Origin of the sequence: Nostoc sp. 'Peltigera membranacea cyanobiont' 232 (genome assembly GCF_002245985.1) — a bacterium.
In the GTDB taxonomy this organism is placed as follows: Bacteria; Cyanobacteriota; Cyanobacteriia; order Cyanobacteriales; family Nostocaceae; genus Nostoc.
In genome coordinates this window covers 1-57671 of record NZ_NOLK01000042.1, presented here as the reverse complement: position 1 = coordinate 57671, position 57671 = coordinate 1, and the positions used below count along the sequence as shown (strand labels likewise).

Sequence of the window (57671 nt, the reverse complement as noted above, 5' to 3'; positions counted from 1 at the left end):
TGTCGGTCATATTAAATTCTCCGTGTAGGCTGTTATGTTATAACTGTTTTCAATTCGGTGAAATACAGTAGAAGCGCACAAATATGCTAGCCTACTGAGTATTACATCCAAACAATAACCGCTATCAAAGAAATTATCCTCTGAAAGAATGTCAAAATATCTATGTGCGGCTGTTATGGATTAATATCTGAGAATTGAGCGGGGACGAATTATGGCACTTTATCTAGACTCAGCGATCGCATCTGAAGCTGAAGTTGTTAAGCTTTGGGGATGGGTGAAAGGCATTACAACCAATCCTACGCTGTTGTCTCAAAGCGATACCCCACCAGAAACCACACTCAAAAAATTGGTTGCCTTGACTTCTGGCCCCTTATACTATCAACTTGTGGCATCTGATAAAGCTGGGATGCTAGCTGAAGGTAGAAAAGCTTTCGAGATTATTGGTTCGCAAACAATTTTAAAGATTCCCGCAACACCGTTAGGGTTTGAAGTGGTGGCGAGTCTATCACCAGAAATTACCTGTTCGGTGACAGCAATTTACAGTGCAGCCCAAGCAGCAGTTGCACGAGAGGCGGGAGCAAAAATTGCCATAGCTTATGTAAATCGGGCGACGCGGTTATTAGGTGACGGTATTGCTTTGGTGCGGGATATGGCTAGCGTCCTCAAAGGTAGTGATACGGAAATTTTGGCAGCTAGTATCAAATCTCCAGAAGTTGCAGCCGCTTCATTGCAAGCCGGGGCGGATCATTTGACTTTACCATTAGCGATGTTGCAGGCGATCGCAACTCATGAATTTTCACAAAAAACTGTTGAAGAATTTGCTAAAGGAGGCATAGGTTTAGGATAATTCGTAATTCGTAATTCGTAATTTGTAATTTGTAATTTGCAATTTGTAATTAAATATGAGTTTGTCGGATATCCCTAATCTCTGGGTTCCTCTCGCGCTTTTAGGTTTAATTATTGTCGCGGCTGTATTTTTCAGCCACAGTAATTGATTACTAAAGTATTACAAAACTTATGTCAGGTAAAGTAAGAGAGCTTTCTGCTGCCTGACAGTACTTTGGTAATAATCTACAATTGCGTTGTAGTAATCGTGTCATATCATGTCTGGATAAATACTTGTCATTACGAACGCAGCGATAGCGAAGTGAAGTAATCGCAGAGTCCGCAGCGATTGCTTCGTTCCACTCCGTTTCACTCGCAATGACATATCGGAAGTGATTAAGCGGACTTGATATCATAAGTAGTCACAGAGTGTTTAAAAATTGCCTATGAGCGCAATACTAGCGCTGCTATTGGGGAATTGCGGCGGAAATTGGCGAGTGAGAATTAAATATTTTGCGTTGGCGTAACGTTTCGCAGACAATCTTCATCAATGGCGGCTACTTGGTACGATAAAGTACAGAGTATTGCAACTTACTTTCCAGTAATCGGAAAAGGAATGCGTATATGGGCAAAGGAAGGTTAGAAGCATTCAGTGATGGGGTGATTGCCATCATCATTACTATTATGGTGCTAGAAATCAAAGTGCCGCATGGGTTCGATTTAGCTGCGCTGCGTCCGCTAATCCCCGTATTTCTGAGTTATGTGCTGAGTTTTATTTATATCGGTATCTACTGGAATAATCACCATCACTTACTACAAGCAGTCAGACAGGTTAATGGGCGTATCCTTTGGGCGAATCTGCATTTGCTGTTTTGGTTGTCGTTAATTCCCTTCGTCACTGGTTGGATGGGCGAGAATCACTTTGCTGCTATGCCAGTTGCCCTTTATGGTACGGTGTTGATGTTGGCTGCGATCGCATACTACATTCTTACCCGCGCCCTGATTTCTCACCACGGTAGGGATTCGACATTAGCGATCGCAGTCGGTGAAGACTTCAAGGGAAAAGTATCGGTGGTGTTTTATGCTGTAGCTATTCCACTTGCCTTTGTGAACTCATGGTTTGCCTGTGCATTGTACGTTTTAGTCGCGATTATCTGGCTTATCCCTGACCGTCGCATAGAGAAGACTCTCAGCGAATTTTAGATTTCTTAAGCTGCAACTTTTTCCTCAAAGGTAGCAAAGAGACAGTGAAAGCTTGGCGAAGCATTTATTAAACGATGTCTTCAGGGGGCTATGCCTACGCATTTTTAATCCAATTGCTATTCTTAAAAAAGAATAAAATTTCCCCTCCCATTAAGAACTTATTTAGTAAAACTTGTTTATAGATTTACGAAGAGCGAACATTGTTAGAAGCAAGCCTGATTAATTCTTCAACATTGTTTGAGATTGTATTGCAAATCGCATTTAAAGGTAAGTCATTGGGATCAAACCCGAAAGGTTCTTCAATTTCTGAGCCAATTTGCTCAATACTTAATAAGGTAAAACTTACAAAAGCCATTATTAAACCAGTCCACCAATTCAAAAAGCTAACAATTTCCAAAGGTAAGATCAAGCAAAAAATTAATAACAGTTGTCTAAGTTTGATAGTATATATCAAAGGCAGTGGCGTTTTTAAAATGCGTTCGCAACCACCTAAAATATCTACTAAATCATCTACGCAATTATGCAGAGTAGTTAGTTGATAGACATTTAGATATTTACGATCGTGTTGATACTGCAAGTAATCTCCTATCCAGTAAGCAATTTGTAGTGGCGGATGATTAGTATCTTGAAGTTGTAAGTATTGTTTTTCGGACATTAAAGATGCTAACTGAGTGTCTAAAGGTGCCGATCTTAGATGTAACTTCATTGCAACAGCAAAAGCAGTTACTAACCGAAGTATTGCCTCTTTTTCGACTCTATCTTGCGGTGTCTGCTCTTTAACTATTATCCAAATTCCCCGAGTTAAGTTACGAGATGTATTAACTAAAGATCCCCAGAGTTGCCGACCTTCCCAAAATCTATCATGGGCTGTATTTGTCCGAAAAACTAATAGTAATGTAAAACCAATATTAAAACTTAAAACAGCATTAGTAATAATACTACTTGAATTTTTAAATGCTATTGGCAATCCTAAATAATAGAAAAGTGATATTAAAAGACCATAGGCAGTACAAAAAAATACCCAAGGAATAATGTTAGAAATAATTGACCTTTCAAGCCGCATAGTTACTTGAAGCCAGTTCAACTTTTCGCCCTTGTAAAGGTGATACTTTTCTCTCAAAGAGTTTTTGGAATTATTTTGAAAATAGCGAAGTCTTTTCATATTGGTAAGGTTTGACGATTACATCAATTAGCAAACTAACTTTTTTCGCTGAAGTTATCTTGCTTAAGCAAGATAGATGCAAGATGTAGGTTTGCAGATAGCGACTGTCGTGCAACTCTAATCAACACAAGTTTTAGTTCTAACATTGAAATTTATTTCTGTTAACCCTCTTTAGATAGGAAAATTCAGTAAATTTGGCCAATTATTCACCATAAGCTGGGTTTTCTAGCTATTTTGGTCAAAATTGCTGGCATTTCACTTTTTTATCTGAAAATTGGGTAATTTTCACCTTTATTTCTAGTAAATTCGTAAATACTCACTTTTTCTCACTGACAAAGCATAAAATAAGGAAATATTCTAAAACTTGTGATGTCTAAAGTTTTCTAAAAATAGAGTGCTGTGAATTTATGCTTTATTTGTCTGAAGCTTGAGACTGCACAAATTTAATCAATAATTAACTTTGCTCATGCTAGAAATACCGCCAGAAATTGAGAACCAAATTAAAAGATGGCATCGAGATGCAGTGATATTGCACTCCCACAAGCGCTAGTAGTGTAACTGATTCTCTGAGACAACGAACTAATAAGGCCAATGCCAATAACGTTAATGTCTATGTTGCGATTCACTTTAATAAATTTAACGCTAAAGCTCATGGCACAGAAGTTTACGCCATTAGTAATGCATCACAAGGTATTGCTGAATCAGTTCTCAAAGAGATTGTTCAACTTGGTTTTTCTAATAGAGGAGTCAAAGATACAGGTTTCTTTGTTTTAAAGAATACACAAATGCCAGCTATTTTGATTGAGTGCTGCTTTTGTGATGCCAAGGTAGATATGGATCTATTTGATGTTGAAAAAATGGCGGAAGCAATTAAAGATGGATTAATAGGTAAGCCTAAGACGATTGAACCTAAATTTGATAAAAAATACGTTTTAGAAATTACAACGAAAACCTTCTTGAAGCCTTCTACAGAACAGGCATCAGACTTAGCAAAAGATTCTATCTTTGATATTGAACCAGGAGATTACCCAATTTTAGATGTCCGTTTTGAAGAAAATCATTATTGGGTTAAGTGGCCTGATAAAAGTCAAGGAAACAGAAACGAGCATTTTGTTTTTGCTGGACATGCCAAAGTTATAGAAAAAGATTAACTAATTCTATTTCAATCATTCATTAACATCTAGAACCCCGACTTGAGTAGGAAGCCGGGGTTATGCAAATAGTTTTTAATAGTAGAAATACATCATTACTAGATGATTTAGTAAACAATTACTTTCATAAAGATTTAGCAACAATATTTCTACAAGCTGGTATTGAAAGTGCAAAAATTCTTGGTGAGTTCGATCTATTGGATTTCACAATTTCTGCCCTGCGTAAATCGATCGCACTTCACCGTTACGGCGGATGACTGCTTCGCCATTACTAACCTCTACAAGTGTCCAACCGCTTGAGCCAATGCTTTCACCCATATTGATGCGGCGAGTCACGCCGTCAATTTTAAACAAAGCGGCAGATTTGTTACCTAACTCTAGCAATCCTTCTAAGGTATTACTCGGAGCAACTGCGATCGCAGTTGCCGGATATACTTGTTCCTGGGTAATAGTTGGTTCTGACTCTGGCGCGAGTGCTGCACGTAATGGAACCACTGGTAATGCAGGCAGAGGTTTGGGTGTTTGCCGCACGGTAATAGGTGCAGTTCGTCCAGCGACAGGTTTAAGTTCTGCTTGCACAGCCGCAGCCAACATACTGACGGTTACAGGCTTGGCAGCTTGCCGCACTGTATTCAGGGCACTTTTCACAACATTAGGTTGAGATCCCTGGAATGCGCTGGCAACTTTTGGTATGAGTGTAGGAGTTCCAGGAATCGCCGGTAGGGCGTAGCGCATTGGCGACGGCGCTTGATAAACGGGAACGTAGATCCGCTCAACAACACTGCCAGAACGGTTAAGGGCTGGTGGTATATTGTTAGCTAGAAGTGGAAGTGGTGGTAAATTACCAGTCGTTTGCCCGTTACCAAAGGCTATTTGATTAGTATTTGTCTGACTGATGAATCCCGCGCGAGATTTTTGATTGCTTTTTACTTCTTGCTTGTCTATAACTGCCAGCGCTCCCAGCATATAGTCAACCAAATCTGCCTCAATTTCTACTTTTGTTGGCAACTGCGATTGCGGCGCTAGAAGAGCTTGCTGAGTTAAGTTGGTATTTAAAAGATATACAACTCCAGACTGCACCAGATAGATAATACTAGCGATCGCCACTCCTAAAGTTGTTCCTATAATCAGCAGTTTGCCCAAAGTCCGACTACTTTTCTGACGCTTTCTACTAACTGCTTTAATGGTGCCGTTATCAAAGACAACGGTACTCAAGTGCTTGTGGTTATCTTGAACAACTGACTGTCCGTTTGGTAAGATAATCTGCGGGATCGTAACTGTTTGCAGAGGTACATATTCTGAAGGTGACTGGCGTTGAGCTTGGGAGGAAACCCCAGCAAAAGACTGACTCGATTTGTTCTGTCTAGCGTGCCTAACGGTTTGCGAAGGCAGATTATCACTAACATCCAGAATGTAGTCGATATCGGCAAACAGTTCATCCATTAGGCCATCAGCATAGTTTTCTATCGACCAAGGCTCGTTGGCGATTAAGTCTTCTGATGGTTCCGGTACTATGAGACGGGTGCTGGCTTCTTGTAACATAGACTTTCTGGGTTATTGCTAGGACGAGGAAACGCCGCGCCTACTGCCTGGGAATTAGGATTACAGATGAAATATCCAATCCGCCGTCTTATTGAGACGAGTTGGTTGAGCGCTGGTATTAAAATGAACTTTAATCTGGGGATTGTTGATGATAGCAGTACTAATATTTATGTCATCTATCATACCAATCTCCCTCCCTACTACTATACTCAGTCTTTATCAAGTTTGTGTTAAGCTAACGCTGGAAACTCTTGCTGGCTCTTAGTTCTACGTAATTCTAAATATAATAATAAAGCGTTAACATCGGCTGGGTTTACACCACCTATACGTGCAGCTTGACCAAGAGTGAGTGGTTTTACGTGAGTTAGCTTTTCCCGTGCCTCTTTGGAAAGAGTATCAATTGTTGTATAGTCCAAATCCGCAGGTAACTGGCGGTGCGCTTGGCGGGCAATTTGGTCAATTTGATTTTGTTGCCTAGCGAGATAGCCAGAATACTTAATGTCAATTTCTGCACCTTCTTTCTCGGCGCGGTTGAGGTTGGGGTTTCCCAGTCCAAACCTGTCGAGGTCAACGTAATGGAATCCCGGACGGCGCAGTAAGTCATTGAGGGTAATTGAACCTTTGATTGCTTGTTGGGTATTAGATGCGATCGCTATTCCTATTTCATCATGTTCTTTAACTCGTATAGTTTGCAATCTTTGCTTTTCTGTGGTAATGTTTGCTTTTTTTTGGGTAAATAGATCCCATCTGCGATCGTCAATTAAACCAATTTCTCGTCCCAAGGGTGTCAAACGTTGGTCGGCATTGTCAGAACGCAGTAATAAGCGGTACTCAGACCGACTGGTGAGCATCCGGTAAGGTTCCCGTAGGTCTTTTGTACACAGGTCATCAACTAGCGTTCCAATGTAACTTTGCTCGCGGGCAAAGACAATCATTTCTTGAGAACTAACAAATCGAGCCGCATTAATTCCTGCCACCAGCCCTTGGGCTGCCGCTTCTTCATAACCTGTAGTGCCGTTAATCTGTCCAGCACAAAACAGTCCGGCAACCTTCTTGGTCATCAGTGTAGGGTAACACTGAGTTGCAGGTAAATAGTCATATTCCACAGCATAAGCTGGACGCAGCATCACACATTTTTCCAAACCGGGAAGAGTCCGCAACATAAACAGTTGCAAATTTTCTGGCAACCCTGTAGAAAACCCTTGGATATAAAGTTCGGGTATATCTCGTCCTTCTGGTTCAATAAAAATTTGGTGGCTTTCCTTGTCAGCAAAGCGCACAATTTTATCTTCAATACTGGGACAATAACGCGGCCCTTTGGCTTCCACCCAACCGCCATAAACTGGCGAAAGGTGTAAATTATCTTGAATTAGGCGATGGGTTTCGGCGGTGGTGCGGGTGATATAACAAGGCATCTGTTCCCGTTCTACCCACGCATCTGGATCAAAACTAAACCAGCGAACATCTTCATCCCCTGGCTGGATTAGCATTTTACTATAATCTGCCGATCGCTTGTCTACCCGTGCTGGGGTTCCAGTTTTGAGTCTTCCGGTTTCAAATCCCAGGCGATTTAGGGTTTGTGTCAATCCCTCAGCCGCAAATTCTCCAGCGCGTCCGGCTGGCATTGATTTGTTACCAACCCAAATTTTGCCCCCTAAGAAAGTGCCAGTTGTCAAGATGACAGCTTTACATTGAAAACCTACACCAAAATAAGTTTCAACGCCGATAACTTCATCATTAGCACCCAGCACCAAATCTGTCACCATACTTTCGCGAATTGTCAAGTTTTCTTGGTTCTCGACAATATTCTTCATCACTGCTGCATATTCGCGCTTGTCCGTCTGGGCGCGTAATGCCCAAACAGCAGGCCCTCGTGAAGAGTTGAGGATACGTTTTTGCAGGTAGGTACGGTCTGCTACTTTACCAATTTCCCCGCCGAGTGCATCTACCTCATGAGTCAACTGAGATTTGGCCGGGCCACCCACTGCTGGATTACAGGGTTGCCAAGCGATTCTATCCAAGTTGAGCGTCAATAACAGGGTACGACAACCGAGGCGTGCAGAGGCCAGAGCCGCTTCGCAACCGGAGTGACCTGCACCGACGACTATGACATCAAAAGCGTCTTGGAATTCAACGGAATTGTGCATGGTCATACTTACAGGATCGGCAAGCTTAGAGTTCTTTTCAATTTTAACTGTTCCAGTGGTTTCATGGATGTAACTTTCTAATAAAAAAGTTATCAAATTTACTAGTACTCAATTAGAGACAATTTTTTATTTTTAAACTTGAGTATTAAACCAAAAACATAATATTTCTTAAAATTTGTGACAACGTTCCGGGTTATTTATCACAGCTATTGTTCATATAGTTAGTTATTAATACAATCTAATCCCTGATTGGTATGTATTCGATAATTTGTCTAATTAGGATAAAATTCAAATTCAGTAACAATAAAATATTTAGGATTTGAAGTCATCAATAACAGAACTATCAAGAAGTTAATTACCTTGGATCTTTGAATAAACTAAACAATTATTTAAAAATGAAGCTCACCATCAGAAAACAAAAAAATATTACTAGATTTTTTAGAAAGGCAAGTTTTATCGGTATAGTTATCGGGATGATTTTTGTCTTAGTAGCTAGTAATGAGATTACCCACCATCAATTTGCTAGAACTGCTCAACCATTAAATGTATGCTCGATAACTGGTTCATCACCTTGTATAGATACCTCTAAAGAAACAACATCTAAACCATTTATTCCCAACCCAGAACTAAATGGAAAACAGCGTTTTTTATCTGCGGTTAGCCAGAAGTTACCCACAATTCCCCAGCCTGGTACTTATGAATATACTTTGCTGCGAACTTATGGCGCAGTCTTTGTAAATCAAGATGTTGGAATTAAACTACCGCCAAAAAATATCCTTGTTAACGAACATGAAACCCAAGAGTTTCAATCTACTTTAACAATGGTTCATGTTGATAATACTAATGATTGTTATTTACAAAAATCGGCGGCTGATGCTCTAAATAAAGCGCAAGTTAAACAACATATACCGCTAAAATCTGGTTATGGTTCTGGTGATTGTACTCGCACTTTTAACACAAATTTAAGATTTTGGCAAAAATATGCTAATAATCAAACTTTAGCAAAAGTTCAACAGGGCAAAGAAACAAAAATTCTAGGTTTAGTTGCACCTCCCGGAACTTCACAACATCTCTGGGGATTAGCAATTGATTTACGCGTAGGTAGTAAAGAACAAAGAAAAGCTCTCAATCAAAATGGTTGGTTTCAAACTGTAGAAAATGATGTTCCACATTGGACTTATGTAGGTTTAACTGAAGATAATTTACCTCTATTTGGTTTTAAGAAACAAGCTATTAGAGGCATTATTTATTGGATTACACCACTTTGATTGTTAAATAGCATAACAACTTGGGAATACTAAGCTAAAAGATGTATTGTCAGGGATTTAGCTATGCCAAATGAAGCTGCTAACCAGGAGCAAAACTTCCTAATTGATTTATTAAGAGCGACTTATCAAAATCAGGAAGTATATCCAATTCTGCAACATAACTTAAGTAAACTCAACGATGATTTAGCTTTAATGCTGCGAAAATGGGTAAGCGATCGCTTTGCTAAAGAACCTGCCATTGCTATTAATTTAGCTAGGGTCATTATCAAACTGAGTACCATTATTCAAGAGTTTGAACAAGGGAATCTTGCGAGTAATTTGGGAATTGCGATCGCTGGTTATGAAACAGTTTTACCGATTGTTACCCATGAGGCTTTTCCTAAAGAATGGGATATCGTCCAGCAAGTTTTGATAACAGCTTATCAGCAACGCCAGCAAATTCTCTCTACAACCATTGGTGAACTTCGAGAGCAGACTTTCCAAAGCCAGACTCAAATCAATGTATTAACTGAGCAATTGCAAGAAGACTTACAACAAGCAAAGCTGCAAGTCAATGACTTAAAAACAACAATTACGCAGTTAAAACAGGAAGTAGTAAGTTCCGAGTCAACACAAAGAATAACGTCTTTAATACCTGAGTTTCAAGAGTTAAAGCAGCGTCAGATTCGCGTAGAGCAAGTTACTAATACTGCTAACACTTCGCCGAAGACTGAGCAATTCAACACAGCTATTTTCTATGATATTGAAAATTTAACAATGGGTAGAAGCAACCCGAACTTAAATTTTTCTCTCAAACAAATTCAAACAAATCTGGAAAACACTAATATAGTTAATAAAATTGCTATCCAATGTGCTTATGCTGACTGGAGTGATTCTCGATTAAGGCTACTCAAGAATGAGATTCAAGAACTTGGTATTGAAGCGATTCAAATTTTTGATTATAGTCACAAACGGAATGCAGCAGATATGCAACTAGCCATTGATGTCATGGAATTAGCTCAGAGTCGTCCTACACTGCAAGTTTTCGTTATTGTATCAGGCGATGGTGCATTTGCCGCTTTAGCTAAAAAGCTCCATGAATATGGAAAAACTGTAATTGGATGTGCTTACGAAGTACAAATTAATCGTATTCTTAAATCTGTTTGCGATCGCTTTATACCGATACCTGCTCCCCACGGAGATTTAAACACTAAACCATTGCCAAAATCCTTAAGTGCCAAAATATCCTCCTAAGCGCACGGTTCAGGCAAAGCAGAAACTGCGATCGCACCCAACATTTTCCCTATAAAACTCTCAACATCGACAAGGGAACAAGGGGAAAAAGAACTCATACCCCTTGTCCACACGGTTTCAAGAAGACTGTTTTCAAAGGTAGTAGTTTATAGCGACATTAAGGGAAAACTCTGCTCCTTTTGCTAGCTACGATATTACAGTTTTTCAAATTTTCAGCACCTAGCTTAGGCATATTAAGTTACTTCACTTCGCTGGGTTCAAACTTAGTCACCTTACCTTTCTTAATCGCTACAATCACATCATAATGCGAACAGTAAGCGAATGTGACATCATTGGCTTTGTTATAAAGATTAACTACATGACCTGCACCACCTATCTGGATACCGATTGGCTCCAAATCACCAAAAAAGAAACGACGAAGTTGATCGCCACTACCAATCTGACCCTTACTTTTAGTCAGCAAATCTAGTTTTTGGGCTACAGATATCTCTTCGGCTGCTGATGCCTGCACTAATGACGGATTGATCGCTTTTAATGGTACGTCCCAAACTGTGAAAAAACCAACCAAGGCTACGCTTGTAAGTAAGGGTGCGAGTTTCATTTGTTACTTCTCTTTTTTGTTTTATCCTGAACATCCCAAGCATCTCAGGTAGCAGTGAGAGCTTATTGAAACTAAGCCACTATTTTCATGAATTTATCCTTTGAGAAAACTTAGTTGATTCTCAGCACTTTCTCAGGTAATGATGTGAACTCAAAATCACAGCATAATTTAAGTATTTTCTCAACAAAACCTCATTCAGTTAAGAATGGCGGCAATTTATAATGGGCAATGCTTTTATTGCAGTGGTGTTATTGTGACTAGACCCAAAAGACGACATCACCTAGTTGATAGAGTTTCAGGACAAACATATCTCTGGCTGGCAATGCTAATTTTTGCCGCATCTGGTGCAGTTACCCGGAAGCTAACAGAAATTGGTGCTGAACATTTTATCGGCGATCGCAATCCGATTTCTTTGTGTAATGTTTTATTTGTGGGAAACCTTTGCGCCTTGATACTTCTGATCCTCATCTATGGGCGACAGTGGAACAAAGCTACTTTGAAGCAACTCTCAAGGAAAGATTGGGTCAGTCTAACAGCAGTAGCTATTTTATCGGGAGCGTTGGCTCCGGGCTTAATTTTCCAGGCACTTGCACTCACAGAGGTGAACAATATCATCTTGGTGGGACGCTTGGAACCGCCGCTAACTCTGGCTTTATCAGTCTGGTTATTGAGAGAACGGGTAAATATTTGGGAATTTATCGGAGCGATCGCAGCCTTTGTCGGTGTTATCCTAACTATCATCCTTCAGCCTCCAACAGATACGATGATGAATATGGGAGGTTTCAGTTTAGGCATAGGGGAAGTTTTAGCAGCAGTAGCGTCTATAGCTGGAACTGCTTCTACCATTATTGGTAAGAAATACCTTTCGCAAATTCCTTTGGGAATCTATAGCATTTTTCGGACTGCACTAGGAACCATAATCTTTTTCTTCATTGCTTTAGTCCTCTATGGCAGCGATCATTTCGCTAATGCCCTCTCACCGTTCTTATGGCAATGGATGTTTTTATATGGTGGGTTGATTGTGGTGGTAGGCCAGTCTTTTTTGATTAAAGGCTTGAAAACTTGTACTATATCTACAGCTTCATTAATTGGCTCATTTGGCCCAATTGTGGGCATCATAGCAGCCTATTTTATTTTGGGTGAAGCCCCTACCTTACCTCAATATATTGGCGGTAGCGTTATTTTAGTAGGCATATTTTTCAGCCAGTTTGGAATTTGGCGTAAGACTTCTAGCATTGCGTCTGGCAAGGTAAATTCTACTGCGGCACAGCAACAGGTAGAAGCTGATATGGGATTCAAGGGAATTTGAATCAGGCGGAAGAATTTTAGATTTTGGGTTGAACAATCTAAAATCTAAAATTGAAGGCATAGGGGACAGAAGGAAAGAAAGCTTATGCCCTAAGCCTTTGCGTTATTTTTAACCGTACAGTTATTACTGCCCTGCTGCACTAGTATGTCAAAATAAAAATACCAGATATATCAAGGTGAGCGATCGCTCCCAAAGCTAGATTAAAGGATTGACCTGAGCAATGGCAGACCAAACCAATCACAATCAAGCGGGAGAAGTAGCTCCCAGCACTGTTGACAAGCAAGCTCCCAGTGTGGCTGAAGAAAACGCTCCGAGTACAGACTCACCTGAAGCCACAGACCTTCCTACTGCCAACGCGCCAGATTCAAACGCTGCTAAACCAACCGCGACACCCCCCAAGCGAGAAAAACCCGCAGCCAAAGCCGCAGTAGGGGAAAAACCAGCAGCAGCCGCAACAGAAGAAAAACCCCCCGCAGCTAAAGCTGCCAAAAAGGAAAAAGCCCCAGCTGTTGAAGATAAGCCATTTGTAGAGTTTATTGAGCAAGACTACTTGCCAGCTTTACAAAAAGCGATCGCTCAACAAGGTGTGCAAGATTTACAGGTGTCTTTTGCCAAGCAGAAATTGCCAATTACTGGCTTTGAATCTGCTGAAGAATGCTGGCAAATTATCGGCACTTGGAAAGAAACAGGTGCGCGTCAGTTTAACCTGTATTTCCCCGAAGAAGATATTCAAGGGAAAAAGGGATTTTCCTGTAATGAAGGCAAAAAACCTAGCACTCTTGAGTCATTCTTAATCGATGAGCGCAAAATTACGCTCGATTTGTTGGTATTTGGCTTAGTTCAGCGCTTGGACGGTCAAAAGTGGCTAGGTATAAATTAGTCATTGGTCATTGGTCATTAGTCATTGGGTTTTTGACAAAGGACTAATGACAATTTAAAGTTCGTGGAAATGATAGGTAACGGCTCCAGTATTGGGGTCGTTATCTATTTTTACATAACCTGATTTGTACATCTCATTGAGAGTAGCTTCTACTTCAGCAAAGCTAGCTCCCGTGAACTTAACGCCTTGAGTGACGGTTAAAATACCACCCTTGCTTTCCGCCGCTTCAATCAATTTAATCATCAGTTGGTTGCCTGTTGGGCGGTGGACTTGAGAGGCAACCACTGCCTGGTTCAACGGCACACCGAAGGGAGATACACCCGCTTTTAACTAATTTCAGCAGAAGTCCCACGTCTCACTCTTAGGAGCGTGGGATGAATGCTGTGCGAGTTGACGACAGTTCTACAGGCCTTCGCCGTAGGCAAGGGAGTAGAACATGGAGGAAACGAGCAAATATGTTATAATACAAATGGTTTGCTTCACCCTCATTGGTGTCTGAAAAGCCTCTGTCTAGTGGCATTACGATCATTAGTAAGCGACTCCGTTGCACAGCACGAAAGTAAGTAGGCACATCTTGAGTAATACAAGTAACCAATTGGTTTGTCCAATAGCGCAAATAAGCCAGCATTCATCTAGGACAGTAAAACTTGTAAGGTTCAAGGTACGAAATTGATAGTCTGCGGCAGGGCATGACGTGGACTCAAAACAAAGCTCAGGTAATGTCTTCACTGAAGAGTCTCTGAGAAGCCTACACTGTATGCTTGCATCAGTGTAGGTACGTCACTCTTAGGTTGTGTTCGTATTCGTCAACCATATTGGGCATGAGAAACAAATCTACGAACTGCCCGATACCAAACATACCACCAGTGAACAGCCACAACAAACCAGTCCCGATTTTGCCATTATAGAAACGGTGCAGTCCTCCTAATCCGAAAAAGAATGCTGCACACAAAATGTAAGAGACAAGAAGTCGGTCTTTATGCTGATTGTTTTCAAGATTCATCTTGTTTTCAACCTTTTGGATTTGCTCTTGTTGTCTAAGATGGATTGTCCATGCTGTAGTAATAACTACATAATAATACTGAGATAGTAGTGCTTTGAAAACATCAGATGTGCGTGCTACTCCCCTCGATCGAAACAGTGCTTATCGCTGAACTACGTTTATTTGACTACTAATCTACGATTCTTGGTTCCGTAAATATTGAATTATTGTTGCAACTCTTAATCTTTTGCTTACAAATTTCTCACCCGCACCTTGGTAGACTGAACTTTATACAATTGGATTATTGTGGGCTGTTACGCTTTAACAGAACATTACCCTTGGCTTTCTGGTGAGGCAGTCGCTCAGAGGGGTCTCCCCTCCATGAAAAACTGCGGAACCCGAAGGGTCTACTTAAGATAATAAAGACGAAAGAGCAATCAAGACATGGTAGATTCCCTCAAAAAACCAGGCTTTGAAGAAATCCGGCCAGGGATTAAAGTCCCGGCAAAAGAAACCCTGTTAACACCTCGGTTTTATACTACCGATTTTGATGAAATGGCGCGGATGGATATCTCTGTCAATGAAGACGAGTTACAAGCCATTCTCGAAGAATTCCGCACTGACTACAACCGCCATCACTTTGTTCGGGATGCCGAGTTTGACCAATCCTGGGATCATATTGACGGGGAAACTCGCAAGTTGTTCGTTGAGTTTCTAGAACGTTCTTGTACGGCAGAGTTTTCTGGCTTTTTGCTATATAAAGAACTCGGCCGTCGCTTGAAAGGAAAAAACCCTGTCTTGGCAGAGTGTTTTAACCTGATGTCACGGGATGAAGCACGTCACGCTGGCTTTTTGAATAAAGCCTTGTCGGACTTTAATCTGTCCCTAGATTTAGGGTTTTTGACTAAGAGTCGTAGTTATACCTTCTTTAAACCGAAATTCATCTTCTACGCCACTTATCTTTCTGAGAAAATCGGTTATTGGCGCTACATCACCATTTATCGCCATTTAGAAGCACATCCCGAAGACCGGGTTTATCCAATCTTCCGGTTCTTTGAGAACTGGTGTCAGGATGAAAACCGTCACGGTGATTTCTTTGATGCGGTCATGAAATCTCAGCCGCAAATGTTGAATGATTGGAAAGCACGGCTATGGAGTCGGTTCTTCTTATTGTCGGTGTTTGCAACAATGTATCTCAATGACATCCAACGCAAGGACTTTTACGCCACCCTGGGATTGGATGCACGAGAATACGACATCCATGTAATTCAGAAGACCAACGAAAACGCCGGTCGGGTGTTCCCTCTAATGCTGGATGTAGAGAATCCAGAGTTTTATCAGCGCTTGGATACTTGTATCAGCAATAATGAGAAGCTGGGTGCGATCGCTAATTCTAACACTCCCAAATTACTGCAACTCTTCCAGAAACTGCCACTTTACATCTCCAATGGTTGGCAGTTATTAAGGCTGTACCTAATGAAACCGATTGATACTGTTTCTGCTCAAGGGGCAGTTCGTTAATTTATAACAGGTTTGCGAAAGCTTTAGTGGTTCTGTTAATTGCAGAACCACTTTTTTTTCTTGTAACAGTCAATGCTTGACACCATACCTCTACTTAATCATTCATGAACAACAAAATTCCCGACTTCTCGAAGAAATCAGGAATCTGAGGCTTCAATTTTGACAAATCAAATAGGATTCATATAGCGATTTTGATAGTAAGCCAAAATTTGGTTAACTTGTTGCCGACTTTCTGAACCAGAGTTTGCTGTCCACGAAATAGACAAGCCACCAATTTGACTTTGATTGTAATCAAACTGTTGGGATGATTGGGGAATTAAATCCACTTCTACCCCTTCGACTTGACGCAAATGAGCTGCTATCTCTCTATAGACAGCTAAAGGCAAACCAGCAAATTCAATTTTTTCCTTAGTCTCCATCTTTATGAAGCTCCAACATTAAAAGGATTTGAGGAGGGTATTGTCACTGAAACAGGATTACCATTAGCAGATGTAGCTGATGGCGTTGAGTTGACAGGCCCTTCCCCTACCATTTTGGCAACTTCTATACCAAATTGTTCAAGAATTACAATCGGATTGGAGCCTCCATTCATTTCAATCCGTTTAATAAGTACGCCGTTGGCCAATCGCTGTCCAGCTTGCACATAGCGACTCGTTGGCTCATCCGGTACTTTGATAATTGCTTGCGGTTCCTTACTAATTAGAACTACACCAGTCACAATAACTGCCCTTGCTAACTCAGGTTGTGCTGGTGGTGGCAGTACAGATACTAAGGTGGGGTTAGAGACAACTTGAGGTAAAACTTTAGGTAAAACTGAAGTCAAAGTAGGATTGACTTTTTTTGGTACAGAAGCAATGTTATTTTTCTTCTGATTCTGATTTTTCTGATTCTGATTTAAAGCTACGCTGCGTGTTGGAAGTTTTCGTACTGCTATCGATGCAGTCGGTAGCTTAGGCAACACGGGAACAGGTCTTCCAGGTGTTGTAGACACTCTAGTAACCATCTGTCCGAAAACTTGTGCAAACGGATCAGTCCGCTCTTTTGATACCAGAATTAACGGTGCCCGCTCTGTAGCATTAGTAGATTGAATCAAGCTAACAGATCCGGGGGTAACTTGTGAAACTTGTTTGGCAGGTATCACTGGATTCTTAAAGGATTGAGCCGCAGGTGGCGACTTCGCTGCTATTTTGGGAATCGGCGCAGGATTGATGGCTTGTGGTGTATCTTCAGAAGCACATCCAGCGATCGCTAAGGTTAAAATAGCTGCAATTGTAATTTTTGAATTTCTGCCCATGAGCTGTTCTCAAAAGCCATTGGAAAATTAAAAAATGGATATCTACATGCCTGAAATTTTTATCAAAGGCAAAGTATGTTCCCTTTATAACCTAATTTTTTAGATTTCAAGAGTTATTTTTAGCACTAACAGCCCAGCATAACTGCGGATTTAGTTTATTTGCAGTTAATCGTCTGCTACACCCATAAGCTGTTTCATCAAATCTAGACCTTTCTTGACTCTACGGGAAACCGTTACGACACTGATTCCCAGATGTTCTGCAACTTGTTTTTGTGTTAAATCTTGTAAAAAAACGCATTCCAACACATCGCGGGTGCGTTGCTCGAGCTGAACCAATGCTTGTTGCAAGCGGAGTTGGTCTTCTTGTGCCAATTGAAAGCTGCGATAGTGAGGATCTGGAACCAATTCTCCCAAGCAGGTAGAGCCTTCTTCTCCATCTTGGATTGGCACATCAAGACTCAAGGGAGCGCGATTTATCCACGCTAATTTAATTTCTTGCCATTCGTTTGGAGAAATTTCCAGTGCTGTTGCTAATTCGGTGTCTGTTGGTTGGCGATTATGCTTTTCACGCCAAGAGCGTGACACTCCTATTGCTTGCTGTTGCAATGCTAACCACTTCCGAGGAATTCGCACGGTAACACCTTTATCTCGGAGATAGTGTTGAATTTCACCCCGAATATAGGGAAGAGCATAGGAACTAAAGGCATGTCCCTTGGAAAGTTCAAATTTTTCAATCGCTCTGATTAAGCCCAAACATCCAACCTGGATCAAATCATCGTAGGTTTCATGACATTGATTTGTCCAGTAGTGAGCTTCTTTTCTCACAAGTCCAAAATTGAGTTTTACCAGTTGATTGCGAACATTTTCTGACCGAGATTGCTGATATTCTCGCAACAACTGCCAAATTTCATGTTTTAGTTCATTGGTGACTGTGGTAGGCATAGCACCGTATTTATTGAGTAAATTAACAATCAATTACTCACTTTTAAACTCAACTGCGATCGCGCTGTATTTATATAGCAAATTCTCTAGACAACAAGAACGTTTTTCTAAAAAAATTCCATAGAGTTGCTTGACAATCGAGCAAAGTTTAAATGAGCGAAATTGGTATTTAGTTTGTTATTTATCTTGGGGATTATCTGTAGCTGTTTTTCAAACTACATAGGAATAAAATATAAAATTAATTACTAAATATAAAACCGGGATTTTACTTAACTTTAATTAATTAATGGTGAAGCTAATTTTTATAAACTAAACAACAGTAGTCGGATTGTTTTGGGATAGGTAAAAGTTTGATTTACAGTAAAATTACGTGTCCATTCAAACAAGATTTATCCAACAATTAAAAATTACTAATAATATTTAGAATAAAGTATGTATATTTACGCAAGCCAATAAACCAAATAGTGAGATAGCCTTTGTTGTACTGGGGGCAATACGGTTCAATCAATGGTCAATGTCAAAGGAAATTTTTTTAACGTAGATGCATGCAGATAGGCTTGCCGAAGGTAACGCCATCTCTACGAGACTCTATGCAAACGCGCAGCATTTCGCAGAGAAGGAAGAAATGCTTAACTAAGCTGTATTGGTACTGGGGGGATCTTTTGAGGAAAAATATCACTAACCCAAGGGTATTGGGTTTTAACCTTTCTCCTCTTTGTAAAAATCTATCTACTCCCTAAAAAAAGGCAGGGCTGTTTCATTCTTTCAAAGCCTCTTGAAAAACTAGGGACAAGGGAAAAAGGAATTTTTCTCTTGTCTTTTTTCGTCTCTGTAAGGCTTTTATCGGAATGAAACAGCCCTGAAAATGGTGGCAAAGAAGTTAACTTTCGTGATGAGACCTGATGCTTACAGAATTACAGTTCTGAATACCAGGTCAGTTATCTAAGTCCAGAGAATTTAGCCACGACTCGGTTCAACCCGTCCAAAAAATAGACCGCGAATCTTGACTTCTTTGGGTTCGCCAGCACCTAAATCTGTATCAGATGGCTGTTCGCTCTCAAAAGTACCAGCAATTTCACCACTAGAGCTATCTACTTTAGCGATTTGCAGAGAAATCTTGCCATTAAGATTTTCAGCACGCTTTACATTAGTGCGGGTAAGTTCTTCATCATCCGCTTGGGCGGGGAGAGCTACAGCATTATCGTAGCCACTCACGACACCACGACCTTTGGGATCTAGGAAGGCAGCACCACGATAGGAAGGAACTTTGAAAGTACCTTCAAAGTCCGTGGAGGTGTTAATACTGCTCAAACTGGGTTGGGTTTGAGCAACCAAGTTTTTGATGGTGAAGAGGAAAGGTACTCGCTCACCGCCAGGGAGTTGCACAGTGATGGCTTGGAAGTCAAGACCATCGGTTTCCACAAAGGTCAAGCTATTATCTGAGTTGATTTTTAGGTTCCCTTGCACCTGGTCAATAGTGGAAGTGTATCTGGTCAACAATTTGCCAGCAACAAATTCTGCTTCTTGGCGTTTATTAGCAGGTTCTTCTTTGATGAAGAAGCTAGTTGGTTCTAAGCAAAGTTCTTTGATGGCATAAGACTGGCTAGAATCAATGGGAATGGAGCCACGGTTTGTTTCTGCTAGTTGGGGGCATTTGTTTGCCAAGCCAGTGCCACGAATTTGGTCGTAAGTGAGTACATCTCTACTACTAGTGGCAGGAGCATCACTACAAGCAGTTATTAGTCCCAGGCACAAAGCCAAGAATGCAACAATTAAAGCGCGATACCTCATGGTCAACCTCAATCTCAAAAATTAATATCTAAGTTGTAAAACTGCATCGAAGCTTTGATCTCTGACGAGAAGCCATCCTCGATCGGATACTGCATTGCTCTGATTGCCAGAGTTTAAACAAGTGTCCGGGCGTATAGGTTGGAAGTCGCCACTCAAACTTTTCTCTGCTAAACGTAGTTAAACGTGTCGTTCTCTTGAGCTTGGGATGTAAACCCCAGACTGAGTAACACACTGCATCCATGTTGGATGTGTGTTACTAGGGAAGCAAAAAACCAGCAGTTTTACTGTTGGTAGCATTTGTTAGAGTTGGGCGTGTGGATGAGTAAGCGCCACACAGAGCGGCATAAGTGCTTGCCTCAAAGAGTGCGAAGAGAGTTGTCTGCTTCGCACTTTACTTTTGCCAATTGCAAAAGCAGCGTCGCCCAAGTCTTTTTGTATCATGTATGTGACGCTACTACATACAGCCCATTGTTTGATGGGTAAATTAGCCAGATCATACGATTTTTTTTAACTCAAAATCAAAGTACTCAAAATCAAAGAAAATCTCGTCTCGATCGCATCTAGCTGCTGTGGAGGCTATGCTAAAGGTTACTACGCTCTTTTAGGAGCGATCGCAATTGCTTTTAATAAAGATACAAATCTAGTTATATTCAACCCTTACTTAGGTAAGTGAAGGGATGGGGGGACGCAGTGAGTCAAGAGGAACTAGGGAAAATTAAAAATCTCCGGTAAATTTGAGTTGACCTCATTTATACGGAAAGGCTGGGATGAACGATCGCAAAAATCTGGAATCAGGGGAGTTGTCCTGTAAACTGCAAACGCTCGCAACTGTAGTGGATGATGCAGTTCGGGATTGTGAAGGCGATACTGTAGCTCTTTTGGCTTTGCTGCGGCAACTAGAACAATTACATCGAGAGATCCGGGATGGGGTTTTTCAAGAGAGTTTGCCTGTTAACCGTCGGCAACTTTACTCGCTGCTGAAAGATATTGAGTCTGAGGGAGGTTGGCCTTATATTGAGCGCATGAGGCTACAAGCCTTTTTAGCAAATTTGCCACAAGAGGCTCCCCAAGAAAATAGCCGTGAAGTTTTGGAAAGCGATCGCTCCTTTGCTGATTAGCTCGAAATTAACAACTCGGATCGCCTCATCAACCGCTAAACCAAGAGCGGTTGCTCATTGAGGCTTTAAGAGTCATTAGTCAATGATAATTTCCCACCTCTGCTTAGGATTTGTGGGTTATGCCATTACAAAGAAGGCGATCGCGCTTTTCAAGATTACGGTTGTGCTTGAGGTAATCACCTACCCAGTCGCAACCACGAACAAGCAGATCGTCAAGATTTAAATTCCACAAAATTATTGTGTTGTCATCACTAGCTGATGCTAATGTTTGACCATCTGGGCTAAAACTGACACTTAACACCGCAGCACGATGCCCATTAAGACTTTTAATTAATTTACCTTCATGACTCCAGAGTTTCACTGTACTGTCCCAACTGGCGGCAGCAAGCAATTCACCATTGGGACTGAAAGTGACAGCATTAACGCTATCGCTATACCCCTTTAACAAGGTTTTTAACAAGGTACCATCCCGTCGCCACAGTTTTACGGTGTTATCCCAACTGGCAGAAGCCAGTAACTCATCAGTGGGACTAAAGCTGACACCTAAAACCCAACTGTCATGGGGCGAAAAAGTTTTAAGCAACTTACCTTCACGGTTCCACAGTTTCACAGTTTGGTCATCACTAGCGGAGGCTAAAATCTGACTGTCAGGGCTGAAAATTACGCTATTTACCCAACCCTGATGCCCTACTAAAGTTTTGAGCAAGTTTCCTTGACGGTTCCACAGTTTCACCGTTTTATCTTTGCTAGCTGATGCCAAAAACTGACCATCGGGGCTGAAATTCACGCTCATCACACTATCGCTATGTCCGTGGAGAGTCTTGATTAAAGTACCGTCAAGCCGCCAAAGTTTCACGGTTTTGTCATAACTTCCTGAAGCCAACATTTCACCTTTGGGGTCAAAACTGACACTAGGAACTTTATTTTTATGTCCTACTAAAGTTTTGTAAAGTCGGGTTTTCACTTCGTCATTATTGGTGTACCGTTTCCAGAGCTTTACGGTGCGATCGCTACTACCAGAAGCTAGCATCTGACCGTTGGGACTCCAAGCAACGCTCAAAACTCGATCCTGATGTCCTTGAAGAATAGACGGTGTTGGGGCATTTAAACTCCATAGTTTCACGCTTTTGTCGAAACTTCCTGAAGCCAGCAATTTATTATCTGGACTGAAAGCGATGCTAACAACAGCATCGCTGTGTCCTTTGAAGGTTTTGAGTAAAGTACCAGTGATACTCCAGAGGTTTATGGTATTGTCTTCGCCTGCGGAAGCTAACTTTTTACTATCGGAACTAAAGCTTAAACTCCACACTGTGCTGCTATGGTGCCGTAAAGTTTTGTAAGGACGAAAGTCAAAACCGTCTTTAGTGCCATTGCTCTCCCTCTGCCAAATTTTTACTATCTTATCTCGACCTGCTGACGCTAAAAATTTCCCATCAGGGCTGAAAATAGCCACAATCACACCCTGGCGATGTCCCTGCAAAGTTGTAACCAGGCTACCATCCCGTCGCCAGATTTTCACTGTCTTATCGTCACTAGCCGAAGCGATGAATTGACCATCGGGACTGAAGTTTACCCAGTTAACCCAACCTTGATGTCCTCTCAGTATTTTTACCAAGCTACCATCTTTACGCCAGAGTTTTACGGTTGTATCCTTACTGCCAGTAGCTAACAACTCGCCATCAGGACTGAAATTAACGCTATAAACCCAATCTTTATGTCCTTTCAGGGTTTTATATGGCTTGGGGTCAAATTCACCTGTAACCGGGTTTTTGTGCCAGATTTGCACTGTTTTGTCGAGGCTGGCGGAGGCTAGGGTTTGACCATCTGGGCTGAAACTTACACAGGTAACAGCATCAGTATGAACTTTGAGGGTTTGAAGTAAAGTACCATCAGGATGCCAAATTTTCACCGTCCGATCTCGGCTACCTGATGCTAGGGTTTGACCATCTGGACTGAAAGTTACTCCCCAGACAATATCGGTGTGTCCTTCCAAGCGGTTAACTTCTGTTACCCCATAAACTGCCTGTTGCAGGGCTGTCACCACCCGCATTCGAGTATCTGGTTGCACTCCATCTGCTTGTTTAAGTCCTCTCCAAGCCCGCAAACTTTCTAATAAAGCATCAAACTCTTTATTAGACGCAAATAGAGCTTCGCTAGCAGCAGTAATTCCACTAATTCTCAAGTTGGTTTCACTGCGTTCAGCTCGGAGAGTTTGGCGAATTGCTGCTGTTTTTTGCAAGTCGGCTTGCCACCATAATGCTGCTATTGTTCCCCCCATGATTGCTAGGATTGCGCCTACAATCCGTGCTTCTCGCAGTCGGCGTTGCAACACTAAATTGAGTTGCTTTTGACTAAGTTGTTGGGCTACTTCCGCTCTAGTTTTTTCGAGTTTGATTTTTTCAAATTCGGCGAGCATACCATAGTTGTTTTTTTGGCGAATAGGTTCAACTAAATAATCGTGAACTAGCTGGTAGCGATCGCCTAATTCTTCTCTGACTCGCAATACCAAACCTGAACCTACCAATATTTCTAAAATCAGTTCCCCAACTATGTCAAAGCTTGATATTGTATCTAGATAGTGGTTATTAACTAATGCAACCGCTAAATCAGCTTTAGTTTTTAACGGTCGCGTGCCCTTTTCATCAGTTAACTCAAATAATAATTTCCAACTTAACTCTTCATTCTCCGGGCCGCAGTCTTTGATCGCTTCCCCTAGCCAGCGTTCAACCAATTTTGCCGAGCCGCCGCAAAGCTTGTATTGTCCAAGGGTAGTAATGTTTTCTATTTGTAGTTGAGCGCCAACTATTTGTAATTCAATTGGATGTACTTCATCTAGTTCTCCTGTCAAATCCTGGACTAATCGGTTAATTAATTCCTCGCTCAGTTCATAATGCGAACGTTGAGTAAGACTGTGAATTATGGCTTTAGCATCCTGACTAGAGAATTTCCCTAGATAGTAACGAATATCCTTGTCGAGAATATTTTTATTAATTATACCTAAATCATATAGTCCAATACTATTTTTTTGGCTCAACCGTTCAAATTCTAACAAATGATGTAAATAGTCTTCTCTTAATGAAAGAATAATTTTTACATAAGAAATATTTAAGCATTCACTAAAGAATTGATAAAATTCTATTCTTTGTGTGGGAGGATTACTAATAAAGAAAAATTCTTCAAACTGATCTAATATCAGAATTATTGTATAATTTCGCTCGACTGCTAACCGAATTTTTTCTAGCAGTATAGTAGGTGTAGAGTCAGGATTAACCGATATTCCTGTGTATGCTAGCACTTGGTTGAGACTGCTGATTAAGACTGTGAGCCAATCAGTATAAACAGATAAAACAATAGCTATAGGAATGCGTTCACCGATAACTTTTCCGATCAGCGCTGGGACTAAACCAGCTTTGAGAATTGAACTTTTACCTACGCCTGATGGCCCATAAATTACCGTCAGTTTATAGTCAGCACGACTAATTCTTTCAATCAACCGATTCACATCTTGCTGTCGTCCAGAAGCTGATATTTCTTGGGCAACTCCTTCAGGAATAAACGGTATTTTTTGAGATTCTAATGCTGGGTTAATTCTAGAAAGTTGCGGCTGTAATTGACTTGCTCCAATGAAGGCACGAAAGCCATACTGATGCTCTATTTTAATTTTTTCTTGCTTGAGCTTAAAGGCTTCTGTATAGTTATGACGCTCAAAAAAGTAAAGCGATCGCAGTTCCTCTAAAATCTCTAAATAAAGTGATGGCTGATGTTGTAGCTCACAAACTACCCTTCCCCATTCCAGATTATCGATCGCTTCTTCTGATTCACCTAGATGTCTCTGTGTACGTGCAACCAAGAGCAGATACCAACTTTCTTGTCGTCGTGTTCGCAAAGCATCTCGTAGAGGAATTTCTGTTGCTTCTTCGGAGATAGAAAGTGCTGTATTCGCTAATTCATGAGCTAGTATCCAATTCGACTCAGAAGCTGCCACATTTGCCAAAAAACCATAATTTTGAGCAATTTGTGCAGGAGTTCCATAGGTTTTATGTAGATGTAATGACTTTTGAGCTAATTTTTTTAAATCATCCCAAGCTTGTAAACGTTGCAACATTTCACAAGCAGGCAAAATAAATTTAGCAACTAAGTCTTCTCTTTCTACACCCTCCAATACCTCCAGGCATTGTTTAAACCACAAGAGAGCATGTTCGCAATACCTACTATTACTATTGTGATGTAAGTCTGCCATCCGGTGATAACACAGCCCCAGGTGGAATAGCACTATTGCTTGCTTGAGTAAAGACGAGGGAGGGGTAGGGTGAGGATATGAGAGAGGAAAAGAAGAATTACTCTCCCACTCGGCTACTCTCTTCGTTTCCTGCTGCCATAACGCTAGGCTTCTTTGATAATTGGCTAAAGCACCATTAATTTGATCGTTGGCGTATTTATCTCGCCCTAACACAAATTCTAAACTAGCTTCTAATCCTGGTGTTAATTGAACACCATATAGGCGCAGCAAATCATTACGGGCTGATTCTATTTCGTGGCGATGTTGGGACTTAGGATCTAAATCTAGGGAGGCATTAGATAAAAATGTTTCAGCACCTGCTTCTAAAACTTTGGTAAATAAAGATTCTGCTTCTTGATGGATCAAAGCAATTAAATCTGCTTTTGCCATTTCAAATTTAATTGTGGTTGCAGCCCAACTTTTAAAATCAGGTGCTAATCTGGACAACAATGATGCCACTTCATCTTGTAGCCACAATACCACTGAAAATGGAAAAGTCGCAGCATAGATATCTCGCGCTTGGTTAATGCCTGTAAGTAAGTTTTCTAGGTCGATCGCTGACTCAAGACCAAAAACCATAACAGCTGCTGGTAAAGAGTCTGTGAGGATAGCAGGATTATCTAAAGATAGTTCTGAGACTATTGTGTTGTGTAAAGAAGTAGTTGATGGATTGAGAACAATTTCTCTAATATTGATATCTTTGGTGATGGAGTGAATATTTTCTAACATTTGCTCGCGTAATTGCCCATAGTTACACCGAACTAAAATCAGGGCAAATTGACCTTCGGAAAGTGCGATCGCTCTAATCAGTCTTTGCAAAGTATGCTGATTTTCTTTGGTGTAGATGCGTAGCGGCTTGTCATTAGTCATTGATTATTAGGCATTGGGCATGGGACATGAGGCATTAGTCCAATGGCAAACGACAAAGGACTAATGATAAATGACAATTAACTTACTCAGAACTGTTACTTGTTTTGTTGCCAAGCTAAAACTTTTTCTGTTTCTGCAAGAGCTGGACTGATGCCAAACCAGCGCCCTAGAGGATCGCGATATTCAAACAGATACATGCTTCGTAGTAAGCTCTGGTAGTCAGACTCACCTTTAACTCTCTGCTGCTGCACTACTTCAAACAATAATTCCCACTGGGATTCATCAATAGCTAATAGCAGATCGTCGCGGTAGTCTTTAATCACGGCTTCCAAGCAGTCCCTAGAAAAAGGTGGATCTTGCCGTTGTAGACAGCTATAAAGTAAACCCAATAAGTTGCGAATGTGACCACCGCTAACGCGACAGAGACGATCCAAGGTTTGGGAGCAATCGAATAATTCTGTAATTAATGAAAGCCTTCCATTCAAAGGAACTTCTGGAAAAGCTCTTGCTAGAACTAACTGGCGTACTAGTGACATCCCTGGTTCGTAGTCATTACCATCTCTTTGCCGCACTAATACCATCGGCAGTACTTTTGGCGCAATCCCTCCCCCCAGGCGATTTTTTAGCGTCTCGTACTCATTAGAGAAAATTAAGGTCAGGGGAATGGTGTAAACTAGGTGGCATTTAAGTCGGCGTAACTGTTCGCCTCGGTCGATGAAGAGATATTCTGGTTGCGATCGCCCTGATGCTAAGGGACGCATATCTACTCGATCCAAATTATCTACAATCACTACCAGTCCTTTTTGACCCCGCAGCTTTAGCTGTTCAACAGCCTTGTCTAAAATTTCTTCGTTAATCGCTTGCAAAATACTATTAGTACGTGGCTCCAAATATTGCCTCAGTTGATTCCGCACCTGGGTGCTATCTTTAGTTTTGGCGGTAATTTTGGCAATACCCAAGGACAACTCTGCTTGTCCAGAAAGCTCTATGGGGCTTTGCAAAAAATCGCCTACTTCTTTGAACAAATTGGTAAAGTAACCACCTTTGAGTTTGATGTTAATGCCTTCTAAACTGGCACTTACTTGACGGGCTACACTCAGCAAAATATCGCTGATATCTATATCGGCCATATCTAAGTCTTGACTAGACTCAAAATAAACTACATGAAATCCCGCCAATTCTAGTTCTGTCTTTAGGCGCTGCAATTCTGTTGACTTACCGCAGCCAATATGACCTGTAAATAACTGGCAAGTTGGCTCATCAGGAGAAATCCTAACTATAGTCCGTTGCAATTCTTCAACAATCTTGCAACCACGGACATCAGCAAAATCTATGTAATACTGGCGATCTAGCACGTTACTTATATTAAGCGTGTAACTTGGATTACATGCTTTGTAAAAACGTGACAAATTTAATGTCGTTTTCATGTTATGTGGAGGCGGATGTAGATGTGTGGAGATGCAGTTCTATTCGTATTTTTTATACAAACAATCTCTAGCCTGGATGTAGGCACACGATTAATTCGCAAGTTGGTAGTATCTTGCAAAAGACAGTATTTATTACAGAATCACTGTCAGTAGTACGGTAGAGATTTAATTGACCCTAATAACCTTAAGCATATCTGTCCTTTTTACACCTGCTATTGAGGTTTTGACAATGTAGTAGCTTTTATTTGACCTGGCACAAACCTTTCTGGCTGAGTTAATCAGCAAAAAAAGCTACTACATTGTATGATTCCCAGTTTGTTTGGCTGATGAGGTAGGACTGGTATGAATTATAGCAATTTATACAGACATTCAGGAATACTTAGCTATCATTTCACATTCTATTTGTCAAGAAAACAAAATCAGAAATATTTAAATTAATATTTTGTAATCTTTAGAGAAAAAATATTTGACTATCCCTTGTCAAAAAGACAACAGTGAGTTAAGAATGGACACCGGAAACTTTAATAGGAGGTATGACTAGGGCCAGGTTGGTTGTGTACTTACTGTAAAGTGTTACTAAAAATAAAAAAAGTCTTGAGGAGAGTGGCTAATAGATGCCGACAGTGTTTACTGAGATTAATGATGATACAAGCGCGTCAAGGAATTGGAATTGTAACCAGAAAGGGGTTTGAATGGCTGGCATATTATCAGTTTCCCGCACGGATCTAGCCCAGCGTCGTAAGAAATTACGGCGGCGGCGGCAGATGAAAATTATTCAAGCTGTTTGGCGAACTTTTGCCATTACTGGTTTGGCGGGTGGATTACTGTGGGTGGCAATCCAACCGATGTGGGTGTTAAAAACTCCCAAACAAGTAGTGATGAAATCAGGCAATCAATTACTGTCGGATGAGACAACTAAATCCCTGTTGGTGCTATCTTATCCCCAATCTTTGTGGCGGATTGAACCAGCAGCGATCGCTAACTCTTTGAAAAAACAACCAACTATTGCCCAAGCGATCGTCAGACGCCGCCTCTTTCCCCCTGGATTAAACATCGAAATCCAAGAAAGAGTCCCTGTCGCGGTAACTCAAACACCAAGTGGACAAAATCAAGGCACTGGCAACAAAAAAATCACAATCGGCTTACTAGATGCCAGTGGGGCCTGGATGCCTTTAGAAAAATACACATCACTGAATCCCACTAGGAAACTACCCAATCTCAGAGTAATTGGGTCGCCAAAACAATACTGTCTCTACTGGACTCAAATTCATCAAGCTGTCAGCCAAAGTTCCGTAAAAATTATGGAAATTGATTGCCAAAATCCAGCGAATTTAATTTTGAAAACAGAACTAGGAAATGTACATCTTGGTGTTCCAGGCCCCCAGTTGTCTGAACAAATTAAGGTACTCGCCCAAATGCGCCATTTATCAGCAAAACTCAATTCCGGTCAAATAGAGTATATTGATCTGAAAAATCCCGAATTTCCCTTAGTACAAATGAACCAAAAAGACCAAAAATTAACTCCCAAAACCCCTAAAAACATCTAGCAATATTTAATGTATTGATAGCTCCTAGTAAATTAAGAAGCTTTCTGCTGATAAATGTATTTATTATTTTCAGTTTTCCAGCAAACCGCACGAAAATCGGCATTAACTTCTAATTAAAATGAGAAGATCAATCATATAAATTTCCATTGCGAGTAAAACACTCTCAATTGTTACCCTAACATCTAAATAGTAGGGTGCAAGATGTCGGATAATCTAACTTTGGTCTGTTGAGGATACTTCCAAAGACAGTTTACTGAAGTTAAAATCTGTAAATTTAAGTACTGCCGAAAGTTGCGTAAATGTTGCTTTTAGGCAATCAGTTTGGACTATTTGGTACCGTAATTCCTAATTGGGTTAAGAAACCTCTAGGAAAATCTTGATTTTTTGACCACACTAGTGAGGGTTCTCGTAAGATAAACTATTGCTCCAAACAAAGTGTCCATTAAGACCCCCCAAACAACAAATTAATCAGGTATAGTCTGACAAGTAAATTCTTGCTTGCTTCAACCTTAAGAATAAGTAAGTATAAGGTAAAGTTTGTGTCTAAAGTTGCAATCATCCCCAATGGTGAAACCTATTAACAATATTATTGAGGCAGATAAGATGCGCTGTAGTGTGTCTTTAGAAGTTATGTCCTTCCCTGAGAAGAATGAAGAGATTAATGTCTGGTTGAAGTTATACAGGTCACTTTTAGATAAATATAGGTATACTTCTCTAGAATTGGCTGTGCGATCGGCTGCGTTAAAAGCTTATCCCATAGCAAATTTTCGTACTGCCAATTCTGTTAGGCTTGGCAGTAGTGAAAACAATAAAAAACAGTGCCATAGTATTGTGGCACTGTCAAACTATAGTTGACTCTTAGGTGAATAGCACCTGAAAAAGTCGTTTATCTACCCTTTCACAAATCCAATGACACTTGATAATAACCAAGGACTTACCTATAAAAATTCCCAATCTCCGGGACAGCCTGGGTTCTCTCTGGCAGTTAACTCGACCAATCCGTTTAATAACTCTGGGCTGAACTTCGGACAAAATCACGATAATAAGAAGATTTCTGCGGAAAATAGCCGAATTGGCGAGATTGTTCCTGGTCGGGTTGCCAACATCAAAGTGATTGGTGTCGGTGGCGGCGGTGGCAATGCCGTTAACCGCATGATCGAATCTGATGTCTCTGGTGTAGAATTTTGGTCAATTAATACTGATGCCCAAGCTTTAACTTTGGCAGGCGCTCCCAGTAGATTACAAATTGGCCAAAAACTAACGCGGGGTTTAGGAGCAGGTGGTAATCCTGCGATTGGTCAAAAGGCAGCTGAGGAATCACGAGACGAAATTGCTACGGCTTTAGAGGGTGCTGACTTAGTATTTATCACCGCCGGTATGGGTGGTGGTACTGGAACTGGTGCAGCCCCAATCGTGGCAGAAGTAGCAAAAGAAATGGGCGCTCTGACTGTTGGGGTAGTCACACGTCCATTCGTCTTTGAAGGTCGCCGCCGCACCAGCCAAGCAGAACAAGGGATTGAAGGACTAAAAAGTAGGGTAGATACACTGATTATTATCCCCAACAACAAATTGCTGGAAGTGATCCCCGAACAAACGCCTGTGCAAGAAGCTTTTCGCTATGCAGATGATGTGCTGCGTCAAGGGGTGCAAGGTATTTCTGATATCATCACGATCCCTGGTTTGGTAAACGTTGACTTTGCTGATGTCCGAGCTATTATGGCAGATGCGGGATCGGCATTGATGGGAATTGGTGTGAGTTCTGGGAAATCTAGAGCCAGAGAAGCTGCGATCGCAGCTATTTCTTCGCCGTTACTAGAGTCTTCTATTGAAGGCGCTAGAGGAGTTGTATTTAATATTACTGGTGGTACTGACCTGACTTTGCATGAAGTGAATGCAGCCGCAGAAGCAATCTATGAAGTAGTTGATCCCAACGCCAATATTATTTTTGGGGCTGTAATTGATGACAGACTCCAAGGTGAGGTAAGAATTACTGTAATTGCCACCGGATTTACAGGTGAAGTGCAAGCTGCCGTACAACAAAGTGTAGCTAACGTTCGAGTAGCACCCAATACCTCGAAGCGACCAACAACACAACAACCCGCAGTTAATCCCCCAACCTCAACTCCAACTGCAACTCCAACTCCAACTCCAATTCCAGAACCAAAAGAAAAAATTGGATTGGATATACCTGACTTTCTGAAAAACCGACGAACACCACGGAATTAAAAGATTTTGGATTTGAGATTTTAGATTAAATTAGCAGTCTCAGGTTAGGCTGAGTGCTGTATAAAATCTGTTAGTTTCAGGGTTTTACCAAAAGCAGGGATAAGCAATCTGTTGCCATCCCTAATTTTGCTCATTGGTAAAGAAATTTGTTAAAGCTACTTATAGAATTAACTTGGGCAGGAGTTTGCTGGCTTCCATGTCTAGCTGTGCTTTGGGAATAAATAAACCGGAAGACCTTCCCGACGAGGAATGCTTAAGCGTAGCCAATCGTAGGCATAGTTACATCTACCACCGCAACCTATTAAACTTATATTCAATATAAACAAAGCTGCGTGGGTAACTCACCCACGCAAGCGTCCAAAGGAATTCTATTTCCTAGATAAAAATACACCAAGTAAAAATAATTACATTGATTTTTTGTTTTTTAGTGACTGTTCAATCCATTGAATAACCTGATGACCAAGGCGAGTACCATCTAGACGATCGATCTCGCGAATTCCCGTAGGACTGGTGACGTTAACTTCAGTTAAGTAGCCACCAATAACATCAATCCCCACAAAAATTAAACCGTCTTGGCGTAAGCGTTCGGCTACTTGGGTACAAATTTCATTTTCTCTTGGGGTAATTTCGGTTTGAGCGACTGTACCACCAGTTGCCATATTATTGCGAAAATCAGTTCCACTAGAGAGACGATTGAGCGCACCAATCGGTTCGCCATTGAGCAGGATAATTCGTTTATCTCCTGCTTTTGCCTCCGGTAGATAGGTTTGTACCATTACTGGCACTCGACCTTGGAGGGTACTGAGTTCGACAATAGAGTTAAAATTGCGATCGCTTGATTGCAAAAATAAAATTCCTTCTCCAGCTTTGTTTCCCAGTGGTTTGAGAACTGCTGCCCCCTTTGCTTTGACAAATTCTCGGATAAACTCTTTATCAGCACTGACAATCGTTTCTGGAATCGCCTTAGTAAATTGGAGGGCATACATTTTTTCATTTGCCCCTCGGATGCCGCTAGGACTGTTAATCAGTAGGGTTTTATTTTGGTCAATGTAATCCAGAATGTAGGTGGCATAGAGGTAGGAATCATTGACAGGTGGATCTGTCCGCATAAATACGGCATCCATTATCTCTAAAGAAGTTAAGTAGGAATCGCTCAACTTATACCAAGGATTCGCCGCTACCCAGCGTCCCTCGACTAACTGCACTGGTACAAGTTCGACTCGCTGTAGGACAGCCCAAGCTTTGCCCTCCACGACACTCAGCAAATTTGCTTGAGTTACCCAAACTTCGTGTCCCAGGATTTGCGCTGCTTCGATCAGGGCAACACTGGTATCATGACACGGGTCAAGCAGATGGATGGGATCAATGATAAAAGCCAGTTTCACCCTTTATACCTCAATCACCAAGAAATTAAATGGTTATTCAATTATTATCTCTTGACGATCTTACTAATTGATGTACATCTGTACTGCTGAGTAGGAACTGGAGGGTAAAGTCTTGTGGACACATACTTTTGCGGGAAAAAAGTTCGTAAACAGAGTTGTAGCGACTGCCGTATAGTTTTTAGTGGCTTGTCGCTAGCGATCGCAATTTCTTATAAACTTAGACGGTAGTTATTAGCTCATCCAGCTTACCTTGACTATCTAAAGCGTGGATATCATCACAACCACCAATATGGTCATCATTGATGAAAATTTGCGGTAAAGAGCGCCGTCCATTCGCTCTTTGAGCCATTTTGTTTCTGGCTGCTTCATCTCCGTCAATGCTGTATTCAATAAATTCAACACCCTTACTCTTCAGTAAACTTTTAGCACGGATGCAAAAAGGGCAAGTCCTCCAGGTGTAAATTTCTACTTTGGCAGCCATAATGTCCTCAACTTGATTTAATACTTCTTAATTTTAGAACTTTGCTACTGGCTGTAGCGGCTCTATTCTCTTTTAATCTAAGCCCATGCAAAATATTTTATAGTGTTAAATAATGAATAAATAAATATCAGTCAAGTAAATCTACTAGTATCTTATAGCATAGAATTTGTTATCTACGGACAGATAAAAAATAGCGGAGCTTTTTCGTCTGACATTACTTGTCAAAATAAGCGCCGCTATTTAGCTAATAGGTCAGTTTTTCAATGATTTTGGCAAATGCTGCCGATACTGTGTAACGAAAAAATTTTGAATTAGACTAAAGGCTTTTTCTTTAGCAGTCTCAGCGCACCTACAGCAAATAAGCCTAAAGCTCCTGATGTACCAGGCTCAGGTACTCTTCTTGGTGAGGGTTCCTTAGATTTATAATATTTTCCTTGACCTGTTCCACTAGTACCTAGATTAGTTCCTTCAATACTCTGGTAGCGTACTCCAAAGTTACCTAGTGCAAATGAGTCAACGGGCTTATTGAAAGCGAGAGAGAAGGAGAACTTCTGAAGACCATCTTCTGTTCTCACACCACCATTCTGTCCACCCTGACAGGTGTTACCGTCAGTGAAGCATACATCTATATCACCAAACTGATTGGGAAAATTACCGTTGAGAACAGCGTTGCTAAAAAGTCCCGACGAACTTGTTTTTCCAGAAGCCAAATCAAGTTTATTGGTAGACAGAAGGTCGGAATACACATTAAAACCCAAGCCAGAAGTTCTAGAGTTGATGCCATTACTAGAGGTGTTATCTAAAGCGACATCAAAATTTGCTGCCACACCAGTGAAGCTTTTCAAAGTCAACCATGCTGTAGACGTTAGTCCAGAGACATTTTGCGTAGCTACGCTACCATCAAAGTTAAATTGGAACTTTTTACCAATATCGCTAAGATTGAAATTGATAATTGGTAAGGGTCTGGTTGAAGTTGATCCTTTAGTAGCAGTTTCCTTATCAGCAGCTTCCTTTGCATCCTTTGCTGCTGCTTCTGCTTTGTCTTTTTCTGCACAAGTCTGTGCTGCTTTGTCTTCTGCTGCTTTTTGGTTTGTCTGTTTCTCAGCTAAATCTTTTGTGGCTTTATCACATTCTATTTTTTTGTTATCTGCCTCAGCTTTCTTGTTGTTAGCGTCTGTCTGAGCTTTGTCACAATCAGCTTTTTTGTTATTAGCTTCTATCTGAGCTTTGTCAGCATCAGCTTTCTTGTTGTTAGCGTCTATCTGAGCTTTATCACAATCAGCTTTTTTGTTATTAGCGTCTACCTGAGCTTTGTCAGCATCAGCTTTCTTGTTATTAGCGTCTACCTGAGCTTTGTCACAATCAGCTTTCTTGTTGTTAGCGTCTGTCTGAGCTTTATCAGCATCAGATTTCTTGTTATTTGCGTCTATCTGAACCTTATCACAATCAGCTTTCTTGTTATTTGCGTCTATTTGAGCCTTGTCAGCATAGGATTTTTTGTTGTTAGCATCTGTTTGAGCCTTGTCAGCATCGGCTTTTTTATTATTAGCGTCTACCTGAGCTTTGTCACAATCAGCTTTCTTATTGTTAGCATCTGTCTGGGCATTGTCAGCATCAGCTTTCTTGATGTTAGCTATCTGCTGTTTGACAATCTTATCTAAACCATAAGCTTTATCAGCATCTTTTTGAGCTTTCTCAAAATCAGCTTTTTTGCTGTCAGCTATTTTCTGAGCATTGTCAAAATCAGCTTTTTTGCTATCAACTATTTTCTGAGCTTTGTCACAATCAGCTTTCTTGTTGTTAGCATCTGTTTGAGCTTTGTCAGCATCAGCTTTCTTGTTACTAGCATCTGTCTGAGCTTTGTCAGCATCAGCTTTCTTGTTGTTAGCATCTGTTTGAGCTTTGTTAGCATCAGCTTTCTTGTTGTTAGCATCTGTCTGAGCTTTGTCAGCATCAGCTTTCTTGTTGTTAGCATCTGTCTGAGCTTTGCCAGTATCCGCTTTTTTGTTGTCAGCTATTTTCTGAGCATTGTCAGCATCGACTTTCTTGTTATTAGCATCTATCTGAGCTTTGTCAGCATCAGCTTTCTTGTTACTAGCGTCTGTCAGAGCTTTGTCAGCATCGGCTTTCGCTGCTTTGGCTGCTTCTTCTATCTTGCTTAACTCAATAGCTGCCCGATCGGATGCTTCTTTCGCTGCTTTTGCTAGTTTGTCAGCCGTTGCTGTTTCAGCCGTGGCCGAATTCACTGCGTTTTGTGCTAGTTTGTCAGCAGCTAGTTTGTCAGCCAGTTGTTTTAATGTTGTGTCAACTGTATTTGCTGCTGTATTAATCGTTGCTTTTGCACCTGCTGGGGTTGTCACAGTAAATAGAGATCCGCTTGGATTGGTGCTGTAGATAACGTTACTGTCATTAGATGCTTCTGCTCTAGGAACTTGTGAGCCTATGACTAAAGCTAGTGACGATAAACCACAGGTGATATAACCTACTATTTTCTGTGAATTTATTTGAGACACTTCGTTTAAACCTCTTTGTTATTGTGTAATAAATTAAATGAGTGCATATCAATTTGGTTTATGACATTTAAAATCAGAATAGGAAAATAGACAAAATAATTTTATATATAGCTTGCTGCAAGCTTATATTTATCAGCAAGTTATATATAAATTAATGCCAGCAAGAATAGTTTGCTTATTGACTATTTCTAATCATTTGGTTAGTGCCAACTGATATGCAGTCCATCTAAATCTTGGTAACTAACTTTTCGTTAACTATGCACTTATATAGTTTTATACACAGAAATTCTGATAGTCTAGGTTTTATTTACATATTTACTAAAATTTTATTTTAGAAATAGAAATATGTTTTATTTAGTATAATTAGTAGTTTTCAGTATTTTTACAATGGTATTTTATTGTTAGATAACATTTTCTAAAATAATAGAAATAACTTATTGAGTTATTTTTAAACATAAAAAAACAACGGGGCAATTACGGTTAACTTTAATATTATTTACAACTAATATAGTAGCCATTAGTAATAGCACATTTTTCATAAAATTGTCATTCAGTAAATTCTCCGGCAATGATTAGAGCCTTAATAGAGTAGAAATATTTAAAAATAATGCCGTAGTTAATATAACTACGGCATTATTTTTTAGAAATTCCAAATTTCTATCGATATTTACCGAGAGTCAACGGCATATTCAATTAGTTGAGCAAGGCGATGGCGTAGGGTTTCTAATCCCAAGCGCTGACTCGCCGAAATAAATACCGCTAGGGGGAATTCTTCTCTAGCTAAAGCTAGTGTCTCACTATTTGCTCGATCGATCTTGTTAAAAATCACTAGCGCCGGGCCAGGAGTTATTGGCATTTGCGCCAAGATTTCTCTGACTGAGCGAATATGACGCAACCAAGCTGGGTGAGATAAATCCACCAAATGTAGTAGGGCATCAGCTTCTGTAACTTCTTCCAAGGTGGCGCGGAAGGCATCCATTAATGATGCAGGTAGTTCGTGTATGAAACCTACCGTATCTGTAATCAGAATTTCCTGATGTTCATTTGTTTCGCCATAAGGAATTACTAAGCGGCGGGTGGTAGGATCGAGAGTGGCAAATAGTTGGTCGGCTGTATAAACTTCTGCATTAGTGAGAGCATTCAGCAAAGTGGACTTGCCAGCGTTGGTGTACCCAACCAAAGCCACTGAGGGAATTTCTCGATGTTGCCTTCGTTGCCGTAACCGCGAACGATGGGCCTGTAACTGGGTTACTTCTTTTTGCAGTCGGGATATGCGCTGCCCAATGGCACGGCGTTCAGTTTCTAGCTTAGTTTCACCAGGGCCACGAGTCCCTATACCACCACCCAATCGGGACATGGTACGACCTCTACCAGCCAGTCGCGGTTGCATGTATTCTAGCTGTGCTAGTTCTACTTGCAATTTACCAGCACGGGATTGAGCGCGTTGAGCAAAGATATCCAAAATTACTTCGGTGCGGTCAACCACCCGGATACCAATTTGCACTTCTAAGTTGCGGACTTGGGAGGGTGAGAGGTCGCGGTCGAAGACGACGAGATTGACTCCTAGTGTTTGGGCAGTTAGAGCAATTTCTTGGACTTTACCTTCGCCAACTACTGTTTGAGGATGAACGCGCGATCGCTTTTGTTGGATTGTCTGTAATACATCTCCCCCAGCAGTATCAACTAAACGCGCCAATTCTAATAGGGTGTCTTGGAATTGTAGGGGAGTTGTCTCACTGGTCATCAGCCCGACAATTAGCACGCGATCGTGGTCAGCATCTACTTCTTGGGCGACAAATTCGCGCTGGAATTCCGCTTCCAGATTTTCTACCAAGTCTACTAAATCCTGGTCTGCCAAATCATCCAAATCCATAGGTGGCGATATATTCCAACTTGGGGTTTGAATTTGGCTTTCCCCTACCTTGAAAGCAGCAGGACTAGTAATCAGGGTGCGAGACTCTTGGGGTGTCAGATGAGCTAGATAAGCTTCTTTGACATATCCAGTCGCACCGCCTCCCCGCCGTGTAAATCCCGTTCCGGTAATATTTAGGACAACTAGGGCATCTAAGCGTTGCAGTGCCATAGCCGTGAGTGCCGCTTCATTTGGCGGTTCTGGCTTCAAATGGGTGGCGATGCAACGAATACCACTGAGTCGTTCTGCACCGTAACGGGGCAATTCCATCGGTGGTATTTGCGTTTGTCGCGGTGTGCCTACCCCGACGCGAATAACTTGTCCGCGACGGTTGATGTAGGCGCACACAGGCTGATTGACTTCTGTGCTAATTGCTGCCAGACGCTGGGAAAACTCAGGCGTGGTGATGCGATCGCCTGGTATACGCTGGTGATACAGCCGCTGTAGTTGTTTCAGCTGGCTGGACTTCAAACCTTGGAGATTTCCGTAGATAGTTTCTATAGGCGTTTATGACCAGTAAATGGCCCCCCAAATCCTTATATGTCTATTTTACAATAGGGTTGAGGCTGCTATCTATATCTTCTGAGGGATGCATTATGAATTAGTTCGCAGAGGGTATTGGTTTGACGTTATTTTGATAGTAGTAACCCACAAATTGAGCAATGGTAACAACACGCCCCGCCTCAGAACAAAGGGCTGTATTGAAAAATATCAGTTGGCAGACTTTTGAAACCATGCTAGCGGAGATTGGAGAGGATAGAGCCTCTCGAATCACCTATGACCAAGGAACGCTGGAAATTATGACTCCACTGATGCCGCATGAACATTGGAATTGCTTATTGAAAATGCTCATTTTCGTTTTGGGTGAAGAGTTGAATTTAGAGATTTTTCCTACAGGTTCAACAACTTTGAAACGAGAAGATTTGCGGCGTGGTGCGGAACCAGATAGCAGTTACTATATTCGCAATGAAGCGTTGGTGAGGAACAAATCAGAAATTGATTTGAACCGTGACCCAGCACCGGATTTAGTAGTAGAAATAGATTTAACGAGTTCTTCGCTGAATAAATTTGATATTTATGCGTCTTTAGGTGTTATGGAAATTTGGCGTTATGACGAGGGTCTGCTGTATATTTACCAACTACAACAAGGGCAATATATAGAGTGTAATAATTCGCCAAGTTTTGCACAATTGCCTTTAATTGAAATTGCTCGATTTTTAGAAGAAAGTCAAAGAATTGGCGTGATGAAAATGATGCGGAATTTTCGGGAGTGGGTGAAGGAGAAAATTTAAGTATTTAGTAATGTATCGGCATCGCTTTTAAGCTCGACTTTATCCATTTTTATGGCAACTCGATACTCCTGCGGAGTCGTTGCACGAACGCCTAAGCTGAAACCTTTGTGGAACGGCAGTTTTACTTTTTTGAATTCATTGATAATCTGTGACGTGTAAAAAGTATTTGCCAAAAAGCCAGGGTTTTTGCCGGATAAAGAAAACCGAGTTTTTAATTTTGGATAAAGTCGAGCTAAGTGCGTATGCAAAAATATTTATGTCATTGCGTTCGCCCTTGGCGTTCCCGTTCGCGTAACGTCTCCGAAGGAGAAGGGTACGAAGTGAAGCAATCACAAGCCTTTGCGATTGCTTCGTTTAGCTCTACTCTACTCGCAATGACAATGCATATTTAATTTTGCATGACTACTTACTTCCCTATTCTTACAAAAAAGAAGCCGGGGTTAGAATCTTGCGCCAGCGCTTCACTGCTGTTTGCAATTCTTCTGACAACCAGCTATCAAATTGGGGATAAACTGGCGATCGCGCCACCAATTCCCACCCAGTAGGCTGTAAAATATTTCTCAAAGCCTGTTCCTGAATATGGGGATAATCAGGATTCACTTCATCTTTTGGCCCAATTCCGCCCAAATCCCTAGCACCAGCTTCGATACAAGCGAGTAACCAGCAGTCATCCTTAACTAAATTCGGCGGAATTTGAATAGTAATATCTGGCGGTAAAATCTCACGGGCTTTAGCAATTACTTCTGGTAATTCATGAGGATTAAAAGCTGGTGCATCAAAAGTTTGCTGATTTCCTGGACTATGAGGTTGTAGGATAACTTCTTGAATGTGATGGTAACGTTGGTGCAAATCAGATATAGCTTCTAAAGTTTCCCACCAATCATTAACAGTTTCTCCAATTCCTAACAGTAACCCAGTTGTAAAGGGAATCTCCAACTCTCCCGCCCATTGTAATTGTTGTAAACGAACTTCTGGTAATTTACTCGGTGCGTGCCGATGTATACTATTTAATAATGTTGGCGTTAACTGTTCCAACATCAGCCCCATCGAAACATTTACACTCTTAAGTTTTTGCATTTCCTCAAAACTCAGTGGCCCCGCATTAGTGTGTGGTAAAAATCCCATTGCAAGCGCTAATTTGCACAAATCATAAATTCGCCCAAACCACGCCTCACGCCTTGGCGAATTGGGATGAACTTCACCACTGAGGATAAGGATTTCACACACTTTTTCGCTTGGAAGTGATTTTAAAAGAGTTTCTGCATCTGAAAGACTCATCCAGGGACTTTTACCAGGTTCACTACGAAAGTTGCAGTAACTACACCGATTAAAGCACTCATAAGTAGGAACTATTGTATAAGCAGGGCTATAGGTGACAAGACGATAATTATTAATTGGCATAAGCAGGATAATCTCAAGGAATGCCTTGCTTAAACTATATATAGCAATTCTATCTGATTTGTGAAAATTACTTTGTTAATGAACCACAGAGGCACAGAGAAGCCAGTGCGCCCTTGCAGTTCCCCGACTTGTAGCAACTGGCGCGACACATAGAGAAGAGTCAACAGAAAATTTTCACAAATGTTTTAGTAATGCTAAAGATTACCGTGTGACTCTTATTTCTTGCCATGATATTTAGATAAATAAGAACTATTTGCTTTTATAAATTTCTGGTAACTGCCACCAAGGAATATGGGGATGTTCGTGATGTTCCTCATGGTAGCCAAAATGATAACACGTGATAAATGACCACCAAATTGGACGGTTAATCGTTTGGGAACGATGAGGCTGAATATAACCTCCTATGGGTTCACTATGGGGTAGGAAAGTCCCAAAATAAAATAATTGGAATGAACTTAAAAGTGAGGGAATCACCCAAAAATACGTTAAATTAGCAGTGGGTATATGGAGTACGTGATTATTAAAGTGATAGATAATAGTCAAGGCAATGATTTGTCCCCAACTCCAGTAACCCTTCATAAAATAAAAATACCACGCGAAGAAATTTTTGTGTTTCCCATTATGAAAATCTGGGTCTATTTGGCTTGCTGGATTGTGGTGGTGTATCCAATGTTTTTTTAATAATTTTTTGTATGGTAAAAGACCATAAAAAGATAAGGTTAATGTCCCAATCAAATGATTAATCTTGGCGTTTTGGGGAAACACTACCCCATGCATAGCATCATGAGATGTAATAAATAATCCTGTATATAAAAATGTTTGCCAAAGGATGCTAGGCAATAGCATCCAAAATGTTAACTTGGAGATGTCAAGGGAAAGTAATAAACTCAGGCTAATGACCCATGCAGTAACAATGATAATCGCAATGAACAGTGCCTTAAACTGAGACTTATTTTTCCCTACGGTGGTCAGTTTTGTTTGATGATTGGGTGGTTGTTCTAATTGAATCACGCTTTTACTCCGCCTAGTATTCAGGTGAAAATTCCTAAAATCTCTGGTTCGTTAAAAAATAGCCACGACAAAAAGCACTAACCACCATCCAGAAAACTCTATTAGTGGTCAGTGTTTTGGATTGGACAGTGCCAATACTCTAATAATATGTACAAACATTAAGATACTTTAACTATTATTACACATACAGCCGCTATACCCAAAACTGTTTTCGGTTGAGAGGCAAAAAGTATAAATAACAACGCTGATAATTTTAGTGTTTACAGAAAACAGTGTTTCTATAGGACTAGTTTTTGATTTTTGAAATATCACGTAGGGTGCGTTAGCGTAGCGTAACGCACCATCAGCTTACCCTGGGTGCGTTACGACGTTCCGTCTAACACACCCTACAAATACTTATATTTTTTCAAAAATCAAATATGATTCCTATATTTGGTGATTTCTAAACAGATAAGCCTTAAAAATAAATAAACGTTTATATAATAGTTAGCGGTAAAAGCAGGAAATTACTTAATGTAATTTCCTGCTTTTACTGTAGCTTTTGAAGCAGTAAGGTGAGTAAGTACTGAAACTTACCATGTTCCAAAGTTCGGACTAAAGACATTTTATCGTTAGAAAAAGCAGCCTTTTATATTTGTACAGATTTGGAGAGAATCAACTAGGACTTACGCAAACAATGGTCAAAACCCTTATTTTCAGGTAGGGGCGATTCATGAATTGCCCCTACAGTATGTGGTTTTGCGTAAATCCTATAAACGTCTAGGCTTTTTTTGTCTTTGTAATTTTGAGATAACTGTATTTTTCAGTAAATTTTGCTATCGTGACTCACATTCTCGTTTAGTCACATAATGGCGATAACGAAACATTGCTTCTAATTGCGCTTGCACTAACCAACCACTGACAAATTCAACTGTCCCTCCACCAGGCATAGAGAAGGAAATAGCATCAGTCAGCTTAGTTTTGCCAGCTTCCGATTCAAATTCATGTCGATGTACCCAAGACTCAAAGGGGCCAGATATCTGTTCGTCGGTAAACAGGCGATATTTGTCGCATTCAGTATGACGCGCTAACCAAGTTAATGGTAATGGCCCGAGAAACAGACGAAATTCTGTGATAGCGCCTACGTTTAGCCCTCCTTCACGACGAACCACTTGGACTGGCTGCCAAGGTGGATTCAGCAGTTGTAAAATATCTGGCCTTTCATGAAATTTCCAAACTACTTCTGGTGAGGCATTAATGACTGAGGAATGTTTAAAGTGCAGCATGGAAAGAAAAACCTAAAATTCAACTTTCGGATTCTGTATCAATCTCGATATCTAGGGTATCTTCATCAACCCGCACATACAAAATATTTGGGTTACAGCAAACTTGGCAATCTTCTACATAAGATTGCTGTCCTCCAGCACTCAAATCAATAAAAGTTAAGTTCGGTTCGCCGCAATAGGCGCAGTAATACTCAGCTGTGTTTTGCATCAATTCATGGGTACTGGGTATTGGGTATTGGGTACTGGGTACTGGGTACTGGGTACTGGGTATTGGGTATTGGGTATTGGGTATTAACTTTTAATTCCTAGTTTCTATTCCCCAGTCCCCAGTCCCTAGTCCCTAGCCCCCAATACTGGCTGTAGTTCTTTTGGAGATGGATTGATATAACTCTTAGCATCAGCCAAATGCTTTAGTAGTGTAGACTGTGGCAGAGGCCCTTGCAAGTGGCTCCAGGGTAATATTTGCTCTGTTGACCATTCGGCGTGGACGTAAAAATCTAAATCGGGGATTTGTCCTTTGAGTTGTTTGAAAGCACGTTTGTAGCTACCCAAGGAGTCGCCAAAGTCACGAGTTAGTTGCAGAAGTTGGGAGAGTCTGCGATCGCCTCTCGACAATAAAGCTTGTATAATCGACCAATTATAGCTTTCTGGGCGAAACTCTATTCCCTGCGGTTTTAGCTGTTTTTGCAAAAACTGTAACCGCTTTTCTGCTTGACGATTCACCCCAAACCATTGAAATGGTGTGTGTGCTTTGGGGACAAAGGTGCTGCATCCAAATGTTAGGCGTAATCCCGGTGCAGCTTTTTTGATATTACGCATCATTGCCACAGTTTGGTCTAAATCCTCTGCTTCTTCACCGGGAATTCCTGCCATTCCGTAGAGTTTCAAGCTTTTTAATCCGCCAGCTTTGGCATTTATCGCTGCTTGGATAATTTCGTCGTTATGCAGCTTTTTGTTGACGATTTGCCGGATTTTCTCAGAACCACTCTCTACTGCAATGGTAAGCGATCGCGTGTCTCGTTTGGTCAAAGTTTCTGCTAGCTGGACTGTTACGGTATTTGTTCGCACTGAGGCAATACTGAGACGGACATCATCGTACTTTGGCTGACTTATATAATCTAGCAAATCTTCAAACTCTGGATGCTGAGTTACAGAAGCCCCTAATAATCCTAGCCGATTTGTGACTTCTAAACCTTTTGCGATCGCGGGAATTAAAGAATCTTCCAGACTCGCTGTTCTAAAAGGCAGTGTGAGATAACTCGCCAAACAAAAGCGGCACATTTCTGGACAGCTTCTCACCACTTCCACCATGTAAATATTTTCCCAAGCGGCTTTTTCGGTGACTACAGTCGAAGCCGATAGAGTGTTTCCCCGATAAGTCTGTTTTTGCACCACTGCGGGAATTTCGGCAGAAATTGGTTTAATAGATTTTACCGCACCATCTCTTGTGTGATATTCGACTTCATACAAACTAGGAATATAAATTCCTGGGACTTGTGCAAGTCTTTTTAGTTGAGTTTGTCTAGAAGCATTTCTGACTTCTTTGTACGCCTCAATAAAACTTCCTAGTAGGTTTTCGCCATCCCCTAGTAAAATTACATCAAAAAAATCTGCAAAAGGTTCGGGGTTAGCTGTGAGAACGGGGCCACCACCAAAAATTATCGGATGAGAATCATCACGAGAAGTTGCTTGAATGGGAATTTCTAAAGATTCCAGTAAATTTAAAATATTCACATAATCCAGTTCCCAGGAAATTGAAAATCCCACAATTTCTGGTGTTCTGGGGAGTTGTTCGTGAGTATCTGTAAACAGGCGACTCACCTGCACATCATCACGCATTGCCAAAGTTGCCCAAACTACCTGATAGCCAAGGCTAGTGATACCTACGCTATATTCATTGGGAAAGGCAAAGATTATGGGAATAGCGTTGGTGTCTGGGGTGGTGGGGGTGAATAGGAGGCGTTCAGATTCAAATACAGATGAGGTCATGATAATTCGTAATTCGTAATTCGTAATTCGTAATTCGTAATTAATACAGTTAGACTCAGGCTGACTCAGGCTATATACAGGCAGATTGCAATTGATTTTCTTCCTATTATTCACAGAATATATCCTTTTTATTGTGTCAGAGGTTTTAGTTATGAGCAGGGTTATCTATATTTAATTTTAAGCCATAGAATTATCAAGTTAAAAAACAATGTCACACTATTAGCAAGAATAATTGGCAAGGCTTGTAGATAGATTCCGTAGATTAACCATAAAAAAACACCAATTATGAATGTAATTAGTGTAACCGAAGAAACATCTTTTGCTGATTTTGTTTGCCATGTTTTAAACATCTGTGGCAAAAAAGAAATTGTGGTTGTTGTGGCAGCCGCTAATCCTAGAATTGTCAGAAAATCCATTTATGTAAACCTATAAGATAAAGTTTCTATTGGTTAAAAATTTTAGAGACTCATTCATTTTCATTAAAACTTACGTAAACAATAATCACAACAATGATTTTCAGTTAGGGGCAATCCTCTGTAGGAAGCCGCTTTGCGTCTACATGAATTGTCCCTAATGATGTAGTTTTGCGTCAGTATAATTCATAATACTGGATTAATGTCTTCGGTTTTACATTGTGGCGTAACGTAGAAAGTGGAAAAAAGAAAAAGGGAAAATTTTTAAATCTTTTCCCTTCTTCTTTAAACCTTAGCCTAATCATGAAAAAATATATGATTGACGCTAGTGAAATCGATTAATTAATTCTTCACGGGATAACTGCAATAGTAAAGGCGTAAACTCTTCTGGTGGTAACGTCAATAAGGGTTCAATAATTGCTTGAAGCTCATTATCTATTTCACCAAAACGAAATTTGAGCAAGTTTTCCACCACCAAACGTTCTCCCTGCTGAATTCCTGTTTCAAGTCCTCGTTGTTCACCTTCTTGCATCGCCTGTTCTCGATCTTGTTGGTAAAGTGGTGCTAATCGCATAAGTAATTCCCTATCTTCCTCATCTTGATTTTGAGTGACTTGTAAGTTTTGCTGCAAGTTGTACAGCAATTCTAACGCTGCTTTTCGGAAAGGATTATCTGGAGTCAGTGCTTCTAGTTCGTCAATTGCTTGCTTTTGAACGTTCCCTCTACCGATGATTCTCAGCCATAAGGTTTCTGATATGGAAGGCAACTGATGAATTGCTACTATTGCGGTGCGTAAATATTCTGGCATAAAGTAGATTCCAGGCAGGTAGTCAACTTTTGGATTAGCACCAAATCCTGATAAGAGTTGCGCTGATGCTGTCGGGGTAAGAATCCATAATTTTGGTAAATCAGATTCTAGAATGCGTGTTTTATTTCGATTTGCTTGTCGCTGGAAATCGCCACGTACCTCTAATAATTTTAAGAGACAATCGCAAATTTCTGTAGCTGAAGCTGCGTTACGAAATGGCTCAAGTAGACAAGGCGTAGTGACAAGTTGACCTAATAATCCGAGGGTTTCTGGTATTTTACTTGGTTGTGGTTTGGGGATAAAATAAACGTCAATTTCTCTAACTTCTCCTGCGACTCGTCTAGGTGCTTGGACTTCGCCGTAAGGAGTGAGTAATTGTTCAAGATAGTCTTTGGCGAATTGGTCGTGAATAAATCTGGTCATGTGTTGATAGTTTGGTGATGCAAACCAGTTTATTTACCGTTGTCTGACGATTTTTTCAGATAAGACTTAGCCCAAGCATATCGTTGTGAATCTTTTTTCAGTAAATATTCTGCTGCTTCATGTCGTTTATTCTCGTCTTTTGTACTTCGGAATACTCGTTTGAGTTCATCATCTATATCTTCAGTTTTAGCCCCTCGTTGTATGGCTTGTTCAAACCAATAATCACCTTCAGCATAATCGCCACGGTCATAAGAAATTGCTCCCATTAAAGTATACGGCTGATAACTATTAGGCTGATAATTAATAGCTTTTCTGGCACAACTTTCAGCATCAGCTAAGTTATCCATATCTCTGAATGCTGCACCTCTTGTTACTAAAATAGCTGACTTTAGATTACCTTCTCTGATTTTTCCTAAATCTAAGTTAGTAATTTTTAATGCCTGTTCAGGTTCATTCGCTTTACGCCAATAACTACTAGCAGTAGGTATATCCCATTTATGCCCAGTGCGCTTAATTTCTTGCTCATAAAATTCTGCTTCTAGTCTGTAATGTGCAACTGCAATCTTTCCGTCACGAGACAATAATTTTTGTTCTATTAGTTGAGCAACTAATAGAATATCTAGACGTTCTTTTTTCTCCAGTTTTACCATGATTTTGTAAAAAGGGTCTATTGATAGAGTAGGATTTGTCAATATCAATCCATATTTAGTCTTGAGAATAGTAAAGTGCTTTTGTTGAGCTAAAATAATGATATCTTGATGTCCTTTCTTGTTCAGCCATTCAAGTTCTGAATCACTTAATATTCCTACTGATTCTATTTTTATCTTCAGGCTATAAGCATATTTATCATCAACAATTTCAATTGTTTCAGTCAGTTGATATTTTATTAAAAATTTAATATCATCCTCACTTAGCTGCTTCTCTGTATCAAGTCGTTTAAGAAGCAGATATAGATAACTAGCAGGTGATGAGTCTTCATATTGATTTGCTTTGTACTTTGTCTTCAATGCAGCAAATTCTCGTTTCTGTTCGAGTTCGTTTGCTATAGCAATTGTTTCTGTCAGTCTTTGCTGTTCTAACCAGTAAATTTCTTCATAATTGAGTTTTTTATTTGCATCAAGTTTTTGCAGTATTTGATATAGTTTACTAGCTAGAGATATATCTGGGTATTTACTTGCTTGGTACTTAGACTTGAGTTCGGTAAATTCAGCTTGTTTTGTAGACTCTTGTTGTTCAAATATTTCTATGGTTTCAAAAAGTTCATGATTTAGCAACCACTCATATTCAGATTCACTTAAACTTGCTTCTATATCTAGTTTGTTTAGTATTTTATACAATCGACTATCAGGACATGAATCTTGATACTTAGTGGCTTGAAACTTCTCCTTTAGAGCAGTAAAACATTTGATATCCTGAACAATAGCAACTGTTTGAACCAGATTATTGTCTTGCAATAATTTGACTTCTGAATCAGTCAAGCTATTTCCTGATTCAAGTTTCCAAAGTATCGGATACAAAACACTGCTTAATGATGATTCCCACTTTTTAGCAACTTTATACTTAGCTTTCAGATGAGAAAACTCAGCTTCTAATCTTTTGGATTCTCCCATTCTAAATTGTTGTAGCCATATAATTTCAATGGTTTCAAAAAGCTCATGTTCTTGCAACCAATTGAATTCTAATTCGCTGAGTTCAATTTCTAGGTCAACTTTTCGCAGGATGAGATAAAAAAGGCTAGAGGGTGATGAATCTTCATAATTAGCGGCTTGATATTTAGATTTTAATGCCGCGAAGTGTTTAAGCCGATTTTGAGACTCTTTGTCCATATTGATAGCAGATGCGATCGCACTTAGCGAATGTGTTATCTGCTACTATAGCAACCTCAGTAAAAAACGGCGAGTCATACACCCACCGTTGTTATTTGCGGTGCTTGCTGCTGTTTAAGTCGCCTTAAAATCGTCGCACTGATATAATCTCACAGAAAATCAGGAATTAAAATCTTAGCAAGAGGCACAATAAGCTGGAACGATTGTCAAAACATATCGTTAATAATCCCGTTGCCTTTAAGCTAGGGAATGTCGAAATCCAGGAAAATTACATGAATGCTGAAGAATTATTAAACCAAGGATTAAACCACAGTTTACAAGGGGATTATCAAAAAGCGATCGCTTCTTTCAACCACGCTATAGAAATTAACCCCAATTTTGCCATAGCCTACTCTCACCGAGGTAATGCTCGTTACTTTTTAGGCGATTATCAAGGAGCGATCGCAGATCATAATCAAGCATTGCAAATCGATCCCAATCTCGCCCAATCTTACCACAGCCGGGGTAATGCTTACTTTGCCTTAGAAAAATATGACAAAGCGATCGCTGATTATATCCAAACAATAGAAAATAGTACGCAGTTAGCTGATAATATCAATATTGATATTGCCAATGCTTATCATAATCGGGGTGTCGCTTGTTTTGAAAAGGGCGATCGTCAAGGAGCCATCGCAGATTTTCAACAAGCTTTACAATGGCATCCCAATTTTGCCGCAGCATACAGCAATCGGGGTAATATTCACCACATCTTAGGAAATTTTCACGAAGCGATCGCAGATCATGACCGAGCATTACAATTAGATCCGAAGTTGGCGGAGGCTTATCATAATCGAGGTAATGCCCACTACTCTTTAGCAGATTATCAAAGTGCGATCGCAGATTACAACCGCGCTTTAGAAATCAACCCCAGGTTTGCCGGAGCATATTACAATCGAGGTTTGGTTCTTGCTCATCTCAAAGAATATCACCGAGCAATTGAGGATTTTAACCAAGCGCTAAAGTTCAATCCTGATGATGTACAAGCCTATTGTGAGCGGGGTCTTGTTCGTAGTACTCTTGAAGACTATAAGGGTGCGATCGCAGATTATGACCGAGCCTTACAAGAAAATCCGACTCTAGCTTTAGTATATGGCTTTCGGGCCAATGCTCTGCGCCGACTGGGAGATTATCAAAGCGCAATAGAAGATAGCAATCGCTTATTACAACTCAATCCTAGTTTAGCTGAAGGATATTGCGATCGCGCGGCGGCTCGTCGTTCTTTAGGAGATCATAAAGGAGCAATTAAAGATTACGATCGGGCATTACAAATTAATGATAACTTAGCCGCAGCTTATTATGGTCGAGGGATTGCCCGTGAAGCCTTGCAAGATTTACAGGGTTCAATTGACGATAACACCCAAGCAATAGAGTTGGTTCCTGAATTTTCGCAAGCGTATTGTAATAGAGGAAATGCTCGTCGGCTTTTGGGGGATGAACAAGGAGCGATCGCAGATTATAATCAAGCATTGGAAATTAATCCTGATTTAATTGAAGCATATTACAACCGAGGTTCAACCCATTATGCTTTAGAAGAATACGAAAGTGCGATCGCAGATTACACCCAAGCTTTGCAAATAAATCCCCAATCTGCTGCATTTTACAGCGATCGCGCTAATGCTCGCTATGCCCTAGAAGATTATCAAAGGGCAATAGAAGATTATAGTCGAGCGATCGCGATCGACTCCAGTTTTGCTGAAGACTGGTACAATCGGGGTCGTAGCCGTTCTCTATTGAGAGATTTACAAGGAGCGCTTACAGACTTAAATCAAGCTTTACAACTTCAGCCTCATTGGGCCTCAGCTTACATCCTTCGAGCAGATGTCTACCAAAATCTGGGTGATTCTCAAAGAGCAATTGCGGACTTCCAGAAATCCGCAGACTTGTATTACCAAGAGGGAAATGTTCAGTATTATCAACAAATTACTGAGCTAATTGAACAGATTCGATAAAAGAACCCCACCCCCTCCCGAAGACAGGGGCTACGGTGTACACACAAGTCTGAAATGCTGATTAACCAAGGTTTTACCCCACCCTAACCCTCCCCTTATAAAGGGGAGGGAACTAGATTCTTGTTTCTCCTTATAAAGGGGAGCAAACTAGATTCTTGTTTCCCCCCTTTATAAGGGGGGATTAAGGGGGGTAATTCGACTTGTGTGTACACCTTAGTCTGCGGGGAGGGAAGACAAAGCACAGCTTTGGCGGGGTGGGGTTCTCCGGGGTTAATAAGTGATTAAGCGGACATAATATCACTCGTTTTTTCAAAATGAAAGCGTTCCATGAAGCAGCGGTCAATGCAATCTTTGTAATGCCACAAGAGTTTATGAGGTGGTAAAGTAAAGATGCCTTTGGTTAAGATCGCTCGTTTGTCTCCTGTACCAATTAAACTTAAATATTGTTTCTGTGGTTTATAAGGTTTGAGCGACTTACCTAATAAAATTCGCTGCAAATTCTCAAATAAAGGTTTACCTTGTCTAACAGCAAACACTCCAGCTTTTGGACGCGGATGATTTATCATTGTGGCAATGTCACCAGATGCAAATACCTGCGGATGCGTTTGAGATTGTAATGTGTCCTCTACCAGAATAAAACCTTGTTCATCAGTTCCTAGTCCCGCAATTTTTAACCATTCGGGTGCTGAAGCTTGTGTCACCCAAAAAATTTTATTACACTCTACTGTCAACCCAGATTCGCACTTAATCTCAAATATTTCTCTAGTTTGCTTGTGGTTTATAAGTGCGATATTACACACACTTTCTCCAAGATGTAGCTCAATACCTCGCTCGGTGAGAATTTGCTGAATTTGATGCCGTACTGATTGATGGTAATTGGGCATCAGTTCCATCTGACGATGAAATAAATGCATTTCCAGATTGGGAATTGGTTGTTGAATCTGATGTAAATGAGATTGCATCGCCAACGCCAATTCTACACCGCCAGCACCACCACCTGCGATCGCAATCCTAATCAGTTCTTGAGGATTTTTACCTACAGCTGCAATTAGTTCATCCCAATGTTCCAATAGCTGCGATACTGGTTTAGCTGCGATCGCATATTCTGCCGCACCTGATACAGACATTCTGGCCGGAGTGCTGCCAATATCAATAGACAGCACATCAAAATCTACCACCAGTCCGTTAGCACAGAGAACTTTGTTGTTTTCCAAGTCTAAGGCAACTACTCTGTCAATATACAAATTTGCTTGAGCAAACTTAGCCAATGGTTTCAAATCAATATGACATTCATCATGGGTGTAAAATCCAGCAATGTATCCTGGTAACATTCCAGAGTAGGCTGTCTTTTGATTTGCAGTAATCAACGTCAAACGCACTCCGGGTAACGGCTTAATTCCAAACATTTTCAGGGCAATTGCATGGCTGTGTCCGCCACCAATTAGCACTAAGTCTTTAACTATCGTATGTTGACAGTAATTATTAATTATTTTCATTCTGTAAAAAATATTTCATCAATTTATAAGAGTCATTTATCAAAAATAAGTCTAGGGATACATACTTTTCTAGAAAAATTTAACCCGAATCAGCATAAGTCCCTAAAAGAACGTTTAAGAATAGCAATTGAACAACTAGAAAATAACACAATTGAAACCAGTCTAGCTGTAATTAATGATTTAGAGCAAATTGCCCAAAATCATCCACAGTATCACTGGATAATTATGAACATTCTTACTAATTTTGTCCGAAAAAATACTATTCATGTATCTCAAGAAGAAGCAATAAACAACCTGTCAGTAAAAGTTCGTGCAGATATTCAAGCAGCCTTGACTGTTATCGCTAGAAGAGATGTAAATAAAGACCCAGAAAATGAACAGCTTGATTTGAGTCACACGGACATGAGAGGAGTAAATCTGAATAGAGCGAATCTACAACAGACAAACCTCTATCAAGCTAATCTTGCTGGGGCGAACCTCACAGAAGCTAATCTTGCAGGAGCAATTCTCAGTGCAGCTAACTTAGAAGGTGCTAACTTATATTTAGCTAATCTAGAAGGGGCAATCCTTAGTGCAGCTAACCTAAAAAGAGCTAATTTATATTTAGCTAACCTGCATTATGCAAGCTTATATCTAGCTGATTTACATGGGGCAATTCTCAATGATGCCATACTTGATGGGGCAAACTTGAGAGAAGCTAAATTATCTGAGTAAAACACTATTTTTGCAAGGCGAAAGTTAAAAAGAAGAAAGCTGCCAGTGCAAGCTTTTCAATAATTGTTAAATTTTTGCCTTAATTCCGAAGTATATTCGATATTATTACTTAGTTAAAGAGGTATTCGGACACCTATTATAATTTTCTGTTAAATGGTATACTATTTTTTCCAAACATCTAAGTAATAATTCTAAGTTGTAAGGAAAATTTTTACCATGTCTTCTAAAAAGACAGACACTCTGTTGAATTGGTTCATAACTATAACAGTTTTCTTTGGTTTCTCACTGACTGTAATTTTCTTTGCTTTGTCTAGTATTAAAGAATTGTCAATTCAGGAAAAAATTCAGTATAGAAACCAAGCGTTAACAACTACTGCAATAGTTTTCCTGGCATCGGCAGCAATGTTTAATACCTATTATTCAGCAAAGCGGGCCCAAGCGATGCATAAAAATGCGATCGGAGCTGAGAAAAACCTCGAAATTAGCCTTCAGAATGCCAAACTGAATCAAGACAGATTGACTTCAGAACGCTTTATGGGGGCAATTGCCCAACTTGGCCATGATAAAATTGAAACCCGAACAGGTGCAATTTATGCATTAGAAAGGGTTGCTCAGGATTTTCCTAAAGAACACTGGACAATCATGGAAATCCTCACTGCCTTTGTGCGCGAAAATGCACCTATCCAGGCGGTGAGGGTAGAGCAACAAAAGCCGGAATATTCACCAGATGCTTACTCAGGTAAGCGTAGAGGTGGGTCGCGTCCGACACAGCAGTTGGAGCAAAACCTCCATGAAGAATTGCCAATAATCCGCACCGATATTCAAGCAGCCTTAACTGTCATCGGTAGGCGGAATTTACTCGAAGACCCGAAAGACCAGAAACTTGATTTACGTCATATCGACATCAGACGAGCAGACTTGCTAGGAGTGAATCTGCAACAAGCCGATTTACGTGGTTCTGACCTGAGTGGGGCTGACTTGCGGGGAGCCGACTTGAGTGAGGCTGATCTCAATGGCGCTAAACTCATTAGGTCTATTCTCTATGAAACCAAATTCTTAAAAGCTAGTCTCTGTGGAGCTAATCTGTGTTGGGCTAATCTCAACCGCGCTAATCTCTCTGGGGCTAACCTGCGTTCAGCCAACCTTTCTGGAGCAAGTCTGCGTGTAGCGAATCTCCAAGGAGCAAACCTTTATAAAGCTAACTTGCAACAAGCAACTTTAAAAGTCGCCAACCTCTCTGGAGCAAAGCTGTTTTTAGCTAACTTGCAAGGTGCAAAACTGGGTAAAGCCAATCTAAATCTAACGGGTTTGATTGGTGCTAACCTTTCGGGGGCTAACCTAAATGGAGCCAACCTTTCTGGGGCTAATTTGAATGCAGCCAAACTCCACCAAACAGAAGTTTATTTTGCCAATCTCTCAGAAGCCAGTTTAACCGAAGCTGACCTGCATCAGGCAAACCTGATTGGAGCTAACCTGCATAGGGCGACTTTTTATCAAGCGAACCTGACACAGGCTAACCTGATGGGAGCTAACTTTTTAGAAGCTGACCTTAGCGATGTCAAACTAGAAGGGACAATTTTAACAGGGGCTAAAAACTTAGAGTTGCACCAGATTAGAAAAGCACTTGGCGATCGCACTACTCGCCTACCTGATTATATAGAAGCACCGACAGATTGGCCACAATCAGGTTGAGTTATCACCGCATCATTAGTTATTTGGGCGTATTCTACCGTTTTCACTTAATGCTATAGTTTTTACCAAAAGTCTAGATTGAATTGGCAAAAGGCGATCGCACAACAATCTTACCGGAAAATCTTCAACCACCCAAACACTGGCAAGCTTAAATTTCACCCTCTGAACCTCAAACGTGAGTTTTTTTAAATACAAAGTTGGCTAAAGTAACATATTCTTTCCAATTAATATGGACATTTCAATTGCGTAGAATAGCTTCGTTTCACGCATAACAGCATTATGCCTCTACCGCTAACCTCCGTAGTTCAGAGGATGTTTGAAAAATCAGTTGTGATGGATTTCATAGATGATTTCCATTAAGTAGATTTAAGTACTTGTCAAGTACTTCCGTATTTGTACGCTATCAGATATTTATAGATACTCTTAAAATCAACCTAAATTTATTTCCGTAAGGAGCCAGATATGAAGACTTATGACATATCTTTTATAAAGACAAATGGAATCACGACTTTTTTGGTATTTATCTCAATTATATTTATTTTCTCAGCAACTCTTATTCTCTCATTATTTGAAAGTATTGAAGGATTTTCAAATCAGGAAAAAATAGAATATATTAATCAAGCATTAACAACTCTTGCCATAATTATTGGAGGGCTGGCATTAATTACTAATGCTTACTACACTTCCAAACTTTCCCTAGATGAGAATCAGAGTCTGTTAACGCAACTCCTTGCTGGGACGCTAGCTTGGGATAAGAATATCGTAACTGGCATCAATAACACACAACCAACTCCAGAAGAGATTGTTCCAGAACGTTTTTGTAAAGCGATTGAACAACTGGGAAATGAAAAGATTGAAACGCGATTTGCCGCCATTTATGCTTTAGAACAAATTGCTAAAGATTCTCAGAAAGACCATTGGACAATTATGGAAATTCTCGCTGCTTTTATCCGCGAGAATTCTCCGGTGAATCATGAATATGAGAACGATTCAGAGGAGTCATCAAAACTTCCTACAGATATTCAAACAGCCTTAACTGTCATTGGACGACGCGATGCATATAAAGATCCGGTAAATCAAAAACTGGATTTACGCAATACAGACCTCCGTAATGCAGACTTAACGGAAGCTAACCTCTCTAGGGCAATCCTCGTAGGAGCTAACTTACAATGGGTCAATTTGACACGAGCAAATCTCTCGGAAGCCGACTTATCAGTAACCGATCTTTGTGGTTCAATCTTCTATGAAGCAAACCTCTCAAAGGCAATCCTTCCAGAAGCCAATTTGCAAGGAGTAGTCCTCAGAAAAGCAAACCTCTCAAAGGCAATTCTTTATGATGCCAATTTAGAAGGGGCAATCCTTTGTGATGCCAATTTAGAAGGGGCAATCCTCTGTGATGCCAATCTAGAAGGGGCAATTCTTTGTGATGCTAACCTCTTTGAAATAAATTTTGAGGGTAGCAACCTCCAAGATGCAAACCTGATTGGTAGTAACCTGCAAAGAGCAAAACTTGCTGGAGCCAACTTAGAAGGTGTGTTACTCAGTACAGCGAATCTGCAAGATGCGAACTTCCAAGAAGCCAACCTCTCTAGGGCAAACTTGAGCGGATGTGAAAACCTAGAATTACAGCAGATTGAAGAGGCAATTGGCGATCGCACAACAATCTTACCGGAAAATTTGAACATACCACAACAGTGGCAGTAAAGAAGCCCTAGCGAATAGAATTCATGGCTATACAAACGAGAACTACTAAGAGAAAATTAAGTTTTTTAACCCGCGCAGGCGGGTTTTGTTTGTGTCGATGTGGTTTAGAATTGCTTTTTTAACTGTTACACTTACCGACATCCTGTCCAGAACTGAAGTTCGGCTAATAGCTCAAGTCCACTCAAGTAGACTTAAGCTATAGGAATCCGATTTGATTGATTAAAAAATCTAAGTATTAGGAATGAAATATAGGATTACTATTTGATTTTTGAACGAAATTAGGTATTGTAGAGTGTGTTAGAACGGAGTTCGTAACGCACTATTATTAAGGGTTTGATGCCGTACTCTCCGTGCTAACACATCCTACGGATATTTTCAGAAATCAAACCTGATTCCTATATATCATTAAAAATGAGAAAACTATTAAACCTAAAGATATTTTTTAGTAATTTAAACTTATTTGTTTTTCATAACAAAAGACTTTTGACTGAATTTATCTCTGATTGTTGGCGCTGTTACAATCGGTTATTTTGAAACCGTTTACTATATCTAAGTACTTTGAAAAAACCAAACTAATTTATCAGTAGCATAAGTTTATTAATACTGAGATTAGCCTGTTTTTATCCTATACGGCTAAATTCTCAATGATTTCCTTTTTTTTTGAACTCAGAATCAATAAATGAACAATAACTAACTAATTAACCAAGGAAGTAAAGATTAGTAAAAAAACAAGAAATAATTAATAGTAAAAACTTAATCTATTCAGTTTTTTCTGCGCCACTAGTTAAGAGGTAATCTATGGTGCGAAACTCAAAGCTAGGGTACAGAACGTTCCCTAAATATATTCTGCGTCCATCCGTTGCTATAGGTATAATTGCATCTTTATTTGTTGGCGGAATAAGTTTTTATATAGTAAAGCGCTGGCAAAATTATGTAAATTCAGAGACACAAGCGCCAGCAACACAATTGCCACAGTTAAAAACGGTAACAGCTTTAGGACGGATTGAACCACAGGGAAAGGTAATTAAACTCTCTGCTGCGGTGTCTGCGGAAGGAAGTCGGGTAGAAGAGTTGTTAGTAAAGGAGGGGGATAGGGTAAAAGCAGGACAGGTAATTGCGATTTTGAATAGCCGCGATCGCTTGCAAGCAGAATTTCAAGAGGCGCAGGAACAAGTGAAAGTAGCCCAGGCAAACCTAAACCGTACCCAAGCAGGTGCTAAACGCGGTGAAATTGCTGCCCAAAAAGCTGCGATTGCTCGCACAGAAGCAGAACGTCAAGGTAATATTAATGCTCAAGCAGCAACAATTGAGCGATTCCAAGCCCAACTGCGTAACGCCCAAGCAGAAGACGAGCGTTATCAGCAACTATATCAACAGGGTGCAATCTCTGCTTCTCAACGGGATAGTAAGCGTTTAAACTTAGAAACCGCCCAAAAAAGCCTGCAAGAAGCGCAAGCACAATTAAATCGTACCCAATCAACTAGCCAGCAACAGGTAAAAGAAGCTACGGCAACCCTTGAGGAAATTGCTGAGGTGCGAGGAGTGGATGTAGAAGCTGCCCAAGCAGAAATCAATCGTGCCGTAGCAGCCATGAATCTGGCAAAAGTCAATCTCAAACAGGCCCAGGTGCGATCGCCCCAAAATGGACAGGTATTTGAAATCCATACCCATCCTGGCGAATTAGTCTCAAATGATGGCATTGCTGATATCGGACAAACCAATCAGATGTATGTCATAGCCGAAGTCTACGAAAGCGATATCGGCAAAGTGCAGTCCGGCCAGCAAGTGCGAATACTCGGTGATTACCTCCCAATTGAATTGCAGGGAATCGTAGATCGCAAAGGCTTGCAAGTGCGACGGCAGAATGTCATTAACACAGATCCCGTCAGCAATATCGACAACAGAGTAGTAGAAGTCCATATCCGGCTAGATGAAACCTCCAGCCGAAAAGCTGCCACCTTAACCAATATGCAAGTTAAGGCAGTAATTGAATTGTGAAAAATCAGGGATTAGGGACTAGGAAAAAGTTTTCCAATCCCC

General features: G+C 40.5%; 43 protein-coding genes and 2 pseudogenes. 18 read left to right on the top strand and 27 right to left on the bottom strand.

Translation table 11 applies throughout. The features are described from left to right. Positions 1–211: 211 nt before the first annotated feature. Positions 212–847 carry a transaldolase family protein gene (locus tag CDG79_RS16285; protein WP_094343037.1) on the top strand — a complete coding sequence of 212 codons (636 nt, stop codon included), beginning with the start codon at positions 212–214 and terminating at the stop codon, positions 845–847. Between the two features lie 602 nt (positions 848–1449). Continuing rightward, positions 1450–2028: a TMEM175 family protein gene (locus CDG79_RS16280; RefSeq protein WP_094343036.1), complete on the top strand. Its 579-nt coding sequence runs from the start codon at positions 1450–1452 to the stop codon at positions 2026–2028. 184 nt (positions 2029–2212) lie between these two features. Here the strand turns inward: CDG79_RS16280 and CDG79_RS16275 are convergent, their stop codons facing one another. Beyond that, entirely contained in the window at positions 2213–3112 is a 900-nt protein-coding gene (locus CDG79_RS16275; protein WP_223278175.1) for a bestrophin family protein, read from the bottom strand. 638 nt (positions 3113–3750) lie between these two features. On the opposite strand from CDG79_RS16275, the pseudogene CDG79_RS16270 reads away from it, so the two are divergent. Beyond that, positions 3751–4341: pseudogene (locus CDG79_RS16270) on the top strand (N-acetylmuramoyl-L-alanine amidase); the annotation flags it as partial. Between the two features lie 204 nt (positions 4342–4545). Here CDG79_RS16270 and CDG79_RS16265 read toward each other — a convergent pair. From CDG79_RS16265 to mnmG, 3 genes are read right to left on the bottom strand one after another with little or no spacing between them, the layout of a single operon-like run. Continuing rightward, entirely contained in the window at positions 4546–5883 is a 1338-nt protein-coding gene (locus tag CDG79_RS16265) for a hypothetical protein (protein WP_094343034.1), read from the bottom strand. A gap of 60 nt (positions 5884–5943) precedes the next feature. Continuing rightward, positions 5944–6066 (bottom strand): hypothetical protein, encoded by a 123-nt coding sequence (locus CDG79_RS44850; RefSeq protein ID WP_262985804.1) that lies wholly within the window; start codon positions 6064–6066, stop codon positions 5944–5946. A 47-nt stretch (positions 6067–6113) separates the two neighbouring features. Next, positions 6114–8036 carry a tRNA uridine-5-carboxymethylaminomethyl(34) synthesis enzyme MnmG gene (mnmG, locus tag CDG79_RS16260; RefSeq protein ID WP_094343044.1) on the bottom strand — a complete coding sequence of 641 codons (1923 nt, stop codon included), beginning with the start codon at positions 8034–8036 and terminating at the stop codon, positions 6114–6116. Between the two features lie 389 nt (positions 8037–8425). Here mnmG and CDG79_RS16255 point away from each other — a divergent pair, with 389 nt between their 5' ends. Next, positions 8426–9298, top strand: coding sequence for a D-alanyl-D-alanine carboxypeptidase family protein (locus tag CDG79_RS16255; protein WP_094343033.1), 873 nt, complete (start codon positions 8426–8428; stop codon positions 9296–9298). A gap of 63 nt (positions 9299–9361) precedes the next feature. Continuing rightward, positions 9362–10531, top strand: a complete 1170-nt coding sequence (locus CDG79_RS16250) for an NYN domain-containing protein (protein WP_094343032.1) — start codon at positions 9362–9364, stop codon at positions 10529–10531. Between the two features lie 238 nt (positions 10532–10769). Here the strand turns inward: CDG79_RS16250 and CDG79_RS16245 are convergent, their stop codons facing one another. Then, positions 10770–11132 (bottom strand): hypothetical protein, encoded by a 363-nt coding sequence (locus CDG79_RS16245; protein ID WP_094343031.1) that lies wholly within the window; start codon positions 11130–11132, stop codon positions 10770–10772. Between the two features lie 253 nt (positions 11133–11385). Here CDG79_RS16245 and CDG79_RS16240 point away from each other — a divergent pair, with 253 nt between their 5' ends. Both CDG79_RS16240 and CDG79_RS16235 read left to right on the top strand, forming a co-directional pair. Continuing rightward, entirely contained in the window at positions 11386–12441 is a 1056-nt protein-coding gene (locus tag CDG79_RS16240) for a DMT family transporter (protein WP_223278174.1), read from the top strand. Between the two features lie 220 nt (positions 12442–12661). Next, positions 12662–13321, top strand: coding sequence for a DUF2996 domain-containing protein (locus tag CDG79_RS16235; RefSeq protein ID WP_094343029.1), 660 nt, complete (start codon positions 12662–12664; stop codon positions 13319–13321). Between the two features lie 54 nt (positions 13322–13375). On the opposite strand, the pseudogene CDG79_RS16230 reads toward CDG79_RS16235, so the two are convergent. After that, positions 13376–13651, bottom strand: a pseudogene (locus tag CDG79_RS16230) (hypothetical protein); the annotation flags it as partial. Between the two features lie 436 nt (positions 13652–14087). After that, a complete protein-coding gene (locus tag CDG79_RS16225; protein ID WP_442946211.1) occupies positions 14088–14324 on the bottom strand; it encodes a TM2 domain-containing protein in 237 nt (78 codons plus the stop codon). 423 nt (positions 14325–14747) lie between these two features. Between CDG79_RS16225 and acsF the strand changes: the two genes are divergently transcribed. Continuing rightward, entirely contained in the window at positions 14748–15824 is a 1077-nt protein-coding gene (acsF, locus tag CDG79_RS16220; RefSeq protein ID WP_094343028.1) for a magnesium-protoporphyrin IX monomethyl ester (oxidative) cyclase, read from the top strand. A 167-nt stretch (positions 15825–15991) separates the two neighbouring features. Here acsF and CDG79_RS16215 read toward each other — a convergent pair whose 3' ends face one another. From CDG79_RS16215 to CDG79_RS16200, 4 genes are all read right to left on the bottom strand, one after another. Continuing rightward, positions 15992–16243 (bottom strand): hypothetical protein, encoded by a 252-nt coding sequence (locus CDG79_RS16215; RefSeq protein WP_094327572.1) that lies wholly within the window; start codon positions 16241–16243, stop codon positions 15992–15994. A gap of 2 nt (positions 16244–16245) precedes the next feature. Further along, positions 16246–17118: a hypothetical protein gene (locus CDG79_RS16210; protein WP_094343027.1), complete on the bottom strand. Its 873-nt coding sequence runs from the start codon at positions 17116–17118 to the stop codon at positions 16246–16248. 165 nt (positions 17119–17283) lie between these two features. Next, positions 17284–18060: an RNA polymerase sigma factor SigF gene (locus CDG79_RS16205; protein ID WP_094327574.1), complete on the bottom strand. Its 777-nt coding sequence runs from the start codon at positions 18058–18060 to the stop codon at positions 17284–17286. A 957-nt stretch (positions 18061–19017) separates the two neighbouring features. Next, positions 19018–19851, bottom strand: coding sequence for a photosystem II manganese-stabilizing polypeptide (locus tag CDG79_RS16200; RefSeq protein WP_094327576.1), 834 nt, complete (start codon positions 19849–19851; stop codon positions 19018–19020). Between the two features lie 767 nt (positions 19852–20618). Here CDG79_RS16200 and CDG79_RS16195 point away from each other — a divergent pair. Then, positions 20619–20969 carry a hypothetical protein gene (locus tag CDG79_RS16195; protein ID WP_094343026.1) on the top strand — a complete coding sequence of 117 codons (351 nt, stop codon included), beginning with the start codon at positions 20619–20621 and terminating at the stop codon, positions 20967–20969. A gap of 103 nt (positions 20970–21072) precedes the next feature. On the opposite strand, the gene CDG79_RS16190 is transcribed toward CDG79_RS16195, so the two are convergent. Both CDG79_RS16190 and CDG79_RS16185 read right to left on the bottom strand, forming a co-directional pair. Then, complete coding sequence (locus CDG79_RS16190) at positions 21073–26118, bottom strand: nSTAND1 domain-containing NTPase (protein ID WP_094343025.1); 5046 nt, start codon at positions 26116–26118, stop codon at positions 21073–21075. Between the two features lie 95 nt (positions 26119–26213). Then, positions 26214–27545 (bottom strand): P-loop NTPase fold protein, encoded by a 1332-nt coding sequence (locus CDG79_RS16185; protein WP_094327579.1) that lies wholly within the window; start codon positions 27543–27545, stop codon positions 26214–26216. Positions 27546–28237: 692 nt separating this feature from the next. Between CDG79_RS16185 and CDG79_RS16180 the strand changes: the two genes are divergently transcribed. The 3 genes from CDG79_RS16180 to ftsZ all read left to right on the top strand — a co-directional run bounded on the left by CDG79_RS16180 (position 28238) and on the right by ftsZ (position 31318). Further along, positions 28238–29092, top strand: a complete 855-nt coding sequence (locus tag CDG79_RS16180; protein ID WP_094327580.1) for a cell division protein FtsQ/DivIB — start codon at positions 28238–28240, stop codon at positions 29090–29092. Between the two features lie 564 nt (positions 29093–29656). Next, positions 29657–29947 (top strand): hypothetical protein, encoded by a 291-nt coding sequence (locus tag CDG79_RS16175; protein WP_223278173.1) that lies wholly within the window; start codon positions 29657–29659, stop codon positions 29945–29947. 54 nt (positions 29948–30001) lie between these two features. Further along, entirely contained in the window at positions 30002–31318 is a 1317-nt protein-coding gene (ftsZ, locus tag CDG79_RS16170) for a cell division protein FtsZ (protein ID WP_094343024.1), read from the top strand. A 404-nt stretch (positions 31319–31722) separates the two neighbouring features. Here the strand turns inward: ftsZ and gshB are convergent, their stop codons facing one another. The 4 genes from gshB to hflX form a co-directional block, all read right to left on the bottom strand. Beyond that, positions 31723–32703: a glutathione synthase gene (gene gshB / locus CDG79_RS16165; RefSeq protein WP_094343023.1), complete on the bottom strand. Its 981-nt coding sequence runs from the start codon at positions 32701–32703 to the stop codon at positions 31723–31725. 217 nt (positions 32704–32920) lie between these two features. Next, the gene (grxC, locus tag CDG79_RS16160) at positions 32921–33184 is read right to left on the bottom strand and encodes a glutaredoxin 3 (RefSeq protein ID WP_094343022.1); all 264 of its coding nucleotides are present in this window, start codon (positions 33182–33184) and stop codon (positions 32921–32923) included. Positions 33185–33495: 311 nt separating this feature from the next. Further along, positions 33496–35697, bottom strand: coding sequence for a cistern family PEP-CTERM protein (locus CDG79_RS16155; RefSeq protein ID WP_094343021.1), 2202 nt, complete (start codon positions 35695–35697; stop codon positions 33496–33498). Between the two features lie 667 nt (positions 35698–36364). Beyond that, entirely contained in the window at positions 36365–38110 is a 1746-nt protein-coding gene (hflX, locus tag CDG79_RS16150) for a GTPase HflX (protein ID WP_094343020.1), read from the bottom strand. A gap of 161 nt (positions 38111–38271) precedes the next feature. On the opposite strand from hflX, the gene CDG79_RS16145 reads away from it, so the two are divergent. After that, complete coding sequence (locus CDG79_RS16145; protein ID WP_094343019.1) at positions 38272–38901, top strand: Uma2 family endonuclease; 630 nt, start codon at positions 38272–38274, stop codon at positions 38899–38901. 420 nt (positions 38902–39321) lie between these two features. Here the strand turns inward: CDG79_RS16145 and cofG are convergent, their stop codons facing one another. The 8 genes from cofG to CDG79_RS16105 all read right to left on the bottom strand — a co-directional run bounded on the left by cofG (position 39322) and on the right by CDG79_RS16105 (position 48037). Continuing rightward, the gene (gene cofG / locus CDG79_RS16140) at positions 39322–40302 is read right to left on the bottom strand and encodes a 7,8-didemethyl-8-hydroxy-5-deazariboflavin synthase subunit CofG (RefSeq protein WP_094343018.1); all 981 of its coding nucleotides are present in this window, start codon (positions 40300–40302) and stop codon (positions 39322–39324) included. A gap of 249 nt (positions 40303–40551) precedes the next feature. Continuing rightward, on the bottom strand, positions 40552–41313 hold the full coding sequence (gene crtW, locus CDG79_RS16135) for a beta-carotene ketolase CrtW (RefSeq protein ID WP_094343017.1): 762 nt from the start codon (positions 41311–41313) through the stop codon (positions 40552–40554). An 815-nt stretch (positions 41314–42128) separates the two neighbouring features. Then, a complete protein-coding gene (locus CDG79_RS16130; RefSeq protein ID WP_094343016.1) occupies positions 42129–42578 on the bottom strand; it encodes an SRPBCC family protein in 450 nt (149 codons plus the stop codon). A 19-nt stretch (positions 42579–42597) separates the two neighbouring features. Beyond that, positions 42598–42786, bottom strand: a complete 189-nt coding sequence (locus CDG79_RS16125) for a CPXCG motif-containing cysteine-rich protein (RefSeq protein ID WP_012411100.1) — start codon at positions 42784–42786, stop codon at positions 42598–42600. 125 nt (positions 42787–42911) lie between these two features. Continuing rightward, a complete protein-coding gene (locus CDG79_RS16120; RefSeq protein ID WP_094343015.1) occupies positions 42912–44567 on the bottom strand; it encodes a B12-binding domain-containing radical SAM protein in 1656 nt (551 codons plus the stop codon). A 161-nt stretch (positions 44568–44728) separates the two neighbouring features. Then, positions 44729–44983: a SemiSWEET transporter gene (locus CDG79_RS16115; RefSeq protein ID WP_094343014.1), complete on the bottom strand. Its 255-nt coding sequence runs from the start codon at positions 44981–44983 to the stop codon at positions 44729–44731. A gap of 322 nt (positions 44984–45305) precedes the next feature. Next, a complete protein-coding gene (locus CDG79_RS16110; RefSeq protein ID WP_094343013.1) occupies positions 45306–46211 on the bottom strand; it encodes a hypothetical protein in 906 nt (301 codons plus the stop codon). Positions 46212–46240: 29 nt separating this feature from the next. Then, complete coding sequence (locus CDG79_RS16105; RefSeq protein WP_094343012.1) at positions 46241–48037, bottom strand: hypothetical protein; 1797 nt, start codon at positions 48035–48037, stop codon at positions 46241–46243. 272 nt (positions 48038–48309) lie between these two features. Here CDG79_RS16105 and CDG79_RS16100 point away from each other — a divergent pair, with 272 nt between their 5' ends. Next, positions 48310–50025 (top strand): tetratricopeptide repeat protein, encoded by a 1716-nt coding sequence (locus tag CDG79_RS16100; protein ID WP_094343011.1) that lies wholly within the window; start codon positions 48310–48312, stop codon positions 50023–50025. Positions 50026–50306: 281 nt separating this feature from the next. Here CDG79_RS16100 and CDG79_RS16095 read toward each other — a convergent pair whose 3' ends face one another. Then, positions 50307–51521, bottom strand: a complete 1215-nt coding sequence (locus tag CDG79_RS16095; RefSeq protein WP_094343010.1) for an FAD-dependent oxidoreductase — start codon at positions 51519–51521, stop codon at positions 50307–50309. Between CDG79_RS16095 and CDG79_RS16090 the strand changes: the two genes are divergently transcribed. Together CDG79_RS16090 and CDG79_RS16085 are read left to right on the top strand one after the other, a co-directional pair. Continuing rightward, positions 51492–52235, top strand: coding sequence for a pentapeptide repeat-containing protein (locus CDG79_RS16090; RefSeq protein ID WP_094343009.1), 744 nt, complete (start codon positions 51492–51494; stop codon positions 52233–52235). The two genes, CDG79_RS16095 and CDG79_RS16090, sit on opposite strands and share 30 nt — an antisense overlap. A gap of 216 nt (positions 52236–52451) precedes the next feature. After that, positions 52452–53927: a pentapeptide repeat-containing protein gene (locus CDG79_RS16085; protein ID WP_094343008.1), complete on the top strand. Its 1476-nt coding sequence runs from the start codon at positions 52452–52454 to the stop codon at positions 53925–53927. Between the two features lie 15 nt (positions 53928–53942). Here CDG79_RS16085 and CDG79_RS42425 read toward each other — a convergent pair whose 3' ends face one another. Then, positions 53943–54086, bottom strand: coding sequence for a hypothetical protein (locus CDG79_RS42425; protein WP_189525021.1), 144 nt, complete (start codon positions 54084–54086; stop codon positions 53943–53945). Between the two features lie 303 nt (positions 54087–54389). On the opposite strand from CDG79_RS42425, the gene CDG79_RS16080 reads away from it, so the two are divergent. Both CDG79_RS16080 and CDG79_RS16075 read left to right on the top strand, forming a co-directional pair. Further along, positions 54390–55631, top strand: coding sequence for a pentapeptide repeat-containing protein (locus tag CDG79_RS16080; RefSeq protein WP_223278172.1), 1242 nt, complete (start codon positions 54390–54392; stop codon positions 55629–55631). Between the two features lie 798 nt (positions 55632–56429). Then, positions 56430–57629, top strand: a complete 1200-nt coding sequence (locus CDG79_RS16075; protein ID WP_189525020.1) for an ABC exporter membrane fusion protein — start codon at positions 56430–56432, stop codon at positions 57627–57629. Positions 57630–57671 lie beyond the last annotated feature (42 nt).

What these genes read in the sequence shown, in the direction of transcription:
- CDG79_RS16285 (WP_094343037.1), top strand. Translation starts at nt 212, where the DNA reads ATGGCACTTTATCTAGACTCAGCGATCGCATCTGAAGCTGAAGTTGTT.
- CDG79_RS16280 (WP_094343036.1), top strand. Translation starts at nt 1,450, where the DNA reads ATGGGCAAAGGAAGGTTAGAAGCATTCAGTGATGGGGTGATTGCCATC.
- CDG79_RS16265 (WP_094343034.1), bottom strand. Translation starts at nt 5,883, where the DNA reads ATGTTACAAGAAGCCAGCACCCGTCTCATAGTACCGGAACCATCAGAA.
- CDG79_RS44850 (WP_262985804.1), bottom strand. Translation starts at nt 6,066, where the DNA reads ATGATAGATGACATAAATATTAGTACTGCTATCATCAACAATCCCCAG.
- mnmG (WP_094343044.1), bottom strand. Translation starts at nt 8,036, where the DNA reads ATGACCATGCACAATTCCGTTGAATTCCAAGACGCTTTTGATGTCATA.
- CDG79_RS16255 (WP_094343033.1), top strand. Translation starts at nt 8,426, where the DNA reads ATGAAGCTCACCATCAGAAAACAAAAAAATATTACTAGATTTTTTAGA.
- CDG79_RS16250 (WP_094343032.1), top strand. Translation starts at nt 9,362, where the DNA reads ATGCCAAATGAAGCTGCTAACCAGGAGCAAAACTTCCTAATTGATTTA.
- CDG79_RS16245 (WP_094343031.1), bottom strand. Translation starts at nt 11,132, where the DNA reads ATGAAACTCGCACCCTTACTTACAAGCGTAGCCTTGGTTGGTTTTTTC.
- CDG79_RS16235 (WP_094343029.1), top strand. Translation starts at nt 12,662, where the DNA reads ATGGCAGACCAAACCAATCACAATCAAGCGGGAGAAGTAGCTCCCAGC.
- CDG79_RS16225 (WP_442946211.1), bottom strand. Translation starts at nt 14,324, where the DNA reads ATGAATCTTGAAAACAATCAGCATAAAGACCGACTTCTTGTCTCTTAC.
- acsF (WP_094343028.1), top strand. Translation starts at nt 14,748, where the DNA reads ATGGTAGATTCCCTCAAAAAACCAGGCTTTGAAGAAATCCGGCCAGGG.
- CDG79_RS16215 (WP_094327572.1), bottom strand. Translation starts at nt 16,243, where the DNA reads ATGGAGACTAAGGAAAAAATTGAATTTGCTGGTTTGCCTTTAGCTGTC.
- CDG79_RS16210 (WP_094343027.1), bottom strand. Translation starts at nt 17,118, where the DNA reads ATGGGCAGAAATTCAAAAATTACAATTGCAGCTATTTTAACCTTAGCG.
- CDG79_RS16205 (WP_094327574.1), bottom strand. Translation starts at nt 18,060, where the DNA reads ATGCCTACCACAGTCACCAATGAACTAAAACATGAAATTTGGCAGTTG.
- CDG79_RS16200 (WP_094327576.1), bottom strand. Translation starts at nt 19,851, where the DNA reads ATGAGGTATCGCGCTTTAATTGTTGCATTCTTGGCTTTGTGCCTGGGA.
- CDG79_RS16195 (WP_094343026.1), top strand. Translation starts at nt 20,619, where the DNA reads ATGAACGATCGCAAAAATCTGGAATCAGGGGAGTTGTCCTGTAAACTG.
- CDG79_RS16190 (WP_094343025.1), bottom strand. Translation starts at nt 26,118, where the DNA reads ATGACTAATGACAAGCCGCTACGCATCTACACCAAAGAAAATCAGCAT.
- CDG79_RS16185 (WP_094327579.1), bottom strand. Translation starts at nt 27,545, where the DNA reads ATGAAAACGACATTAAATTTGTCACGTTTTTACAAAGCATGTAATCCA.
- CDG79_RS16180 (WP_094327580.1), top strand. Translation starts at nt 28,238, where the DNA reads ATGGCTGGCATATTATCAGTTTCCCGCACGGATCTAGCCCAGCGTCGT.
- CDG79_RS16175 (WP_223278173.1), top strand. Translation starts at nt 29,657, where the DNA reads ATGGTGAAACCTATTAACAATATTATTGAGGCAGATAAGATGCGCTGT.
- ftsZ (WP_094343024.1), top strand. Translation starts at nt 30,002, where the DNA reads ATGACACTTGATAATAACCAAGGACTTACCTATAAAAATTCCCAATCT.
- grxC (WP_094343022.1), bottom strand. Translation starts at nt 33,184, where the DNA reads ATGGCTGCCAAAGTAGAAATTTACACCTGGAGGACTTGCCCTTTTTGC.
- CDG79_RS16145 (WP_094343019.1), top strand. Translation starts at nt 38,272, where the DNA reads ATGGTAACAACACGCCCCGCCTCAGAACAAAGGGCTGTATTGAAAAAT.
- cofG (WP_094343018.1), bottom strand. Translation starts at nt 40,302, where the DNA reads ATGCCAATTAATAATTATCGTCTTGTCACCTATAGCCCTGCTTATACA.
- CDG79_RS16130 (WP_094343016.1), bottom strand. Translation starts at nt 42,578, where the DNA reads ATGCTGCACTTTAAACATTCCTCAGTCATTAATGCCTCACCAGAAGTA.
- CDG79_RS16125 (WP_012411100.1), bottom strand. Translation starts at nt 42,786, where the DNA reads ATGCAAAACACAGCTGAGTATTACTGCGCCTATTGCGGCGAACCGAAC.
- CDG79_RS16120 (WP_094343015.1), bottom strand. Translation starts at nt 44,567, where the DNA reads ATGACCTCATCTGTATTTGAATCTGAACGCCTCCTATTCACCCCCACC.
- CDG79_RS16115 (WP_094343014.1), bottom strand. Translation starts at nt 44,983, where the DNA reads ATGGATTTTCTGACAATTCTAGGATTAGCGGCTGCCACAACAACCACA.
- CDG79_RS16110 (WP_094343013.1), bottom strand. Translation starts at nt 46,211, where the DNA reads ATGACCAGATTTATTCACGACCAATTCGCCAAAGACTATCTTGAACAA.
- CDG79_RS16105 (WP_094343012.1), bottom strand. Translation starts at nt 48,037, where the DNA reads ATGGACAAAGAGTCTCAAAATCGGCTTAAACACTTCGCGGCATTAAAA.
- CDG79_RS16100 (WP_094343011.1), top strand. Translation starts at nt 48,310, where the DNA reads ATGAATGCTGAAGAATTATTAAACCAAGGATTAAACCACAGTTTACAA.
- CDG79_RS16090 (WP_094343009.1), top strand. Translation starts at nt 51,492, where the DNA reads ATGTTGACAGTAATTATTAATTATTTTCATTCTGTAAAAAATATTTCA.
- CDG79_RS16095 (WP_094343010.1), bottom strand. Translation starts at nt 51,521, where the DNA reads ATGAAAATAATTAATAATTACTGTCAACATACGATAGTTAAAGACTTA.
- CDG79_RS16085 (WP_094343008.1), top strand. Translation starts at nt 52,452, where the DNA reads ATGTCTTCTAAAAAGACAGACACTCTGTTGAATTGGTTCATAACTATA.
- CDG79_RS16080 (WP_223278172.1), top strand. Translation starts at nt 54,390, where the DNA reads ATGAAGACTTATGACATATCTTTTATAAAGACAAATGGAATCACGACT.
- CDG79_RS16075 (WP_189525020.1), top strand. Translation starts at nt 56,430, where the DNA reads ATGGTGCGAAACTCAAAGCTAGGGTACAGAACGTTCCCTAAATATATT.